This is a genomic window from Staphylococcus sp. HMSC077D08 (assembly GCF_001837945.1).
Classification (GTDB): Bacteria; Bacillota; Bacilli; order Staphylococcales; family Staphylococcaceae; genus Staphylococcus; species Staphylococcus epidermidis.
In genome coordinates this window covers 1-49267 of the sequence record NZ_KV834762.1, presented here as the reverse complement: position 1 = coordinate 49267, position 49267 = coordinate 1, and the positions used below count along the sequence as shown (strand labels likewise).

The 49267-nt window shown below is 31.0% G+C and carries 50 protein-coding genes, 1 pseudogene and 1 riboswitch; of the genes and pseudogenes, 2 read left to right on the top strand and 49 right to left on the bottom strand.

What is annotated here, in order from left to right; genetic code table 11:
- Positions 1–365: 365 nt before the first annotated feature.
- The 30 genes and pseudogenes from gcvPB to HMPREF2663_RS04695 form a co-directional block, all read right to left on the bottom strand.
- Complete coding sequence (gcvPB, locus tag HMPREF2663_RS04835) at positions 366–1874, bottom strand: aminomethyl-transferring glycine dehydrogenase subunit GcvPB (RefSeq protein ID WP_002446525.1); 1509 nt, start codon at positions 1872–1874, stop codon at positions 366–368.
- Entirely contained in the window at positions 1867–3213 is a 1347-nt protein-coding gene (gene gcvPA / locus HMPREF2663_RS04830) for an aminomethyl-transferring glycine dehydrogenase subunit GcvPA (protein ID WP_002446526.1), read from the bottom strand. The genes gcvPB and gcvPA overlap by 8 nt, the downstream gene beginning before the upstream one ends.
- Positions 3214–3232: 19 nt before the next feature.
- Positions 3233–4324 carry a glycine cleavage system aminomethyltransferase GcvT gene (gene gcvT / locus HMPREF2663_RS04825; protein WP_070845895.1) on the bottom strand — a complete coding sequence of 364 codons (1092 nt, stop codon included), beginning with the start codon at positions 4322–4324 and terminating at the stop codon, positions 3233–3235.
- Positions 4325–4402: 78 nt separating this feature from the next.
- Positions 4403–4545, bottom strand: a riboswitch (glycine riboswitch).
- Positions 4542–5054, bottom strand: a complete 513-nt coding sequence (locus tag HMPREF2663_RS04820) for a shikimate kinase (protein WP_002457723.1) — start codon at positions 5052–5054, stop codon at positions 4542–4544. (Overlaps the previous riboswitch by 4 nt.)
- Before the next feature lie 164 nt (positions 5055–5218).
- Positions 5219–5710 (bottom strand): competence type IV pilus minor pilin ComGF, encoded by a 492-nt coding sequence (gene comGF, locus HMPREF2663_RS04815; RefSeq protein ID WP_002446529.1) that lies wholly within the window; start codon positions 5708–5710, stop codon positions 5219–5221.
- Positions 5634–5927: a hypothetical protein gene (locus HMPREF2663_RS12240; protein WP_002446530.1), complete on the bottom strand. Its 294-nt coding sequence runs from the start codon at positions 5925–5927 to the stop codon at positions 5634–5636. The genes comGF and HMPREF2663_RS12240 overlap by 77 nt, the downstream gene beginning before the upstream one ends.
- Positions 5914–6351, bottom strand: coding sequence for a competence type IV pilus minor pilin ComGD (gene comGD / locus HMPREF2663_RS04810; protein ID WP_002446531.1), 438 nt, complete (start codon positions 6349–6351; stop codon positions 5914–5916). The genes HMPREF2663_RS12240 and comGD overlap by 14 nt, the downstream gene beginning before the upstream one ends.
- Positions 6341–6658, bottom strand: a complete 318-nt coding sequence (gene comGC / locus HMPREF2663_RS04805; protein ID WP_002446532.1) for a competence type IV pilus major pilin ComGC — start codon at positions 6656–6658, stop codon at positions 6341–6343. The genes comGD and comGC overlap by 11 nt, the downstream gene beginning before the upstream one ends.
- Positions 6659–6675: 17 nt before the next feature.
- The gene (comGB, locus tag HMPREF2663_RS04800) at positions 6676–7743 is read right to left on the bottom strand and encodes a competence type IV pilus assembly protein ComGB (RefSeq protein WP_070845893.1); all 1068 of its coding nucleotides are present in this window, start codon (positions 7741–7743) and stop codon (positions 6676–6678) included.
- Complete coding sequence (gene comGA, locus HMPREF2663_RS04795; protein ID WP_002446534.1) at positions 7715–8689, bottom strand: competence type IV pilus ATPase ComGA; 975 nt, start codon at positions 8687–8689, stop codon at positions 7715–7717. The genes comGB and comGA overlap by 29 nt, the downstream gene beginning before the upstream one ends.
- A gap of 56 nt (positions 8690–8745) precedes the next feature.
- Complete coding sequence (locus HMPREF2663_RS04790; RefSeq protein WP_002446535.1) at positions 8746–9369, bottom strand: MBL fold metallo-hydrolase; 624 nt, start codon at positions 9367–9369, stop codon at positions 8746–8748.
- The gene (locus HMPREF2663_RS04785; protein WP_001831234.1) at positions 9369–9695 is read right to left on the bottom strand and encodes an MTH1187 family thiamine-binding protein; all 327 of its coding nucleotides are present in this window, start codon (positions 9693–9695) and stop codon (positions 9369–9371) included. Before HMPREF2663_RS04785 ends, HMPREF2663_RS04790 begins: the two co-directional genes overlap by 1 nt.
- Entirely contained in the window at positions 9695–10681 is a 987-nt protein-coding gene (locus tag HMPREF2663_RS04780) for an ROK family glucokinase (protein WP_002446536.1), read from the bottom strand. The genes HMPREF2663_RS04785 and HMPREF2663_RS04780 overlap by 1 nt, the downstream gene beginning before the upstream one ends.
- Positions 10681–10881 carry a YqgQ family protein gene (locus HMPREF2663_RS04775; RefSeq protein WP_002446537.1) on the bottom strand — a complete coding sequence of 67 codons (201 nt, stop codon included), beginning with the start codon at positions 10879–10881 and terminating at the stop codon, positions 10681–10683. The genes HMPREF2663_RS04780 and HMPREF2663_RS04775 overlap by 1 nt, the downstream gene beginning before the upstream one ends.
- Positions 10865–12325: a rhomboid family protein gene (locus tag HMPREF2663_RS04770; RefSeq protein WP_038813170.1), complete on the bottom strand. Its 1461-nt coding sequence runs from the start codon at positions 12323–12325 to the stop codon at positions 10865–10867. Before HMPREF2663_RS04770 ends, HMPREF2663_RS04775 begins: the two co-directional genes overlap by 17 nt.
- Complete coding sequence (locus tag HMPREF2663_RS04765; protein WP_002446539.1) at positions 12326–12877, bottom strand: 5-formyltetrahydrofolate cyclo-ligase; 552 nt, start codon at positions 12875–12877, stop codon at positions 12326–12328.
- A gap of 180 nt (positions 12878–13057) precedes the next feature.
- On the bottom strand, positions 13058–13207 hold the full coding sequence (gene rpmG, locus HMPREF2663_RS04760; RefSeq protein WP_001830957.1) for a 50S ribosomal protein L33: 150 nt from the start codon (positions 13205–13207) through the stop codon (positions 13058–13060).
- Between the two features lie 104 nt (positions 13208–13311).
- A complete protein-coding gene (locus HMPREF2663_RS04755; RefSeq protein ID WP_002475076.1) occupies positions 13312–15399 on the bottom strand; it encodes a peptidoglycan D,D-transpeptidase FtsI family protein in 2088 nt (695 codons plus the stop codon).
- A 400-nt stretch (positions 15400–15799) separates the two neighbouring features.
- On the bottom strand, positions 15800–16399 hold the full coding sequence (locus HMPREF2663_RS04750) for a superoxide dismutase (RefSeq protein ID WP_001831217.1): 600 nt from the start codon (positions 16397–16399) through the stop codon (positions 15800–15802).
- A 403-nt stretch (positions 16400–16802) separates the two neighbouring features.
- On the bottom strand, positions 16803–17222 hold the full coding sequence (locus tag HMPREF2663_RS04745; protein ID WP_001831164.1) for a Fur family transcriptional regulator: 420 nt from the start codon (positions 17220–17222) through the stop codon (positions 16803–16805).
- Positions 17223–17224: 2 nt separating this feature from the next.
- Positions 17225–18073 carry a metal ABC transporter permease gene (locus tag HMPREF2663_RS04740; RefSeq protein ID WP_002457730.1) on the bottom strand — a complete coding sequence of 283 codons (849 nt, stop codon included), beginning with the start codon at positions 18071–18073 and terminating at the stop codon, positions 17225–17227.
- A gap of 33 nt (positions 18074–18106) precedes the next feature.
- A pseudogene (locus HMPREF2663_RS04735) lies at positions 18107–18905 on the bottom strand (metal ABC transporter ATP-binding protein).
- 201 nt (positions 18906–19106) lie between these two features.
- The gene (locus HMPREF2663_RS04730) at positions 19107–19997 is read right to left on the bottom strand and encodes a deoxyribonuclease IV (RefSeq protein ID WP_070845891.1); all 891 of its coding nucleotides are present in this window, start codon (positions 19995–19997) and stop codon (positions 19107–19109) included.
- Between the two features lie 9 nt (positions 19998–20006).
- Complete coding sequence (locus HMPREF2663_RS04725) at positions 20007–21353, bottom strand: DEAD/DEAH box helicase (protein WP_070845889.1); 1347 nt, start codon at positions 21351–21353, stop codon at positions 20007–20009.
- Between the two features lie 34 nt (positions 21354–21387).
- Positions 21388–22488, bottom strand: coding sequence for a Nif3-like dinuclear metal center hexameric protein (locus HMPREF2663_RS04720; protein WP_002446545.1), 1101 nt, complete (start codon positions 22486–22488; stop codon positions 21388–21390).
- Complete coding sequence (locus HMPREF2663_RS04715; protein ID WP_002476250.1) at positions 22478–23167, bottom strand: tRNA (adenine(22)-N(1))-methyltransferase; 690 nt, start codon at positions 23165–23167, stop codon at positions 22478–22480. Before HMPREF2663_RS04715 ends, HMPREF2663_RS04720 begins: the two co-directional genes overlap by 11 nt.
- 154 nt (positions 23168–23321) lie before the next feature.
- Positions 23322–24428 carry an RNA polymerase sigma factor RpoD gene (rpoD, locus tag HMPREF2663_RS04710; protein ID WP_002440071.1) on the bottom strand — a complete coding sequence of 369 codons (1107 nt, stop codon included), beginning with the start codon at positions 24426–24428 and terminating at the stop codon, positions 23322–23324.
- 270 nt (positions 24429–24698) lie between these two features.
- The gene (dnaG, locus tag HMPREF2663_RS04705) at positions 24699–26495 is read right to left on the bottom strand and encodes a DNA primase (protein ID WP_070845887.1); all 1797 of its coding nucleotides are present in this window, start codon (positions 26493–26495) and stop codon (positions 24699–24701) included.
- Positions 26496–26668: 173 nt separating this feature from the next.
- Positions 26669–27487 (bottom strand): pyruvate, water dikinase regulatory protein, encoded by an 819-nt coding sequence (locus HMPREF2663_RS04700; RefSeq protein ID WP_002457736.1) that lies wholly within the window; start codon positions 27485–27487, stop codon positions 26669–26671.
- A gap of 11 nt (positions 27488–27498) precedes the next feature.
- A complete protein-coding gene (locus tag HMPREF2663_RS04695) occupies positions 27499–28122 on the bottom strand; it encodes a transcriptional regulator CcpN (RefSeq protein ID WP_083319974.1) in 624 nt (207 codons plus the stop codon).
- Between the two features lie 335 nt (positions 28123–28457).
- On the opposite strand from HMPREF2663_RS04695, the gene HMPREF2663_RS04690 reads away from it, so the two are divergent.
- Positions 28458–29849 carry a glycine--tRNA ligase gene (locus tag HMPREF2663_RS04690; protein WP_002457738.1) on the top strand — a complete coding sequence of 464 codons (1392 nt, stop codon included), beginning with the start codon at positions 28458–28460 and terminating at the stop codon, positions 29847–29849.
- Positions 29850–29958: 109 nt separating this feature from the next.
- Here the strand turns inward: HMPREF2663_RS04690 and recO are convergent, their stop codons facing one another.
- The 19 genes from recO to lepA form a co-directional block, all read right to left on the bottom strand.
- Positions 29959–30720 carry a DNA repair protein RecO gene (gene recO, locus HMPREF2663_RS04685; RefSeq protein ID WP_002457739.1) on the bottom strand — a complete coding sequence of 254 codons (762 nt, stop codon included), beginning with the start codon at positions 30718–30720 and terminating at the stop codon, positions 29959–29961.
- Between the two features lie 25 nt (positions 30721–30745).
- Positions 30746–31645, bottom strand: a complete 900-nt coding sequence (gene era / locus HMPREF2663_RS04680) for a GTPase Era (RefSeq protein ID WP_002457740.1) — start codon at positions 31643–31645, stop codon at positions 30746–30748.
- On the bottom strand, positions 31645–32049 hold the full coding sequence (gene cdd, locus HMPREF2663_RS04675) for a cytidine deaminase (protein WP_002457741.1): 405 nt from the start codon (positions 32047–32049) through the stop codon (positions 31645–31647). Before cdd ends, era begins: the two co-directional genes overlap by 1 nt.
- Positions 32049–32405, bottom strand: a complete 357-nt coding sequence (locus HMPREF2663_RS04670; protein ID WP_002446556.1) for a diacylglycerol kinase family protein — start codon at positions 32403–32405, stop codon at positions 32049–32051. Before HMPREF2663_RS04670 ends, cdd begins: the two co-directional genes overlap by 1 nt.
- A 1-nt stretch (position 32406) precedes the next feature.
- Positions 32407–32874, bottom strand: coding sequence for an rRNA maturation RNase YbeY (ybeY, locus tag HMPREF2663_RS04665; RefSeq protein ID WP_002457742.1), 468 nt, complete (start codon positions 32872–32874; stop codon positions 32407–32409).
- Entirely contained in the window at positions 32875–33822 is a 948-nt protein-coding gene (locus HMPREF2663_RS04660; RefSeq protein WP_001831049.1) for a PhoH family protein, read from the bottom strand. It abuts the gene before it with no gap.
- A gap of 290 nt (positions 33823–34112) precedes the next feature.
- Entirely contained in the window at positions 34113–34796 is a 684-nt protein-coding gene (locus HMPREF2663_RS04655) for an iron transporter (RefSeq protein WP_070845883.1), read from the bottom strand.
- Positions 34797–34811: 15 nt separating this feature from the next.
- Positions 34812–35801: a flotillin-like protein FloA gene (floA, locus tag HMPREF2663_RS04650; protein ID WP_001830989.1), complete on the bottom strand. Its 990-nt coding sequence runs from the start codon at positions 35799–35801 to the stop codon at positions 34812–34814.
- Between the two features lie 14 nt (positions 35802–35815).
- A complete protein-coding gene (locus HMPREF2663_RS04645; RefSeq protein ID WP_002446561.1) occupies positions 35816–36526 on the bottom strand; it encodes an NfeD family protein in 711 nt (236 codons plus the stop codon).
- 845 nt (positions 36527–37371) lie between these two features.
- The gene (gene rpsU / locus HMPREF2663_RS04635; protein ID WP_000048060.1) at positions 37372–37548 is read right to left on the bottom strand and encodes a 30S ribosomal protein S21; all 177 of its coding nucleotides are present in this window, start codon (positions 37546–37548) and stop codon (positions 37372–37374) included.
- Between the two features lie 125 nt (positions 37549–37673).
- Positions 37674–39020 carry a tRNA (N(6)-L-threonylcarbamoyladenosine(37)-C(2))-methylthiotransferase MtaB gene (gene mtaB, locus HMPREF2663_RS04630; protein WP_070845881.1) on the bottom strand — a complete coding sequence of 449 codons (1347 nt, stop codon included), beginning with the start codon at positions 39018–39020 and terminating at the stop codon, positions 37674–37676.
- 5 nt (positions 39021–39025) lie between these two features.
- Positions 39026–39778, bottom strand: a complete 753-nt coding sequence (locus HMPREF2663_RS04625; protein WP_033862513.1) for a 16S rRNA (uracil(1498)-N(3))-methyltransferase — start codon at positions 39776–39778, stop codon at positions 39026–39028.
- Position 39779: 1 nt separating this feature from the next.
- Positions 39780–40718, bottom strand: coding sequence for a 50S ribosomal protein L11 methyltransferase (gene prmA, locus HMPREF2663_RS04620; protein WP_002446565.1), 939 nt, complete (start codon positions 40716–40718; stop codon positions 39780–39782).
- A 3-nt stretch (positions 40719–40721) separates the two neighbouring features.
- Positions 40722–41843, bottom strand: a complete 1122-nt coding sequence (gene dnaJ / locus HMPREF2663_RS04615) for a molecular chaperone DnaJ (protein ID WP_002457747.1) — start codon at positions 41841–41843, stop codon at positions 40722–40724.
- Positions 41844–41987: 144 nt separating this feature from the next.
- A complete protein-coding gene (dnaK, locus tag HMPREF2663_RS04610) occupies positions 41988–43817 on the bottom strand; it encodes a molecular chaperone DnaK (protein WP_002446567.1) in 1830 nt (609 codons plus the stop codon).
- A gap of 55 nt (positions 43818–43872) precedes the next feature.
- The gene (gene grpE, locus HMPREF2663_RS04605) at positions 43873–44505 is read right to left on the bottom strand and encodes a nucleotide exchange factor GrpE (RefSeq protein ID WP_002476265.1); all 633 of its coding nucleotides are present in this window, start codon (positions 44503–44505) and stop codon (positions 43873–43875) included.
- A 28-nt stretch (positions 44506–44533) separates the two neighbouring features.
- The gene (gene hrcA, locus HMPREF2663_RS04600) at positions 44534–45511 is read right to left on the bottom strand and encodes a heat-inducible transcriptional repressor HrcA (protein WP_002476273.1); all 978 of its coding nucleotides are present in this window, start codon (positions 45509–45511) and stop codon (positions 44534–44536) included.
- 99 nt (positions 45512–45610) lie between these two features.
- Positions 45611–46735, bottom strand: coding sequence for a radical SAM family heme chaperone HemW (gene hemW, locus HMPREF2663_RS04595; RefSeq protein WP_002446570.1), 1125 nt, complete (start codon positions 46733–46735; stop codon positions 45611–45613).
- A 117-nt stretch (positions 46736–46852) separates the two neighbouring features.
- Positions 46853–48676: a translation elongation factor 4 gene (gene lepA / locus HMPREF2663_RS04590; protein ID WP_002457751.1), complete on the bottom strand. Its 1824-nt coding sequence runs from the start codon at positions 48674–48676 to the stop codon at positions 46853–46855.
- Between the two features lie 292 nt (positions 48677–48968).
- On the opposite strand from lepA, the gene rpsT reads away from it, so the two are divergent.
- Complete coding sequence (rpsT, locus tag HMPREF2663_RS04585; RefSeq protein WP_001831221.1) at positions 48969–49220, top strand: 30S ribosomal protein S20; 252 nt, start codon at positions 48969–48971, stop codon at positions 49218–49220.
- Positions 49221–49267: the final 47 nt, after the last annotated feature.

Genomic DNA, 49267 nt, shown 5'->3' with positions numbered 1-49267 from the left:
AAGCTGTCCCCTAAGAAAGCGAGCCAACAATAAGAAGAATTGTAAATAAAGAAGCCAGTAAATGAATTATAGAAAACTCATTTACTGGCTATTTTGCTAGGAATGATGTCCCAGCCGCTTTCTTTATTTATATAATTTTCATATTGAGAACGACTCGTCATCAAAAGGTACCGTCTCAGCCCGTATAGAGGATTGGCGCACCTTTCTCAAAAATATCATAAAAAAGCTACGTATTAACATCAAATCTAATTTTTAAATGCTTTAAAAAAGATATTTTCTATTTAGTAAAAGATTAGTATAAGTTAACTTTTGATTATTGTAACTTATAGAAATTTTAGCTAGTATAAAGATTTCTTTTTAGTGATTTAATTATTTTCAGAATCAATATTTGTGTGTTCTTTATACTTTTCGTTCTTAAGTTCTTCAAATTTAAGAATTGGTTTTCGTGCTGCAGTCGTCTCATCTAATCGGTCAATTATAGTTGTATGTGGTGCTTCTAAAACTTTATCTGGATCATTTTTTGTTTCATTAGCGATTTGAATCATCGCATCAATAAAGTAATCAAGTGTTTCTTTAGATTCAGTTTCTGTTGGCTCAATCATCATTCCTTCTTCGACATTGAGAGGAAAATATATTGTAGGTGGATGCACACCAAAATCTAACAGTCGTTTAGCCATATCTAATGTTCTGACACCATATTGTTTTTGTAAAGTTCCACTTAATACAAATTCATGTTTACAATATTGATTGAACGGAATTTCAAAGTGATTTTTAAGGCGAGATTTAATATAATTCGCATTAAGAACGGCAGCTTCAGATACTTCTTTTAAACCATTGGCTCCCATTGATCTGATATAAGTATATGCTCTTAAATAAATACCGAAATTTCCGTAAAACGGTTTTACTCGTCCAATTGAATTTGGAATATCATTGTCATATTTATATCTATCATTATCTTTTATAACCATAGGCTTAGGTAGATAACTGGCCAATTTCTCTACTACTCCAACTGGTCCTGATCCTGGTCCACCACCGCCATGAGGACCAGTGAATGTTTTGTGCAAATTAAGATGTACTGCATCAAAGCCCATATCACCAGGACGTACTTTATCTAAAATAGCATTTAAATTTGCCCCATCGTAATATAATAAACCACCTGCTTCATGAACGATTTTCCCAATTTCAATAATATTCTGTTCAAATATACCTAATGTATTTGGATTAGTTAACATGATTGCAGCTGTATTGTCGTTTACTACTCTTTTTAAATCTTCTATGTCAACTTCCCCACGTTGATTAGATTTTACAGTTACTGATTTAAATCCAGCAAATGAGGCAGAAGCAGGATTAGTACCATGTGCTGAATCAGGTACTATTACTTCATCTCGATGGCTTTGTCCATTTTTTTCATGATAAGCTTTAAAAATCATTAAAGCGGTCCATTCACCATGCGCACCTGCAGCAGGTTGTAGGGTAACTTCATCCATACCAGTAATTTCTTTCAATTCTTCTTGTAAACTATATATAATTTCAAGAGAACCTTGGACGTGTTCTTCTTCTTGTAAAGGATGAGATTCACTAAAACCAGAAATACGAGCTACCTTTTCATTAATTTTAGGATTATATTTCATCGTACATGAACCTAATGGATAAAATCCAGTATCAACCCCGAAATTTTTATTTGATAGTTCAGTGTAATGTCTAACTAAATCTAATTCTGAAACCTCAGGAAACTCAGCCTTATGTTTACGAATATACTTATCATCTAAGAGTGAAGCAATATTGATATTTTCAATGTCATTTTGTGGTAAAGAATACGCATATCTATCTTTTTTGGATCTTTCAAATATTAAAGGGCTTGATTTACTAATCATTTAACTCACCTGCTTTCATAACAAAATCATCTATTTCATCTTTAGATCTTAACTCTGTAACTGCGACTAACATATGGTTTTTAAAATCATCTGATACTTCACCTAAGTCAAAACCACCAATGTACCCATATTCTGCTAATTTAAGATTAATATTTTTTATTGGTTGATTAAATTTGACTACAAATTCATTAAAAGATTGTGCTTTTAGTACCTCAAAACCATGCTCTTCAAACTTATTTTTAGCATAATTAGCATTTATAAGATTTTGAACTGCAATTTCATAAATCCCTTGTTTACCTAAAGCAGACATTGCTATTGAAGATGCAAGTGCATTTAAAGCTTGATTTGAACAAATATTAGAAGTGGCTTTATCACGACGGATATGTTGTTCTCTAGCTTGTAAGGTGAGAACAAATCCACGATTACCTTCGTCATCTTGAGTTTGTCCAACTAATCGACCAGGTACTTTTCTCATTAATTTCTTTGTTGTAGCAAAATATCCACAATGTGGACCCCCAAATTGGGTAGGAATACCAAAAGGCTGTGTATCTCCCACTACTATGTCTGCCCCGAATGTACCTGGTGGTGTTAGTAATCCTAAAGAAAGTGGATTGGCGTATACGATAAATAAAGCTTTCTTATCCTTTATATAATTATTAATTTGTTCTAAATCTTCAATAGAACCATAAAAGTTTGGATATTGTACAGCGACAGCTGCTGTGTTGTCATCGATAAGTTGTTCTAATTTTTCTAAATCAGTAATAGTACCTTTAAGGTCAACTTCAATTATTTCAAATTCATCACGAGTTTTGGCGTATGTGTGTAGAATTTGTAAGGCTTGATAATGTAGTCCACTTGAAACTACAATTTTATTTTTTTTCGTATGACTTAGCGCCAATATACATGCTTCAGCAAAACTAGTCATACCATCATACATAGAAGAATTTGCTACATCCATATCTGTTAATTCACAAATGAGTGTCTGAAATTCAAAAATTGCTTGTAACTCACCTTGAGAAATTTCAGGTTGATAAGGTGTATATGCGGTGTAGAATTCAGATCTTGAAATCATTGCATCGACAACAGCAGGAGTATAATGATCATAAACGCCCGCACCCAGAAATGTTGCATGTGTTTCTTTAGTTGTATTTTTAGCTGCGAGACGATTTAACCTTCTAAGTAATATCGTCTCCGCTTCGCTTTCGGCAATGTTTAAATTTCTTTTTAATAAAATATCTGTAGGTATATCATCAAATAATTCGGAAATAGACTTTGCCCCAATACTATTTAGCATTTCATTTTTATCTTGTTCAGTTAATGGTATATAACGATGACTCAATATTTACACCCCTTTAAATTTATTTCTCAATTTGATTTTTTTTAACTATTTTTGCCTCAACTTGACGCTTACGTATTTGCACTATTACTTTTTTGCCCATTTCAAATGCACCTCTATCTATTATTGCAAGTGCTATAGATTTACCAGAAGATGGGGATTGTGTTCCTGATGTAACGAAACCAATTTGATTACTATTTTCATCTAGTACTTCATAACCTGTTCTAGCAATGCCTTTACCTAATAGTTCAAGACCTACTGTTCTACGCTCGGAACCATTTTCCTTTTGAGCTTTGAGTACTGATTTGCCAATAAAATCATTTGCAATTAACGGTTTAGCAGCGAAGGCTATTCCTCCTTCATAAGGAGTAATTGATTCAGATAAATCTTGACCATGTAAAGGTAATCCAGCTTCAAGTCTTAGAGTATCACGAGCACCTAAACCGCATGGTGTAACATCGTATTTTAATAATTGTTCCCATATATCCTTAGTATCTTCTTGCTTACAGTAAATTTCAAAGCCATCTTCTCCAGTATAACCAGACTGCGAAAGAATAATAGATTTACCAAAAAGTTGTACATTCTGTTTAAATTCAAACATTGCCATATGGCTTACATCTACATCCACTAATTCATTTATCAATACTCTTGAACGAGGACCTTGAATAGCTAATTGTCCGTATTTGTCTGAAGTATTGCTTACATCTACGGTGAAATTAGAGCTATGTTTTTTAATCCATTGATAATCTTTATTGGTATTTGCAGCATTTACAATAAGCAAGTAGTGGTTTTCATTAAGTTTATATGTAACTAAATCATCAATGACTCCACCTTCTTCATTACATAAAGCACTATACATTGCTTTATCATTTGTTAGAAGATTTGTATCATTAGAAAGGATGTATTGTATAAATTGTTCTGCATCTTTACCACTAATCTCTATCTCTCCCATATGACTTACATCAAAAAGACCAACATTATATCTAACTGCGTTATGTTCTTCTTTGATACTTGAGAATTGAACAGGCATTGCCCATCCACCAAACTCAACAATTTTAGCACCACTATCAACGTAATTTTGATATAAAGGTGTTTTTTTCAAATCTGTTGTCATACTTGTACCCCCAATTAATAATTTTTAAAAAACAGGATAGCATAAAGCTACCCTGTTTTAATACTCATTTCAGGAATGCGTCACAGTATTATCCTTTTGCCTGAGAGTTTCGTTATTTCACTTGCACCTTCGGCGATAGAGAGTCAAAATTGTAATAGACTATAATCGTTTAACTCATAATGATTCAAGTTTTGATCTCTATTCTCTCTAATACTGATCAATCGCTTAATAATTTTGTTTTAATTAAAGTACAAATTTCAGAGACACTCTGTGCACTATCAACTTTCATGAATGCGATTTCATTATATCTTGAAAGTCTTGAAGAATACAAGGCATCAAGTTGGTTAAGATTTTTACTTTTAGCATTGGGTCTATGTGAATCATTTTTAACTCGTTTGAAAATGATTTCAATGTCACAATCTAGCCAAACCACATGCTTTTGGCTTTTTAAGAGCTTTAATGAATTCGTATCTTCTATAATACCTCCTCCAGTTGAAATAATATCGAAAGTATTGAGACATGCTTTTAGGTACTTTGTCTCCAATGATCTAAAACCTTTTTCTCCGATATCATTAAATATATCAGGTATAGATTTACATTCATTTACTTCAATAAAATTATCTAAATCCACATAACTTAAATTATATAAATCTGAAAGATATTTTCCAACAGTGGTTTTACCAGTTCCCATGAAACCAACTAAAATAATAGGCACTTGAATACTCTTCAAATTAATCTACCTCTTTTAACTTATTAACGATAACTTTATTGTAGTAAACATCTAAGTTATGTATTGTCTTTAATTTTAAACTATATTGAGAGATATAAAAAGATATAATTGATAAATAAATTGAAAAAATTACTATTAAATATAAACTAATGAACGCTTTTTGGCTATAAAAAAAGGATTTCTTTGTGTTTATCGTTCGCATCTCCTGTTGTTATTAATAATTTCACTATATTATCGTTCGTTTTTAATATACGAGTAGATAAGACATGATTTAACAATGTAATATTACCTCTTTGATTAATATTTTTGTAAATTTTACGGTTCTTATAAATATACCTAATAACATCTTTATTTTTCTTAAGTTTAATTGTATATGCATTTTCGATCTCATAATTGTTTTTAGTCGTCATTTTCTCTTTAAGTAAATCTCTTCTAAAAAATTCAAATTGAATATCTTCGTTATTTTGAGCAGTATTTAGATAAAATGAAGTCAATTTAAGTATAGTCGGTAATAAAGCGAGTATTAAAGTAGTCACAAATAAAGCAAATAATGCTTCGATGTAGGTAAATGCTTTTATATTAAATAGAAATACAGGTTCGCGTATTAAATGCTTTATCCGCCCCACATATTTTATGATTGAATAATTGTATTTCATAATTTTCTATTACAACCCCTTGATAAAGTTCTTTCTTTTTATAGTGTTGAAGACTAGTTATCATGATTTGCTTGATTTTTATGTTATTTAAATTGATAAGATACTGATTGTTTAAGTTTGAAAACATAGGTATTAAAATCATTGTTATTGTACTAACTATAAAAAAGGCTAGCAATGCATCAATAATTAAAGACCCTTTAAATTTATATTTTGACAAATCTCAAACGCCCCTTTTCAATATGGAAGATTAATCTATAAGCATGTGAATTATATTGTAAAATGAGCGAACCAAAATGATTGATATTTCCATTTTTATCAAAATTTAATGTTTGAATTTTAGCTATATTAGTCACTTTTCCTTTATTAAGTTTAAAACTATATTTATCTCCATTTTCTTCAACTACTTGTACTCTATTTGAATTATTAAAAAATAATAAAGTTATCGATTCATTGTTGCTAATAGCTTTAGATTTATAGTAATTAAATTTTGTTATTAATTGCTTAATTTCATGTTCTTCATCAATTAGCTGAATGTCGAATAGGTTTCGTGACCATAAAGTTGTTATCAACAAGCAACTGATAATAAACAAAGTAAAAATCATCTCGACTAAACTAAATGCTTTAATGTTTTTAATTGGCAACTGCCTCTCCATTTGCAATACTAATTGTCTGACCGGATTTACATGTTTTTTGTCCTTCTTTTATAAAACCATCTGAAACCAAATCATCAATATTAGAAGGGTTGCGGTTATGTTTTAAAGCGTAGGCTTCTATTTGACTGTTTACCATTTTAACTTGAGCATCACATCCAGTTGACTGAATATGAGATGTTTGTTTTGCAATATTTGGAATTATAAGTATTAATAATAAACTGATTATTAGTAATACTAAAAGCATTTCTATCAAGGTAAATGCTCGTGTTTGTTTCAATAATTTCAATGTTTTCATTGATGTCACTCCTCAAATTATTTTATTGTTTGCATAAGTTCGAACATAGGAAGCATAATGACTAAGTATAAAGATACAATAAAAATTCCCAAGATAAAGAAGATGATAGGTTGTATAAATTTTGTTTGTTTTAACACTTTTTCCTCAAATTGCTGTAATAACATTTGACTGTATAATTTTAATTCTATATCTAATTTTCCATTTTTCTCTCCTTGTTCTATGAATTTAATTAAATCATTTTGAAAACATTGTAGATTCATTAATATAGTAGGTAACGGGAGCCCTCTATTAGCTTCTTTAAAAAGACAATTACCCAGAAATTTAAGAAATTCGTTATCTTGCTCATTACGATATATTTGGACAATTTGTTGAAGACTTGTACCATTTCTGTAAAATAAAGAAAGCTGATTGGAAAGTTGATAAGTTCTATATATTTTATAATACGTATTAATCATTGGGATTTTTAAAATAGATTTTAATTTTCTCTCAATTGGTAGATAATAGTAAAATTTATAAGTGATAAAAAATGCTATACCACTCATAAAGATAAAAATGAAAGTTAGCTTGGGAAGAAGGGTAATAATAAGAGTTAGTAGATTTTGAAATGTTGATAATTTAACATTCATAGTCTCATAAAGTTGTTGAAATTGAGGTATGACAGTTATATTTAAAATGGTTAATATGAATAAGAAGATAGAAATTAATGCAACAGGATATTGTAAGGTTTTGATGAGTCGTTTTTTAGCTTTCAAATTTCTTTTCATATATTGAACAGTATCAACGAGAGCCTCATCAATGTTACCGTAGTTTTCAGCAAATTTTATTTGAAGAAGAACTAATTCTGGATACCCTATCATTTTTAAAATATCATAACATGTAGCGCCGTTTTGTAGATGTTGGATAATCTTTTCATTTATTGTTCGTTCTTTATATTTAAAATAAGAGTTTAAAAATTTAAAACTTTGATATAAAGTGAATCCGTGACTTAAAAGCTGATGTAATCTCTGTAATAAGTCTATTGATTGTATTTCAGTAAGATATTTATTCCTCTTATATTTAAATGTATTTATCGACAACTTCTTCACATATAACACCTTCTTTAGACATTTTGTTTAAATGTGTAGATAATTTTGTGAAATTTTTAGGTAAAGAATGATTATGTTCAAAAAAATAATTGATTTGGCTTTGAAACATTAATTCCGATACTAGTTGACGAGTATTTGTAGTAGTAGTGATTAATCTTTGATTAGAAATTAAATTGATTGCCTGGCACAACTCTTGGACAGAAATACCCATTTCTAATAATCGTAATAATGCTCCCTTGCAATCATTCGCGTGCATTGTCGACAAAACTAAATGTCCACTTAAACTGGCTTGAATCACGTATTTAGCTACGGTAGAATCTCTGATTTCACCAATTAAAATTACGTCCGGATCACACCTTAAAATGGCTTTGAAAGAGCTTTCATAATTTATACCTGCCTTTTCATTAACTGATATTTGTGTGATTCCATTGAGTATTTGTTCTACTGGATCTTCAACTGATATTACATTTAAATTCAAATTTTGATGTGCATAAAGGACCATTTGGTACATTAAAGTACTTTTGCCAGAGCCAGTTGGCCCACTAAACAAAAGTAGACCTTGTTTCTTTTTCATGAAATGTTTAAAATCTTTAAATTCATATGATTCTCGTTTAGTTTGGAAGTATTGAGGTACTATACGAATTACACAACTTTCATTGCCTAATGATAACGGTAATGTAGAGATTCTTAAATAATATAAACGCTTCATCTTATAACTATATCTACCACTTTGTGCCCTATGCTGTGTTGATACATCTAACCCAGATTGAAACTTCATGTATATAAGTAATTTTTTATAAATTGGAAATGAAAGTGTATCATATATTGTGAGCTCATCTTTAATTCTTAGCTTAATTATAGTGTGTTCCTCACATGGTATAAAGTGTATGTCACTTGCTTCTTGCTTAATTGCATGATTGATAATCTGTTCAAATAAAATTTTCAAAAAAAATCACCTCCTACATATATAAACGTAGGAGGCGATTTTTTTACTCTCTAATATTAACCATTTATAAAAGGATTGAGTTGCTCATCGTCAACTGTGGTGTAAGGCCCATGTCCAGGGAAAAGTGGCATATCACCTTCTAATTCAAATAATTTATCTTTTATTGAATCAATTAATGTTTCATAATCTCCCTTATAAAGGTCTGTACGACCGATACCATTTTTGAACAGAGTATCGCCAACAACAGCAAAGTCATTAAAAACAAAACTAAGACTACCTGGAGAATGACCAGGCGTATGTAATACTTTGAATTTAAATCCTTCAATCTCTGCAGGACCCTCTGATAAACTTAATGGATTTGCGTGACTTTCTATTTTAGATAAACCATATTGTGTAAATTTAGATGAGCCATTTTTATCTGGATCAGTTAAAAAATCAAACTCATCTTTACTCATATAAACTGGAACCTGATATTTTTCAATAATATCATCTAATGCTCCGATATGATCATAGTGTGCATGTGTTAATAAAATTGCTTTTAAAGGTTTATTGATTTGATTTAATTTTTTAATTATTTTTTGACTTTCACTTGAGGGATCGATTAATATTACATTTTCTTCATTCTCAATGAAGTACGTATTAGTGTCAACGATTCCTAATGTTAAATTTGAAATTCGCATTATAATTCACCACTATGGTCTAGATGTTTTTGTACTGATTTTAATTTATCATTCATTTTTCTTGATTTATCTCGACGATCATCAATTCTAATATTTGTACAAACTCTATCTAATCCTTTATCAAAAGGTAATTCATGAATTGCTTGAATCACCTCAAAAAGATCTTTCAAATCACCTTCGATTAATGTATTCATTGGTGTTAATTGATAATCAATTTTCCCTTGTTGTTTAAATTCATTTAACTTTGTTTGGATTTCTGCTATATATTTACTTACACTAGGACCCTCTGTTCCTACTGGAATAACTACTACATCAACAATTGCCATTATTTAGCACCCTCTTTATCTATGATATATGTTTTGATAAGTCCAGCTGCACCAGTAATACCAGCATCATTCCCTAATTTAGCTTGTACTATCTCAGTATTATTTTGAGCTGGAGTAAAAGTTAAATTACGATATTCAGTTTTAATATTTTCTATAAGGATAAGTCCGGCAGTAGACATGCCCCCTCCTAGAACAATATATTTTGGATTACTAGTAACGCTAATGATACTGCATAAATAGCCGATATAATTTGCAACTTTTTCAGTTATAAATATACAGAATTGATCACCGGCTTTAGCTGCATCAAATACAGCTTTTGCTGTTACTTGGTTATCTTTAATAAGTTGTAAAATTGATGATTTAAACGTTAATTTAGGATAATAGAAATTAACTAAATTTACTACACCAGTAGCAGAAGCAACTGTTTCTATACACCCTGATTTACCACAATTGCATTGAAAACGTTGATCAAAATCAGCTCTTAAATGTCCAATTTCAGCGCCTGACCCATTGTGTCCATGTACGATTTCTCCATTAGAAATTATACCTCCACCAAGTCCGGTACCTAAAGTAATTGCTACTACATCATCAGCACCTTCACCGGCACCTTTATGTTTTTCTCCCAATGCAGCAACATTAGCATCATTATCAACATAAACTGGACAATTAACATATTGTTTGAAAATTTCTCTTACATTGACACTACCTGGCCAATGTAAATTAACAGCTCCGTATACAACTCCAGTATCAAAATCAACAGGTCCAGGAACACCAATACCGACTCCAACAACATTGTTAAAATCATATTTAAATTCTGCAACCTTTTCAGTAAAAGAATCATAAATGTTTTTTAAAAGTAACTCACCAGTGTGGTCACTTGTATCAGTATCAATAGACCATTTATGCAATTGTTCTAAATCCTTGTCAAATATCCCCAATTTACAAGTTGTTCCGCCTATATCGGCAGCTAAAATAATATCTGTCATTATTTTTCATTCCTTCTTTGATTTATTATCAGTATACAATTCAGATATTCATCCTTCGTTAACAATTGATAACTATATAAGGATTTAATCTCTTGTATCATCATTTCATACATATCATCTGGATTTTTAAAATAGATAATGAAACCATATGTTTTAAGTAATTGTAACACGTCATAAAAATTTTTAATTTTTCGCGTCATTAGATTTACTCAACTCTTTTTTTAAATTAACATATTTTTTATTATTAGGATTAATTGCTACAGCTTTTTTTATATATTTTAAAGCCTTTTTATCATCACTTAAAGAACGATTAGCTATAGCTAATTCATAATTAAGTACACCTGAATTTGGAAATTTTCTTAAACCTCTTTCCCATTCTGATACGGCCTCTGCTTGCGAGCTCTTAGTTGCAGTAATCAAACCACTAAGGTAATATGTTTCATCATCGGCGTAATTATTATTAAGTGTTTGCTTTACAACATGTTTTGCTTCGCTATAATTACCTTTAATCATTTCATCCCGAATTAATTTATCATAGATATTATCCTCACTTATAGTAAATATTCTAATTTGTAAAACAATGAATATAAGTAAAAATACAATCAAAAATGCCCAAAATAAAGAGCGATGTGTTTTGAAATAATAGCCTATTAATGTAATTAATACACCACTGATAAATCCACCTAAGTGTGCCATTATATTAATATTAGACATAAAAAGTGAAAAACCGATTAAAACAACCAATGCAATTAATAACTGGCCAATCATTTTTTTATTAAAATTCTTGCTTAAATACATAATCACAAAAATAGAACCAATTAAGCCAAATATTGCTCCACTAGCACCGACTGAAATTGTAGACGTATTAAAAGATAGAGAAACAAAATTTCCATATAATCCGGATATAATATAAATTATTAGCATTCGCCATGAACCAATGATTGATTCGACAATTTTACCAAAAATAAATAGAGAAAGCATATTCATTAAAATGTGTTCGAAATTAAAATGTAAGAACATTGACGAAATAAGTCTATACCATTCTCCATGTACAACATTAAAATGAACAAGTCCACCTACTTCTAATAGTTTAACATCAGAAAATCGATTTAAGTATAAAATCATACATAACCATATCACAATATTAATTAAGATAAGTGTATATGTAATAGGGGTAAAACGTTGCATATGTTTATCAACAAGATTTTGTGTCAAAACTTTTCTTTTGTAATAAAGATAAGTCTTTTTATCTTCATTATTAATTAGCATTTTTATAAGTAAAAAGTTTATAGGGAGTGACTTTAAGCTTTGCTCATTGCTTAAAATTTTAAATTTCAGTTTAGTTGGTTTTTCTTCATTTAAATTTTCTTTTGAAAGCTCTTTATCCGTAAAATAATAAAATTCATAAGATTCAGGTAAATAACCGATGAATTGTTGTATTTCTTCAGGTCGTTCCATAATTTTTGATTTATCAAACCTAATCTCTTGGGTAGATGTAACATTTTTTCTAAAAACAACAATGGATTGTTTTCTCTTATGAGACAACCATATTTCATCGTCCCCTTTATCACGATAAATTACATTATAATTAAGATACCTAATCCAGTAATATAAGGCCTTCCAATAAAGTTTATTAATATTCATTTATTCCTCCACCACTTTATTGTGATAAATAATTAATTGCTCTACAGGTTGATCGTGTGGTTCTATATTGAATTGGGCTAACTGAAAATCATATAGTAAACTAACTGTATTACTTCTATGTTGGCTCAGGAATCGGTCATAATAACCACCACCATAACCTATTCGATAGCCCAATTTATCAAATGCAACCCCAGGTACTACAATTAAGTCCATTTTATTCGTTGTACCGACTGGGGAAATAGAATGATAAATACCTTTGCCATCTTTCTCGATATCCTCAATTGATAATAGTTGTTTAAAAGTCATTTCTTGCTGTTGATAATTTGTTTCAGGAACAAAAATTTTTTTATTATTATGTAGCGAATAAGTAATAATTGGATATGTATTAACTTCATGAGGCATCGATAAAACAATACCAATTTTGTTAGCTTTGCGATAAGCTTCACTTTGATATAATTTCTTAGCCAACCATTCATCAGCCAAATGTTTTTGTACTTTGTCGTAAGATTTCATCTTTTTAATTATATTTCTACGTAGTCCCTTTTTATCCATTTTATTCACCCATTTCGTTCACTTAACATTATAACGTTTATAGTAACTAATGTCATTAAGTTGGTATTTAAAGACAAAAAGTAAATGAAAAATCCCTTCAAAGTTTTCACTTTTATAAGTGGTTACTTTAAAGGGATTAAATCGATTTTATATCGTCATGTACAAATTTAAAAACATTAATTATTTAGTTTCACGATGTAAAGTATGTTTATTATCACGTGAACAATATTTTTTCATTTCTACACGTTCAGGATTATTTCTTTTGTTTTTTGTTGAGATATAATTTCTATCTCCACATTCTGTACAAGCTAATGTAACGTTTACGCGCATGAATTTCTCCTCCTTACCTTTTCAAAATACGACTTATTTATTATACCAATTACTTAACTATTTGCAAAGTATAATTTTATGATTAGTTAAGTTGACAATTTAAATTAATCTTCTTTCTCTTCGTTATTAGATCGAGAGTCATCTTTATTATCTTTATCTTTAAAATAGTAGTTGATTACGTCTCTACCTAAATCTCCACCATTTAACCAAGGTGGTGGAACAGGTTGATTTGTGTAGACAATTGAAAAAGATAATTTAGGATTATCGACGGGTGCATAACCGATATATGTTGAATTAACTCTAGGTTCTCCATCTTGAAAAACTTCAGCAGTCCCAGTTTTACCAGCTGAAGGTACTACAGTATTTCTAAAACTAGCATAACCCGTACCTTGCTTTTCATTGAAAGCCATTTTAAATCCTTCTTGAACTTCTTTAATTTCGTCACTTGAGTTATTTACCTTATTTAAAACATTACCCTTAATTTTACGTTTTAATGGGCCAGTTTCATCTTTATTAGTAGATTCATAAATAGACAATCCAATATGTGGTTGAATTCTATAGCCATCATTTGCAATAGTTGATACGTATTGGGACAACTGAAGTGGTGTATATGTGTCGTATTGTCCAATAGCTAAGTCTAAATAGTTACCAGGATTATTAGTTAAGGGCTCTATTTGGCCTGGCGTTTCGTTCGGTAAGTCAATGCCTGTTTTTAAGCCAAGACCTACTTGATTTAACCCTTTACGCAATTTACGACCCGCATCTGCTATATTATTAGGTAATGACATACCTGAAGTATAGGGATCACCTGCTAATTTAAGTGCGGTTTTAAACATGTATACGTTTGATGAATGCATAAGTGCTTGTTTATCATCGATAGATACATGACCATTTTTATTAAAATATGATCGTTTAGTTAAACCACCTTGGAATTTTAATGGCTCATCTACCATAGTTTCTCCAACATTAATAGCTTTATTTTGGTACCCAGCTAATAATGTTCCTCCTTTTACTGAAGAACCGACCGTGTATTGAGCTGTAAAGTTGCCAATATCATAATCTTTGAGTTTACCCTGCTTATCAATTTGCTTCCCTGCCATAGCAAGTATGTCTCCATTTCTAGGATTTTGGACAACCATTAACGCATTGTCCATATCCTTAGCACCTTGACTACGTAACTTAGAAATTTGTTTTTCTAATAAAGATTCTACTTTTTTCTGTAAATCAATATCTATAGTTAATTGTAAATCATGACCTCTTGAACCAGGATTAAGTACTTCTGAACTTATTACTCTACCAGATTTATCAGTTGTATATTTCATTTGTTTCTTCGTGCCTTTAAGAACATCTTCGTATTGATATTCAAGATAAGATTTACCGACACGATCATTGCGTGAATAACCTTTTGATAAATATTGTTCGGTTAATTCTTTAGGTATACCTTCAGTCGAAGTCGACACATCTCCAAATATACCTCTTAAAGTATCACCGTATGGGTATTTTCTATCCCAATCCATTGTAGTGTTTACACCAGGTAATTTAGAAAGTTGTTGTGATACGGCTGCATATTCTTTCTCGCTTACGTCTTCATTTTTAATTGTTTGAGGATCTAGAGTTGACCCAGCATTCATTTCCCGATAAATTGCTAAAACTTGCAAATCTTTTTTAGTTAACTGTTTTAATTGTTTTTTTCCTATTTTATCTCTTAATTGTGTATCAAATTGTTCTTGTGAAATACTGCCATCTTCTAACATTAATTGTTCTTTTCTCATTAACTTTTTAGCAGATGACGGATACATTTGAATCCAAAAATCCTTTTTATCTCTCTCAGTAATTTTATCCGTATCCATTTTAATTAAATCTGTCAGTTTCTTAGCAGTATTTAACATTTCCTTTTGTGAAGTTTTACGGTTTCTAGTGTATGTAATAGACATCTTTGAAGCATTATCAACTAGTACTTTGCCATTTCTATCTAGTATTCTGCCTCTTGGTACTGATTCATTAACAGTTATATTTTCATCGTTTTTGATTAATTGTTTGTAATGAGATCCTTGTGCTATTTGTAAATAACCTAATCTCAATACGACTATAGCAAAGATAAATACTATAAATCCAAATATGAAATTGATTCTTTTATTCATGGTGTTTCTCATTTTTTCATCATTTGTTTTTTCTTTTAATCTTTTCAGCAAAACAACCTACCTCTATTCAAAGTCTCTCATACAAATGATATATGATATTAGATTATTTTTCTATCATTTTAACAAAAAAGAGACGCAGAAAAATTCCTTTATCAATTGATAATCAAATTTATAAATATACTTTTAAACAATAATCAATAATAAAAATTTTTACATCGGTTTCATCAGTATTGTAATTCAAACTAAATGCATATACTTTTATGTTAATTTAGATTTTAATAAAAATGGATATTAAGTAATGAATCTCATTTCTCACGTGTTGTAGATAGTATTTAGTTTTATATGTAATTAGCCCTTAGATGACGATCATCTAAGGGCTACAACAAAAAATATAAGGTATTGTTTAAACTGATTTTTAGAATTTCTATGTTCTAAAGTTATTTAATATTGATTATTTAGTTGCATTATATAATTCATTAACTTTTTCCCAGTTAACAACATTCCAGAATGCATTGATATAGTCTGGGCGTTTATTTTGATATTTAAGATAATAAGCATGCTCCCAAACATCTAAACCTAAAATTGGTGTTTTTCCTTCAGTAATTGGATTATCTTGATTTGGTGTTGTAACAATTTCTAATTGTCCATTGTTTACAACTAACCAAGCCCATCCTGAACCAAAGCGTGCTGCAGCTTTATCTGCAAATTCTTTTTTAAATTCGTCTAAAGAACCCCATTGTTCTTTTATTTTATCTACAACTTCACCTTTTTCTTCAGAATTTGGTGATAATAGTTCCCAGAACAATGAATGGTTAAGGTGTCCACCGCCATTATTACGAACAGCTGTTTGAATATTAGATGGCACACTATCTAAATTAGCAACAATTTCTTCGATTGATTTAGCTTCTAAATCTGTCCCTTCAACTGCTGAATTTAATTTTGTAACATATGTGTTATGGTGTTTATCATGATGAATTTCCATAGTTTGTTTGTCGATGTGTGGTTCTAATGCATCATATGCATAAGGTAAATTTGGTAATTCAAAAGCCATAAATAATCATCCTCCTAAATTGTCTATAACTATATCATAACAAGTAGATTTATAAGCAACAAAGAATATGCTTTCAAAAAAGTTTTAATTGCAGAATTGTTTTCCCGACCCACACTACAATTTATCAAAATTGTTAATGTGAATCTTCTTAATATTTTTCTAAATCTACTAATTGATATACTATAAATATATCTCAAATTTGTGAAGATTAAACATAAAAATACATAAATTTTAATAAATACGACTAATGGCCTATAATTAGTAAAAGAACTTCAGTTATTATCACTAGGTTCTTTTGCTACAAATCATGAGTATTCATTTTATATTAAATATTTAAAATTTCATGACCGAAAATTTTAAATTGAAATGATGAAATGTGCCAGTATTATGATCCGAATGTTTTTTAGTTTGCTTTACGTTGACATTCTTCACAAATACCATACACTTCTAGTTTATGAGTATGAATATTTACATTGGGTAATTGACTTTTAATCTTCTCAATTGGACAAAAATCAATCACTTTAGTTTCTCCGCAATTTTCGCAAATAAAATGATGATGGTGATGATTTGTGCATGCGATTCTGAATTTCATTTCTCCATCTAATTCGGTACTCTCTATAATGCCTAAATCTTTAAATAAATGAAGATTTCTGTATACAGTATCAAATGATATTCCAGGATAGTCCTTATCCATTTGTTGTTGAATATGTTTAGCATTTAAATATTTATCCTCTTTAACAAAGATATCTAGCATATCTTTACGTTTATCAGTGTATTTAAGTCCGTTTTCTTTTAAAACTTTAATTGCATCATTTGTATTCATTCTTAAACGACTCCCTTTTTGAACTTAATTTTTAACTTCTGAATAGTCATCGTTAGTATGAGCATTACTACTAATAGTACAACAATGACACCACCAGGTGATATATTCATATAAAAAGCTATAATTAATCCTAGAATTACAGACAGTTCTCCTAATATAATACTTAATGCTATTAATTGTTTAAATCCTTTAGTTATTCTCATTGAAATTGCTATAGGAAGAGTTATTAACGCGCTTACTAATAATATACCTACAACTCTCATTGATGCAGATATAACCATTGCAACAATTACTATAAACAAAAATTGAATCCACTTTGGTATACCTATGACCTTACTATATTCTTCGTCAAATGATAAAATAAATAATTCTTTATAAAATAAAACAATAAATATGAGAACAATTATTGTAATGATAATAATTGTAGTTAAATCACTAATATTTACTGCACTAATTGATCCAAATAGTAGGCCTACGATTTCTTGATTAAAACCATCTGCTAGAGAAATAAAAATAGCACTTAGGGCAATACCAGCGCTCATTATAATAGGAATTGCAATTTCTTGATAATTAGAAAATGAAGTTCTTAATTTTTCAATTAATAACGCTCCAATAACAGCAAAAAGAATACCAAACCACATAGGGTTTATTACTGAGAATACGGGAATAATGGTAAGCAAAAACATACCAAAGGAAATGCCACCTAATGTCACGTGGCTCAAAGCGTCAGCAATTAATGATAGTCTTCGAACTACAATAAATGCACCTATTAATGGTGCGATAAAGCCAATAAGCAGACCGCTAATCAAAGAATATCTAATAAAATCAAAATTTAATAACGCATCTATCAAAAGTTACACTTCCTCTTTGTTTCTAATATAAATTTATTCATTTCCCTCATTACAACATGTTCGGTTGTGTTGATGATCAACAAATTGAATAGGATGACCATAAATTTTTGAAATTTCCACTTCATCTAAAGACTTGAATGCTTCTGTAGAACCATGGAAATGAAGATGTTTATTTAAACATGCTACTTCTGTAGCGGTATCTGCTACAACGCCAATATCATGGGTGACTAAAATTATTGTAATCCCCTGCTTTTTTAATTTATCAAGTGTATCGTAAAATTCGCTTACATGTTTTGCATCAATTCCGTTTGTAGGTTCATCTAACACTAGCACACTTGGGTTAGAAATAAGTGCTCTAGCAATAAGTACACGTTGTTGTTGTCCACCAGATAGTTCAGCTATATTTTTATTTATTAAATGAGATATATTTAATCTCTCTAATACCTTTTTGACTTTTTGATAATCACTTTTATTGAATCTTTGAAATATTTTTTTGGTTTTAGTCAGACCACTTAAAACAACTTCCTTTACACTAGCTGGGAAACCTGCATTGAAGGCAGAAGCTTTCTGAGAGACATAGCTAATTTTCAATGAAGATTTATTATCTTTAAATGGTTTTCCTTCAACAATTATCTCCCCTTTTTGTATAGGCAATAGCCCTAATATGACTTTTAGTAAAGTAGATTTACCTGCCCCGTTTGGACCAACAATTGCTAAAAATTCGCCCTTATTAATTTTGATATTTATGTTCTCTAATACATGCTTATTATCGAAATAATAATCTAAATTTCGTAATTCAAAAACTGGCGTTGTCATGGTTTTCACCTCGCATATAACTATACAACTTATTAATTTTTATGTAAATAGTAATGTTTACGACTATTTTAAATTACATATAGTTTTGGTTGTTCTATAATTAGTCTAATGGCTTGATAGTCGTAATTAAAACGTTATTATTTTTATTTAACATGATCAAATAATTAAGCCATTCACTGAATGAAAAGACGATGAATGGCTTAATTTTATAAATATTTTATTGATTTAAAATTTTGTTCTTGAGGTCTGGATCAAATTCTTGTGATTTTAACATGTCTATTTCTAATTTATACGGTGGTTTTTTATTTTTTTTATCTTCACCAACATATGGAGTTTCTAATATTTTTGGAATATTTTTAAAAGTATCATGATGCACTAAGTAATTAAGTGCATCAAAGCCAATATGACCAAAACCGATATTTTCGTGACGATCTTTCTGTGCACCTCTTAGGTTTTTACTGTCATTAACATGTACTACTTTAATTCGATCTACTCCAATTATATTGTCGAATTTTTCTAGTACACCATCGAAATCTTCTTTGACGTTATATCCGGCATCATGAGTGTGGCACGTATCAAAACAAACTGATAAGCGATCATTATGTGTAACACCATCAATTATTTGAGCAATTTCTTCAAAAGATCTCCCTACTTCTGTTCCTTTCCCCGCCATAGTTTCAAGTGCTATTCTTACATCATTATCATGTGTGAGTACTTCATTAAGTCCTTCAATAATTTTTTGGATTCCTTTATCTACACCTGCTCCGACATGCGCCCCAGGATGTAGTACAATATCTTTTGCTCCAAGTGCTTGAGTTCTTTCGATTTCTTTTTGTAGAAAGTCAACTCCTAAATTAAATACTTCAGGTTTGGTTGTATTTGCAATGTTAATGATATATGGTGCATGTACAACGATATTTGATAAACCATATGTTTTCATTGCCTGTTGGCCTTTTTCGATATTTAAATCTTCAATATTTTTACGTCTTGTATTTTGTGGTGCACCTGTATAAATCATAAATGTTGATTCACCATATTTATGTGCTTCTTCTGCTGACCCTTGCAGCATTTTTTTGCCACTCATTGAAACATGTGATCCTAGTAACATTCATTTCACCTATCCTTTATTAGTTTTTCGTTTTTGTCTTTTTTGCTTTTTACTATACTGCTTTCTTTCTTGACGTTTCAATTTTTCAACTTCTTGTTTAAATTTCTTTTTATAGCCTGGTTTAACTTTACGTTTTGATTTACTTCTTACTTTGTGTTTAACTTCATTGGTTAAATGGTCATCTTTGCGTTGTCTTGATTTACGCATATTGTGTGCCTTAATCGGTTTTAATTCACCATTCTTGATATCTACATTTTTAAATTTATAACCTTTGTCCTCGATAAGAGTAATATTACTTTCTTCATCAGGACCATATAATGTAATGGCCACTCCTTTATAATTACCTCTTCCTGTTCGACCTACGCGATGTGTGAAGAAATCGATGTCATTGGGTACATCGAAATTAATAACATGACTTACGCCTTCAATGTCTATTCCTCTAGAAGCAAGATCGCTTGCAATGACAAATTGAAAATCTAAATTTCTTATTCTTTTCATTTGTTGTTTACGTTCTCTTGGTGTTAAACCACCATGAATCATACCTATTTTAATTCCTTCTTTATTTAAAGTGTCTGCCAATTCATCGGCATTTTCACGACTGTTACAGAAAATAATACATAGATAAGGATTCAATATATCTATCAGTTCCAATGTTTTATCTACCTTGGCAGAACCTTTTGTAGGAATTAGATAAAATTCGATATTTTCTTTATTATGAGCTTTACCATCTACTTCTACAAATTCTGGTTGACTTAAATATTTATTTAAAAATGGTTGCAATGATTTAGGTATTGTTGCACTAAATACCGCTAGATGAGCATTTTCATTATCTAATCTCGCTGCAATATGATCAACATCTTCAATGAGACCCAGGTCAATCATTAAATCCGCTTCATCTATAATTAAATATGAGGCTAAATGTGCATGAAGATAACCTGAATGTGCTAAATCATTAATTCTTGTTGGTGTACCAATAATGAGTTGTGGTTGATGGTTACATCGTTGTTTATCTTTTTCTAAATCGGTGCCACCAATGAAAAGTTTTACATTTATACCTTTTTTGAATTTTACTAAATGCATAGCAACTTGATAAAGTTGCTGAGCAAGTTCACGTGTTGGAGCTACTACTATGGCTTGTGGCTCTTGAATGTCACTTTCTATAAGTTGAATTAATGGTAAGAGAAAAGCGTGTGATTTTCCAGTTCCAGTTTGAGATTGTCCTATTAAATTTGTTCCTTTAAGAATTCTCGGTATGATTCTATTTTGGATTTCGGTCGGTTTTTCAAAATTAAGATTTTTAACAGCTTCAATTAAATTCTCATCTAAATTAAAGTGTTCAAATGGATGTTTTGACATAATTTGTTCTCCTTTAAATGTTTATCAATAACATTTATTTATATTTAAATGGATCTGTGTTGATTTCAGAGGCATATATCGGAAATTGATTTTCATATTTAAATAACCATTTTGCTAATAATTCTTTTAATCCTTCTTTCATAACATACTCACTATAATGATTGATGTCTAATAAATTTACATTTTGGATTTTAGCATCTAGAGCATCATGGTGTTTAATGTCACCAGTAACAAAAACGTCTGCTCCAAGTTGGCTAGCTTTATACTCAAATCCTATACCTGAACCGCCTATGATTGCTACTTTCTTAATTGGACTATCATGTTGACCTGTATATCGTACGCTTGGTATACTGAGTTGTTTTTTTGCATATTCAGAGAATTCATCTAAAGTCATAGTTTTGTTTAATTGTCCAATAATCCCTAATCCATACTCACTTTCTTTGTTCATTTTAATAAAATCAAAAACTGGTGTTTCGTATGGGTGATTATCTAAAATAGCTCGCTTAGCTATTTCTAATTCATTGCTTTTTATCATAAACTCAAGTTTTATTTCATCAACATATTCGATACTATCTAACTTCCCTATATAAGGGTTTGCATCACCTACTGGTTTAAATTGTCCTTTACCTTCACTTTCAAAGAAACAATATTCGTAATTACCTTCTTTAGCTAATCCAAGTTCGTTTAAACTGTCTTTGAAATCTTCAACATAATTTTTAGGTATAAAAGTTTGAACTTTGTAATAATATGAGCTATTTGTATTAATCATGGATATGTTCTCTAATCCTAATTGATGCGCTAACATTCGATTGACACCTTCAGGATGTACATCAAGGTTAGTGTGTAATGCTATAAGATTGATATTATTTTGGATAAGTTTACGAATAATACTACCATATCCATCTTCAACAATGCGTTTTACTCCTTTGAAAATAAGTGGATGATGAGCAATGATGGTATTAGTATTAAGTTCAATTGCTTGGTTAACAACATCATCGGTGCAGTCGAGAGTTGTCAGAATGCCTGTAATATCTAAATTATCATTACCAATTAATAATCCTACATTATCCCATGATTCAGCTTGATGAAATGGAACGTGATTATTTAAAATTTTCATCAGTTCACTAATTTTCATTAATTAACACCTCTTGTATTAAGTTGATTTCATCTTCTATTTCTTTTAGTCTCTCATGATGTGAAGTTGAATTCAATTGAGATTTTATATCACGCAGTGCTTGTAACTCTCTTTTCCATTTTTTTTGAAAAATGTTATTACAATCTCTAAGTAAAAATGGTCCGAATTTTTCTTGTAATATATTTAATTTAACTAAGTTATTATTAAACTCAGCTACCACGATTTCATATATGTGACCCTTTTCCTCAATGATTCTTTCATCAACGATTTCATATGAGAGTTTGTTAAGAGTTTGTCTTAATGCTTGAGTTTGTATATTACTTTGTAGTATGAGTCTTGGGTGGTTAACTAATTTATCTTTCCCATCGTTTAAAATTTTTGCAATTAATGGTCCTCCCATACCACAAACAGTTATATTATCAATTTGATCTTCTGCGTTTATAACGCTTAGACCATCGCCTAGACGTACATCAACCAGTTGATTTAATTCATAATTTGCAATATTTCTTTTAGCGGCCTTATAAGGTCCTTGAATAACTTCCCCTGCTATTGCTTTTGTGCATAAGTCGTTTTGAATTGCATATATAGGTAGATATGCGTGGTCTGAGCCAATATCAGCCAATGTTCCTCTTTTAATAAATGAGCATACAATTGATAATCTTTGGTTAAGGTTAATCATTTTTAAACTCCTTATATGTATTAAAAAAGAGTAGGATAGAATTCAGTAATAAGAAATTTGAATTCACTATCCCACCCTACTTTAGTGTGATGATTTAGTTAAACGACATTACTATTAATTAATAATTCAAACGCCAAAGTCTTATTCCTTTAATTTAATCCATGAAATCTTTAAGACGTTTACTTCGGCTAGGATGTCTTAGTTTTCTTAAAGCTTTTGCTTCAATCTGACGAATTCTTTCACGTGTTACACCGAATACTTTTCCAACTTCTTCTAGTGTTCTTGTTCGTCCATCATCTAAACCGAAACGTAAACGTAAAACATTTTCTTCTCTGTCAGTAAGTGTATCTAAAACATCTTCTAATTGTTCTTTTAACAATTCGTATGCTGCATGATCAGATGGACTTTGAGCTTCTTGGTCTTCTATGAAGTCTCCTAAATGACTATCATCTTCTTCACCGATTGGCGTCTCTAAGGAAACGGGTTCTTGTGCAATTTTTAAAATCTCTCTGACTTTTTCTGGTGGTAAATCCATTTCTTCTCCAATTTCTTCAGGAGCTGGATCTCTGCCTAAATCTTGCAATAATTGACGTTGAACACGAATCAATTTATTAATCGTTTCTACCATGTGTACTGGTATTCGAATTGTACGCGCTTGGTCAGCAATTGCTCGTGTAATAGCTTGTCTAATCCACCAAGTGGCATATGTTGAAAATTTAAATCCTTTGCTAAAATCAAATTTTTCCACAGCTTTAATTAAGCCCATGTTACCTTCTTGAATCAAATCTAAGAATAACATGCCGCGACCAACATAACGTTTAGCAATACTAACAACTAAACGCAAGTTTGCTTCAGCTAATCGTGATTTAGCAATTTCATCACCTTGTTCAATTCTTTTTGCAAGCTCAATTTCTTCTTGAGCACTTAAAAGATTAACTCTACCAATTTCCTTTAAATACATACGCACTGGGTCATTGATTTTGACACCAGGAGGGGCACTCAAATCATTAGGATTGATTTTATCATCCGTGTCAGAACTATCTTTTTCATTGACAAGCGTAATGTCATTGTCATTCAATTGGTCGAAGAAATCATCCATTTGATCTGAGTCCATTTCAAAATTTTGTAGTTTTTCAGCGATTTCTTCGTGACTTAAATGACCTTCTTTTTTTCCTTTATCAATTAATTGTTTTTTAACATCTTCTAGTGTTAAAGTCGGATCAATTGTTTGCTTTTTAATTTTAACTTGGTTGTCAGACATGAAAAGGCCTCCCGATTTTAGTAAATACTGATAATCTATTAATAATTATATATTATATCAATTTAATATGATTTGTATATTCTAAATAATCACTGGATTACACTGAGTAAGTGAAAATCAAGTGATATGTGCTTAAATAAGTGGTGTTCAATTGAATAAATATACACTTTAGAAGTTCTGATATAACAAATTTACCCGTTAAATAATTAAAGTAACCATATTTGATTAACTACTCTTGAATTTTAAATTAAATTCTTATAAATATTGCTTTTACATTCGATTTTTATTTTTGTTAACGATAAGTTGCAAATAATATTTTTGTAATTCTGAATCTCCAATACGTGATGCTTCCCTTAATTTATAATTCAAACTTTCTAAAGAATCTTCGTTATTATTATTTTTAATAATTTGAATATAGTCCTCTATTTCGTTTTCATAAGGTTCATCATTTAAATGATATTGATCTAATTCAATAAGAACTTCTCTCAATTCATTAGATTCAATATATTGCATCATATCGCTAATTGTATAATAATCATTTTTTGAATAATAGTCGTACAAATAACTAAATATACGCTTTAAATAGCTATTTGTAAAGTCTTCTGGTACAACTTTTTGATAATAATTCAAAAAAGTATCTTTATCTTTCATTAAATGCTTAATTAAAGCTCTTTCTGCTTTCTCATTTTTAGTCAGACGACCGAGTATTAATTGTTGTTTACTTGGCTCATCTTGAAAAGTGGGATAAGTGTTCGACGGCATCTGATGTTGATAAGTTGCATCTAACTCATATTGAATGGTTTCTGGACTAACTTTAAATATATCAGCTATGTTTTGAATAAGTTTATTACGAATAATACCTGAATTGACTAAAGAAAGGTCTCGCACAGTTTCTTTAAAATGTTTTTCGTATGCAAGATCATTATGATTAATCTCATTTTGATACATTTTAACTTTAAATAGCACAAATGATTGTTTGTCTTGTTGAACAAATTTTATGAATTGTTCGTTATCATATTTTCTAATATAATCATCAGGATCCATACCTGAAGGTAGTTGAACCACAAACACATTTAATCCTTGATTCAACAGTGCTTGTCCAGTTTTTATAGTAGCTTCTTTACCAGCATAATCACCATCAAACATTAATGTTACGTTTTGAGTTAGTTTTTGTAAAAAAGTAATATGTTCTTGCGATAACTGGGTACCCATACTAGCGACAACTTGTTTTAATCCAGCGTAATCTGATTTAATTACATCCATGAAACCTTCTAATAAAATAATCTCATCTTGTTTTCGAATAAATTTACGTGCTTTATTTAAATTATATAAAATTCTACGCTTCTGGAAAATAGGTGTTTCCGGACTATTTAAATATTTTGGTTCTTGATTCGTATATGTCCGTCCTGAATACCCAACAATTCGTCCTTGTCCATTCTTTAAAGGAAACATAATTCTATTTCTAAATCTATCAAAATATGTGAAATTCTCTTCATTATGAGATAACAAACCTGCTTCAAATGCTAGTTCTATATCATATCCTTTTTTTTCAAGAAAATCATGACAAAAATGTGAGTTATCAGGTGCATACCCAATTTCTCTTTCCTTAATAAGGTCATCTGTAAAGCCACGTTCATGTAAATAATTGAGGGCTTCCTCACCTTCAACTGTTTTCATTAAAGCATAATGATAATAATCTTTAATGAGTTCATGCATCTCAATCATTTTCAACTCATCAGACGCAATTTTTGTCGAGGAATTTGTTTGGTTCTGCCCTATATCAACTTGGATATTAACTCGTTCACCCAAATCTTTTACAGCTTCAACAAATGATACGTCTTTAATTTCTTGCGTAAATTGAAAAACATTACCACCTTTTTTACATCCAAAACAATGACAAATTTGTTTATCTTCTGAAACTGTAAATGAGGGTGTCTTTTCATCATGAAAAGGACACAAACCGATATAATTGCGCCCTCTTTTTTCAAGTTTTACATATTCACTAACTAAATCTAATATATCAGTTTTATTTTTTATTTCATCAATGACGGATTGATCTATACGCAAAAGACATCACCTATCAATATTCATAATTGCTAATTCTTTATTTTTATGTGGTTACTAAAAGAATGAAGGAATATATTTCAAACTATAAATGCCACCTATAAAATACATTCATTTCTAAGATAGCAATCTTATTAAAGTTCTATTATTATACCTTCAATTTATTGGAATAGAAATCATTTCGATTTATTTTTTTCAATAAAATGAATAATATCATTTGCTGTTTCTTCAATGGCTTTATCTGAAACATCGATAACAGGGCAACCAATCTTATCGACTAACTTTTCAAAGTAATCTAATTCTTCCTGAATTCTTGCTTCAGTTGCATATCTAGCTTTGTCACCTAATCCTAATTGTTTTAATCTCTCTTTACGTATACGATTTAATTTTTCTTCACTAATTTTTAACGCAATACATTTTGATGGATCAACATTAAATAAACCGTCTGGGGGAGTCACTTCAGGTACTATTGGAATATTCATTACTTTATAGCTTTTATGTGCTAAATATTGAGATAAAGGTGTTTTTGATGTTCTTGAAATGCCAAGTAACACAATATCTGCTTTCGGCAATCCTTTAGGATCTTTTCCGTCATCGTATTTAACAGCAAATTCGATTGCATCGATCTTTTTAAAATAAGCATCGTCCAATCGATGAACCATCCCAGGTTCATAATAAGGAGTTTCTTCTATAGAATTCGATAACAATTCCATTAATGGACCCATGATGTCAACAGATTTCAATGCATGTTCATTGACTTTTGATATCATATACTTTTTAATTTCGGGTTTTATTAATGTATAAACAATGATTGCATTCGTATCTTTAGCAACTTGAATGACTTCATCAACATTTTCGAATGATTCGATATATGGATATCGAAGGAATTCATGCTTACACTGTTTAGGATTGAATTGTGAAACGCCTGCTCTTGCAACGAGTTCCGCAGTTTCACCAATTGAATCAGAGGCAACAATTATCTTTATATTATCCATGTACTTACCACCTATTCTTTAAATAATGAAACGAATAATTTAGTGATTGTTGTTTTAGAGATGCGACCTATTACTTCAAATTTGTCGTTTTCTTTAGGTCTAACAATTGGTAATGAATCTATCTCCTTATCAATCATTTGGTTTGCAGCATAAATAACGAGTTCCTGTTCTTTTAAAAATGAAACATTAGGCATTCTAGTCATATTTACACTGATAGGCATTGTATGTATGTCCTCACCAATCATTGAGGCACGAAGTAAGTCTTTCCTAGAACATACTCCTACAAAATCGTTATTCTCATTTGTAATAAATAATGTACTGACATCCTCTAAAAAGATGGTACATATAGCATCATAAACAGTCATGTTTTCTTTTATGACAACAGGATGCGACATATAATCTTTTACAACATATTTTCGTAATTTTTCGTTTATGATTTTATTTTTAGATTTACCAGAATAGAAATAACCTACTCGAGGACGTGCCTCTATAAAACCAGACATAGTGAGTATAGCCAAGTCAGGACGTAATGTAGCACGAGTTAAATTGATTTTTTCAGCTATATGCTCGCCCGTGATAGGTCCTTCCGATTTAACAATCTCTATTATTTGTTCTTGTCTTTGACTTAATTCTATAGGTCTTCACCCCTTTTTAATACTTACTCATTATAACTTTTATTTTCAATTGCTACAAATACATATAAACACTTGCTATTAAAAATTATTTCAATTAGAATTATTAATAAGCGAGTTAAGGATGGTGTGAGCTTAACAAACATATTTTGGCATATGATTAAATTTTTATAAAAGCGAGTGTTTACACTAATTTGGGTGGAACCGCGGGTTGAAATGTAAATAAACACATGTTATTTCAACAATGTGTTTTAAATAATTTAAACTCGTCCCAAGATAATATTGCATAATCTATGTGTATTGTCTTGGGGCGTTTTTATGTATAAGGAGAGGCTTTTATGGTTAAAAATATGGATACAATTGTACAACTTGCGAAGCATAGAGGATTTGTATTCCCTGGTAGTGATATTTATGGTGGATTATCAAATACATGGGATTATGGTCCGTTAGGTGTTGAATTAAAAAATAATATTAAAAAAGCTTGGTGGCAAAAATTTATTACGCAATCACCATACAATGTAGGTATTGATGCTGCGATTCTTATGAATCCAAAAACATGGGAAGCATCAGGACATTTAGGAAATTTTAATGATCCTATGATTGATAATAAGGACAGTAAAATTCGTTATCGTGCAGATAAATTAATCGAAGATTATATGCAAAATGAAAAAGGTGACGAAAACTTTATAGCAGATGGCTTAAGTTTTGATGAAATGAAAAAAATTATTGATGATGAAGGAATTGTTTGTCCGGTCAGTAAGACTGCAAACTGGACTGATATCCGTCAATTTAATCTTATGTTCAAGACTTTCCAAGGTGTTACTGAAGATTCTACTAATGAATTATTTTTACGACCTGAAACAGCTCAAGGTATTTTTGTGAACTATAAAAATGTTCAACGTTCTATGCGTAAAAAATTACCTTTTGGTATTGGTCAAATTGGTAAATCATTCCGTAATGAAATCACACCAGGAAACTTTATTTTCAGAACAAGAGAATTCGAACAAATGGAACTTGAATTCTTCTGTAAACCTGGTGAAGAAATTGAATGGCAAAATTATTGGAAAACTTTTGCAAGTGAATGGTTAACAGATTTAAACATCTCAGAAGACAATATGCGCCTTAGAGATCATGATGAAGATGAATTATCACACTATTCTAATGCTACTACTGATATTGAATACAAATTCCCATTTGGTTGGGGAGAATTATGGGGTATTGCGAGTCGTACAGACTATGATTTAAGACAACATAGTGAACATTCAGGTGAAGATTTTAAATATCACGATCCTGAAACTAACGAAAAATACATTCCTTATTGTATTGAACCATCTCTTGGTGCAGATCGTGTGACTTTAGCATTTTTATGTGATGCGTATGCTGAAGAAGGTGTTGAGGGTAGTAAAGATGCACGTACAGTTATGCATTTCCACCCAGCTTTAGCACCATATAAAGCGGCGGTACTACCATTGAGTAAAAAATTATCAAGTGAAGCTATTAAAATTTTTGAACAACTAAGCTCTAGCTTTGCAATAGACTTTGATGAATCACAATCTATTGGTAAACGTTATCGTCGTCAAGATGAAATAGGTACACCATATTGTATCACTTTTGATTTTGACTCATTAGAGGACAACCAAGTAACAGTGCGTGACAGAGATAGTATGGAACAAGTACGTATGCCAATATCAGAACTAGAAACATTTTTAGCTGACAAAGTTAAATTTTAGTTTACTATTTATTTATAAGTAAAAATTTTGAATATGAATAAAGCTCCTATCTTAAGTTTTAACAACAGCAGATAGGAGCTTTTTATGATAAATTTATTCTGAAATCTTTTCACAATGAATCTTTTTCTAATCTATTTAATTGGTTTATTAATTTTTGACTTTTAAAAAACATACCAGCATACTCACGATAAAGCATGATAAGTAATTCAGACATTTCATTTAATATGTCTTGCTGAATATTTAGATGATTCATCTTACTTATGGGTAATTGCTGTAGGATATTAAGAAGATATAAAGTGCGATTAGAGAGCTGAAAAGCATGTTGATCCTGATATAATGCAGATTCTGAAATAGCACCGTCATATTTAAAACTATACGCTATAAGTTTTGATTGATCTTGAATGCCGGTAATTGCACAGTGATCAAATGAAGCTGTGAATCCAAATTTAGACATACTTTTTAATAAGACGATTACAGACATTAATTGTGCTGGAGTTCCTTCGTTAATTTTGGAAAGAACAAATTGAAGCAAGTCATAATTATATTTTGAAACCTCATTCTCTTCCATTGATCGGTCAATTGTTTCAGCACATAAAGATGCATAGCTACTTTCAAATAAGTCGAGTTGGAGTTCATAATGTTGATTAATCACATCAACAGAATTTAGTGTTCCCATGCCTCGCCATTTATTATAAATAAATAAGCCATATACGAAAAGCTGTGTATTTGCTTGAAATCCAGACTTAACTTTTTTTGCTCGTCTGGCCATTAGTGGTATTTTAGCTCCGTATTCATTTAATATTGTAATGATTCTATCTGACTCACCATAATCAACAGATTTGATAATGATGCCCTTTTGTTTCATTAGCATCAGTTGATCACCAACTTTCTATTGATTAATCTTGATCTTCAACATATCCAATTTGTCTTATAAAATTAACCTTATTTCTCCAATCACGTTGTACTTTCACCCATAATTCAAGATAAACCTTCGAGCCAAGTAACATTTCGATATCTCTACGTGCACGTTTACCTACTTCTTTAAGCTTTTTACCACCTTTACCTATTACTATACCTTTTTGTGAATCTCTTTCAACATAAATTGTCGCCTCAATACGTACTTTATCTTCATCCTCTTTAATCATACGATCGACATTGACACCAATTGCATGTGGAATTTCTTCACTCGTCAAATGTAGAATTTTTTCTCTAATGATTTCACTCACTACAAATTGTTCAGGATGGTCAGAAATTTGATTGTCAGGATAATATTTAGGCCCTTCTGGTAAAAAAGATTTTAATACATCAATAAAATGATCAACATTCAACCCCTCTAAAGCAGAAATTGGAATTATGTCTGTAAAATCCATATATGACTGATATTGTTCAATTTTTGGCATCAATGTATCTGGATGAACCAAATCAATTTTATTTAAAACTAAAAATATAGGTGTTTTGACGTTTTTTAGCATTTCCATTATATACTCGTCTCCCCTACCTATATCTTCATTTACATTAACCATAAACATAATAGCATCAATTTCAGAAAGTGTATTTTTAGCTACTCTCATCATGTAATCTCCTAATTTATGTTTAGGCTTATGGATACCAGGTGTATCGATAAAGATGATTTGAGCATCATCTCTCGTCATTACACCTTGTATTTTATTTCTAGTCGTCTGAGCTTTATCTGACATAATAGCAATTTTATGTCCTATTACTCTGTTTACAAAGGTAGATTTACCTACATTAGGTCTACCGATTATTGAAACAAATCCTGATTTATGTTCTGTCATTAATTTAAATCCTTTCCAGAAAATCCTAATGGTAATAATTCACCAACTGTAGCTTCTATCATATCTCCGTTTTGATTGGTCATATATACAGGCATATCTTTATCACAAAGTTCCATCATCACCTGGCGACATGCGCCACATGGGGACGAGGGTTTATCAGCATCGACAGTAACTGTAATGGATTCAAAATCACCTGGTTGATAACCTTCTGATATAGCGCTTACTAAACTTGATCTTTCTGCACATATCCCCATCGGGTATGCAGCGTTCTCAACATTTGCTCCGTGAAAACACCGACCATCTTTCGTTCTTAAATAAGCACCAACTTTAAAGTTACTGTATGGTGCGTATGCATTTTTTTGTGCCTCTCGGACTTCTTTAAAGTAGTGTGATTGATAACTCATTACATTCCTCCCTTAAATATTTCTAATATATATGGTATAAAAACAATTAGCCCAATACATATTGAAACGATTGAAACGATGACAACACTAAACGCAGCTATATCTTTAGCATATTTTGCATATTCATGATAGTCAGTGGTAATTAAGTCGACAACAAATTCAATTGAGGTATTAATAGCTTCAAAACTTAAAACAAGTCCTATAGCTACAATGATTAATATCCAATCTATACGATCAATATTTAACACAATTCCTAATATGATAACTATTACAGCTGCTAAAATGTGGAATAAGAAATTTTGGTCTTTTTTTAAAATTGCGCGAAAACCCTCATATGCATATTTAAAACGTTTCATATTAATTTCTAGTTAAACCAAATTCGTTAAGTATAGCATCTTGTCGACCAAACATTTCTTTTTCATCATTATCATTCATATGATCGTATCCTAGCAAATGTAAAAAGCCATGTAATGCTAAAAATCCTAATTCACGCTCAAATGAGTGTCCGTAGCTTTCTGCTTGTTCTTTGGCAACATCTGTACATATAATAATATCACCTAGAACACGTGGTATCTCAAAGTCATTGAAATCTATTTCTGGTTCATCTTCTTCTAGAGCAAATGAGATGACATCAGTAACTTTATCTTTGTCACGATATACTTTATTTATATTTTGAATTTCCTCTTTATCTACAAAAGTTACTGATAATTCGGCATCATTATGAATATTTTCTTTCTTTTTTGCGAATGTTAATAATTGATCTATTTGGTCAAACCAAGACGTTTCTACTAGACCCGTATGGTCACTAAAATCTATAGTAAACATTTATTCAACTCCTTCATAACGATTAATAATTTTACTTACAAGTGGATGTCTAACTACATCGCTTTGATCCATTTTCATAATACTTATGCCACTGACACCACTTAGTTTTTTTACCGCTTCTTTTAAACCACTTTTTACCCCTTTTGGTAAATCGATTTGAGTTTGGTCACCAGTGACAACCATTTTTGATCCAAATCCTAAACGGGTAAGAAACATTTTCATTTGTGCATGTGTCGTATTTTGAGCTTCATCTAATATAACAAATGCATCATCTAGGGTTCTACCTCTCATATATGCTAATGGTGCAATTTCTATTACACCTCGTTCGATGAGTCTTTGAGTTTGCTCTCTACCTAAAACAGTATTTAACCCATCGTAAAGGGGTCTTAAATATGGATCTACTTTTTCCTTTAAGTCACCTGGCAGAAATCCTAGAGATTCACCTGCTTCAACAGCAGGTCTCGTTAGAACAATACGCTTAACAGATCCTTTACGTAGTTGTTTAGCCGCATATACGACTGCTAAAAAAGTTTTACCAGTTCCAGCTGGACCAATACCGAATACTAAATCATTACGCTTCATAGCATTAATATATATACGTTGTCCCATAGTCTTAGCACGAATTGTTTTACCATAAGCATCTTTTGTAATTTCTTCATCATATAAATCTAACAAATGATGAATTGTATTATTGTCGGCCATTTTTATAGCAGCTTCTACATCTTTAAGCGTAATTGTATTACCTAATTCAATTACTTTAAGTAAATTTTTTAGAACTAATTCTGCTTTTTCAACATGCTCTATTTTTTCACCTTTAACAGCAATTTCTTGACCTCTAGCATGTATTACGACATTAAAATGTGCTTCAATCGCTTTTAGGTTTTCATCATTATTTCCTATTAAAGCTTGAGATTGATTAATATCGTCAATTTGAATTATTCCTGGCATAAACGCGCTCCTTTTCAAGTTACGTAAATTTAATTTTTCATCAACATGAGATAAATTTCATAATATAAAATTTAGCTTGATACATCAATATTATATCATGCTTGCTATGAATAAATGATGAATTAAACTCTTACTATCATTCATAGCTAAATTTCATTTTAAATCTTAATTAAATTTTACTAAAATACCTGTTTTTAGACAAACTAAAAAGAGAGTATACCGTAATAAATTACAATATACTCTCTCATATACTTAAATATTTAAATTAATGTTTGAAAATTTAAAACTATTTAAAGCTGTTTTGGCTTACTTAAAATTTCTGACCAAATAATACCATTTATAACTTCATCACTATCATATTGAAAAGCAGAGTGCGACATGTTTTTTTCAACATTCCTAGAATTTAGTAGTTGTTTTAATCGATATCGCTTTGTTCTTTCTGAGAGATATTTATCGTTGATAATGTCTTGAGCTTTTCTCTCAATCATAACAAGTTGCTTTTCTTTTTCTTTATCAATTTCTCTCCGTACATCACTTAAATTTTTAGTTACATCTTGTTCAAGTTCCTGTTTAAGTTTTTCATAATTATCATCTCTTGATGTTGTCTTATCTAGCTGAGGAATATTTTGATGTTCATGAGTAGACGTTGTTTGACGTTTAGATTGTGAAGTATTTTGTTTTTCTTTAGGATGTGATGTTTTTTTCTTTTCTTTTTCATTCCAATCTTTATTCAGTGGTGGTAATGAAGTTTCATAAGGTTTACTCTGTTTTTTTTCAGGTTCATCATTTAATTCGTCACTAATTTCTTTAAAAGTTTTTTCTAATTTTTCAAAGAAACCACCTTCTTGAGGTTGCTCGTTTGAGGGTTTTTGATTGGGTCTTTGATTTTGTCTGTCCTCGTGACTTTTATCTCGTAATGCGCTAACACCTGTAATTATCACAGATATGATGAAAATGATAATGCCAATATTCATCTTATCACCTCTTCATTATTGTTGTGGTGATTCATCATCGTTTTGATCAGTGCGTTTATTTATTGCATTTCTCATACCTGTATCCGCTTCAATATTTTTAAGGTTATAATAATCTTTAACTCCAATATTGCCTGATCTTAATGCTTCCGCCATAGCTAAAGGTACTTCGGATTCAGCTTCAACAACTTTAGCTCTCATTTCTTGAACACGCGCTTTCATTTCTTGTTCAGAAGCAACAGCCATTGCGCGACGTTCTTCTGCTTTTGCTTGTGCAATGTTCTTATCAGCAAGTGCTTGTTCTGTTTGTAAATCAGCACCGATATTTTTGCTAATATCAACATCGGCAATATCGATAGAGAGAATTTCGAATGCAGTTCCAGAGTCTAAACCTTTACTTAGTACTGTTTTTGAAATATTATCTGGATTCTCGAGCACTTCTGTATGATGCTCACTAGAACCAATTGTAGATACTATACCTTCTCCGACCCTAGCAATGATTGTTTCTTCACCAGCACCACCAACAAGTCTTGCTATGTTAGCGCGTACGGTAATACGAGCTTTTGCCTTAACTTCGATACCATTCATAGCTACACCTGCAATAAATGGCGTTTCAATAACTTTTGGATTAACTGACATTTGTACTGCTTCTAATACATCTCTACCTGCTAAATCAATGGCAGCGCCTCGCTCAAATGGTAAATCGATATCAGCTCGTTGTGCTGCAATGTTTGCATCAACAACACGATCAACATTACCACCTGCTAAGTAATGAGACTCAAGTTGATTTGTAGTTAAGTTTAAACCAGCTTTATGCGCTTTGATCAGAGGTGCGATAACTTTTCTTGGTGAAACTCGTCTTAAACGCATCCCCACAAGCGTGCCTATTCCAACATGTACTCCAGCAGCTAGTGCTGAAATCCATAATCCGACCGGAACAAATGAAAACAGAATGAGTAGTGCAACTACTATAATGACTGCAATGATTATAAAACCAATACTAAACATTAAATCGCTCCTTTTTATTTTTCGATTTCTCTAACAACAACACGTGTACCTTCCACTTCAAGAATCTTAACTTGTCGATTACGTAAAATAAATGATCCATCAGATACTGCGTCTATTCGATCATTTTCACAAGTTATAATTCCTGCTGGTCTTAAATCGGTAACAGTATGTGCGGTTTTTCCTACAAGATGAGAGCGGTCGTCATGTGAACGATAACCTGCTTCAGAATTTGTTGAATCCTTTAAAATAACTTTATCTAAAAATGGAATTTTTCTATTGAATATTTTCACTAAAATCACCCATTCTACAATTGATAATATTAATGCAACTATAACATTTCCAAGCATTAATAAAATATTGTCACCAAGTATAATAATACTTAGTGTTATTAGAATAATACCAATCATACCAATTACAGCGCCTATAACAAATAATTCAATGATGAGTAGTATGAGGCCAATTGTAAACAGTAATACTGACATCACATTGACATCGCCATTAATTAGGAATGCTAAAAATAAAAGTAGTAAAGCAAGTAATGCAATTATTCCCATTAAGTTTATGCGTTTTGAATATAGTTGGTATAAAAAGCCAATAAATATAATACAAGTGAAAATAAGAGAAACAAAAGGTTGAGTGATAAACTGTGCAAGGTTTTCAACCCAATTCATCCCATTTAAAGGTTTTGCCATAAACAGCATATGTATTAGATGTAAGTTATCCATTTTTTCACCTCGCCCTCAAAATAATTATACATGAAATGAAACATATCATATAGTCATTTACATATCTATAATAAAAATAGTATGTTAATTTAGTAAAATAAAAACGCAATATAAGACGATATAAAATCAAAGCATTTTAACTATTACTCAAACGCATTTAAATATAGTTGCAACAGTTTGTTACAGTTACAAGCGTATAGTCGGACATAAAAATGAAAAAACTGAGACATATCAATAACACACACTTGAAAATATTATAAACTTTCTATTATGGTAATTTAGATATACGCATGACTTCTATTATTAGTTTGGACAGATATTTTAGTTTTAAGTGATCCACTAAATCAATCATTACTGCTGATACCTTTTTTCATTACCTTATAGTTTTTTAATATCCAATTCTATATCTTTTCTAATATTTTCTAGTATGTTGAAAAAATATGTGGCTTTCAGCATTTTGATATCATCGCTAACAATACTTGACTTGTGTTTTATTTTGAAGATTCAATGGTTCCATAATTGTTTTAAATCATACTCATCTACTTTCATTTCAACTGCTTGATATTTTGTTTCTATCGAATAAGATTTTCTTTTAATAGAAAAACACTTTCGCATGAATCAATTTAATATGAATTCAACGAAAGTGTTTTTTACCGATATTTGGGGATAGCTCAATCATTGTCCCAAGTTTTGACTTATTAACAATTAAAGACTAGAACTGAAATACGTTAAAAACAAATAAATCAGTTCTAGTCTTCATTTCTCGATAGAACAGTGAATTCAATTCAAATTCTGTCCTAATATATAATTAACATTCTTGTTGAGGGAGTCAACAGAGCTATTAATTATTTGAACTTACGTTTACGTGCAGCTTCAGATTTCTTTTTACGTTTTACGCTTGGTTTTTCGTAAAATTCACGTTTACGTACTTCTTGAATAGTTCCACTTTTTGATACTGAACGTTTAAATCTACGTAAAGCATCTTCTAGTGATTCATTTTTACGTACTACTGTTTTAGACATCTGTATTTCCCTCCCTCCAAATATCAACGGAACTTTATAGTCATTGCATAGTAAAACTATGCAGTTATTAGTATAATATAACTCTAAATGACGGTCAATCAGTAAAATTTACAATTTTTTATTAATTAAACAAGTACTTCTTTTTCAGATTGATTCGTTGCATGTTTAACAACACGTATTGCTTTGCCTTCATTAATTGGATAATTAGCTTTAACTATCTTAACTTTCACTATTTGACCTATTAATGAGTCATCTCCTTCAAATCTTACCTTCATATAATTGTCAGCATAGCCAACAAGTGTATTTGGTTCTTCACCCATTTCTTCAGGTATAACTTCTAAAACTTCATCTTCAAATTTAGAAGCATATTCTTTGGCTAATTGATTACTTAGACTAATTAGTTTGTGCACACGAACATTTTTTGTTTCTTCATCAATTTGATTGTCCATTCTTGCAGCAGGCGTTCCTATTCTAGGAGAATAAGGGAATACGTGTAACTCTGAAAAATGATGATTTACGATGAAATCGTAAGTTTCTTGGAATTCCTCTTCAGATTCTCCAGGGAAACCAACAATTACATCACTAGTAACTGCTAAATCTGGTAATGCTTGATGTAATTTTGTCAATCTTTCTGAAAAATGTGCCATCGTATATTTACGTCTCATACGTTTTAACACATCATCAGACCCAGATTGTAACGGTATATGTAAATGACGTACTACCTTATTTGAATTTCCAATGACATCAATAACTTCATCAGTAAGTTGACTTGCTTCAATCGAAGAAATACGTATACGTTCAAGCCCTTCAATAGTATCTAGATCTCTTAGCAATTGTGCTAGATTATAATTTTTAAGGTCTTGCCCATAACCACCAGTGTGAATACCCGTTAAGACAATTTCCTTATAACCAGAGTTAACAAGTTGCGTAGCTTGTTCTACTACTTTTTCTGGATCTCTAGAACGCATCAATCCACGTGCCCACGGGATAATACAGAACGTGCAAAAATTATTGCACCCTTCCTGTATTTTTAATGAAGCACGCGTTCTATCAGTAAAGTAAGGAACTTCTAATTCTTCATAAGTTCTATTTTTCATAATATTACCTACACCATTAATAGGTTGTCTCTCTTCCTGAAATTGTTGAATATAATCTAACAATTTATGACGGTCTTGAGTACCTACAACGATGTCAACACCAGGGATTTCCATAATCTCGGCAGATGATGTTTGTGCATAACATCCAGTTACACAAACGACTGCATCAGGATTTTGTCTAATCGCTCTTCTAATTATCTGACGACTTTTTTTATCCCCTGTATTTGTCACCGTACATGTATTAATAACAAATACATCAGCATTTGTTTCAAATTCTACTCTTTCATAATTTGCATCTTTAAATAATTGCCAAATTGCCTCAGTTTCGTAATGATTTACTTTACAACCTAATGTGTGAAACGCAACTGTTGACATAATCTTCACCCCAATAATTCTTTTTCATAACTTACTGCACTTAAAGCGTAAAGAGGTGCAGTTTCAGCACGCAAGATACGTGGACCTAATCCAACTATAGTACTTACATCATCGAATAATGCAATTTCACTATCTGATAACCCACCTTCAGGTCCAAATATGATTAAAACACGGTCCTGTGTCTTAAATTGTTTAATTGTTTGCTTAAATTGACTTAATTCACCGTGCTTTGCTTGTTCTTCATATGCTATAAGAACATAGTCATATTGATTTATCATACCATAAATTTCTTTTAAATTCGACTTAAATTTTATATTTGGTATTGTTAAACGATAACTTTGTTCTGCAGCTTCCTTTATAATTTTTTGCCATCTCGATAATTTCTTTTCTACTTTAGAATCATTGAGCTTGACCACAGAACGTTCCATAGCTACAGCTATAAATTCGTTTGCCCCCATTTCAGTTGCTTTTTGTATCATCCATTCATATTTATCTGATTTGATTAAACCACTACATATTGTAATGTTCTGAGGTAGTTCAGTGTTAATTTGTTGTTTTTCTTCTAATTTAATTTCAATCGATTGATCGTTTATTGAAATAATTTTACATCTAAATACATTTTCATCTGAAAAAGTGACAATGATATTTTGTCCTTCTTTATAACGCATAACATTCACGATATGATGATAGTCTTCTTTGTTCTCAATAAAAAAGCACTGATTTTCATCAGCGCTTTGATTCATAAAATATCTTTGCAAATTATCCACTCACTTTCTGACCAACTATACAAACCCAGCCATTGTCATGTTCTACTGAAATAATTTTGAAACCAATACGCTTCATTTGTGATTCTATGTCTTGATACTTTTCTTCAATAATACCTGATGTAATAAAATAACCATCTTCAATTAAAGTATTATAAGTATCTTCAATCATTTCTTCAATAATATGGGCAAGAATATTTGCAATAACGATATTAAATTTCTCATTTTCATTTTTTAATAAATTACCTGGAACTGCTTCAATTGCATCATCACAATGATTTTTCTTAAAGTTTTCTTTTGCCACATTTACAGCCATTTCATCTATATCTAATGCCTTTATTCTTTGAACTCCAAGTAAATGACTAGCAATACTTAAAATGCCTGAGCCTGTTCCAACGTCGATAACTGAATCCGTTGGTTTTACAAAAGTTTCAATTGCTTTTAAACACATACTTGTAGTTGGATGATCACCTGTTCCAAAAGCCATACCTGGATCTAATTCAATGCACAATTCGTTATCATTTTCTTTAACATATGATTCCCAACTTGGTACTATCGTAAATTGTTTTGAAGCTCTAAATGGATGAAAATAATTCTTCCATTCATTTTCCCAATCTACTTCGGCAATAAGCTTTTCCTGATAATCATAAATTGTTTTATCAATTTGCTGAAGATTCAATATTTCATGATTAATGTTGGATTTTAAGTTTTCATTATAAGTGAACTCATTAAAATAAGCTTTTAATCGAACTCCTTTTTCAGGATAATCTTCAGGATTTAAATCATAAATTTCTCCAAACTTATCAACAGGTTGTTCTTCTAAAATATGTGAATCTTCAATTACAACTCCATTAGAGCCATAACTTTCAAGAATTTCCGTAACATCGTATTCTACTTCGTGATTAACTACAATTGAGAGTTCCATCCAATTCATTGACTATTCTCCTTTAAAGAATCTTTTTGCTCTATCTTTAAAATTAGATGACTGTTCATTTATATCTTCACCATTAATTTCAGCAAATTCTTTTAATAATTCTTTTTGACGGTCATTTAATTTTGTTGGTGTAACCACTTTTATGTTGACAAATAAGTCCCCGTAACCATAACCATGAACATTCTTTACACCTTTATCTTTAAGTCGGAATTGTTTACCCGTTTGTGTACCAGCAGGAATGGTTAAAACAACATTACTTTTAAGTGTAGGTATCTTTATTTCATCACCTAGTGCAGCCTGTGAAAAGCTAATATCTAGATTATAGTAGATATCGTCTCCATCACGTTCAAACGTATTGGATGGTTTAACTCTGAACACCACATATAGGTCACCATGCGGTCCGCCATTAACACCAGGTGAACCTTCTCCAGCTAAACGAACTTGTTGTTCGTTATCCACACCTTCAGGAACAGTTACTTCTAGTTTAACTGTTTTATTTTCAGTACCTTTTCCTTTACATGTTGGACATGGCTCTTCAAATTCTTGTCCACTACCTTCACATTTAGGACAAACTTGTTCAGTTCTAACTCTACCCAAAATAGTATTTTGTTCAACAGAAACACGACCAGCGCCATTACAATAGCTACAAGTTTTTTTACTTGTACCAGGTTTAGCGCCATCACCGTTACATGTATGACATGTTACATCTTTTTTTATTGATATTTCTTTTTTTGTCCCGAATACAGCCTCTTCAAATGTTATTGTCATTGTGTATTGAAGGTCATCACCTTTGCGAGGTGCATTAGGATCCCTTTGACGTGAACCGCCACCAAAGAATGAGCTGAAAATATCTTCAAATCCACCAAAGTCACTGCCACCAAAGCCTTGACTGCCAAATCCACCTTGTGGTCCGTCATGACCAAATTGATCATAATTTGCACGTTTGTTTTCATCACTTAAGACTTCATATGCTTCGGAGATTTCTTTGAATTTTTCGTCTGCGCCTTCTTCTTTATTTATATCTGGATGGTATTTTTTTGATAATTTACGATAAGCTTTTTTAATTTCGTCTTTAGAAGCGCTTTTGCTTACGCCTAAGACCTCATAGTAGTCTCTTTTGGCCATAATTACCTCTCCTTTTATACGTTTAACAAGAATAGTTTATCTAATTGTTTCTTAATATCCAAATAAAAAGTCAAAGTCAATGATCGATTGACTTTGACTTTTTTACTAAAAAATTAATAGATAATTATAAGTTAGATACTAAACTTATTTTTTATCTTCGTCATCTTTAACTTCTTTAAAGTCTGCATCTTCAACAGTACTATCTTGAGAACCTTGTTCTTCTTGAGCTTGTTGTTGTGCTTGTTGAGCTTGTTCATAAACTTTTGCAGATAATTCTTGAATTACTTTTTCAAGTTCTTCTTTTTTAGCTTTAATATCATCGATGTCTTCACCTTCTAATGCTGTTTTAAGTGCATCTTTTTTCTCTTCAGCATTTTTCTTATCTTCATCACTAATATTTTCGCCTAAGTCTTTAACTGTTTTTTCAACTTGGAATACTAGACTATCTGCTTCGTTTCTCAAGTCAACTTCTTCACGACGTTTTTTATCTGCTTCAGCATTTTCTTCAGCATCTTTAACCATGCGATCGATTTCTTCATCAGATAGAGATGAGCTTGATTGTATTGTGATATTTTGTTCTTTATTAGTACCTAAATCTTTAGCTGTAACGTTAACAATACCGTTTTTATCGATATCAAATGTTACTTCGATTTGAGGTACACCACGTGGTGCAGGTGGAATGTCAGTTAATTGGAATCTTCCTAAAGTTTTGTTGTCAGATGCCATTGGACGTTCACCTTGTAATACATGAATATCTACCGCTGGTTGATTGTCAGCTGCTGTAGAATAAACTTGTGATTTGGATGTTGGAATAGTAGTATTACGTTCAATTAATGTGTTCATACGTCCACCCATAATTTCGATACCTAAAGATAATGGCGTAACATCAAGTAATACCACATCTTTAACATCACCAGTGATTACACCAGCTTGAATAGCAGCACCCATTGCTACAACTTCATCTGGGTTAACACCTTTATGTGGTTCTTTACCAATTTCTTTTTTAACAGCTTCTTGAACGGCCGGAATACGTGTTGAACCACCAACTAAAATAACTTCATCTATTTCTGAAGTAGATAAACCAGCATCTTTTAATGCTTGACGAGTCGGTTCCATAGTTTTTTTGATTAATGAATCAGCTAATTCTTCAAATTTAGAACGAGTCAAACTAATTTCTAGGTGTAATGGTCCATTTTCTCCAGCAGAAATGAATGGTAATGAAATTTGAGTTTGAGAAACACCTGATAAATCTTTTTTAGCTTTTTCAGCAGCATCTTTTAATCTTTGTAATGCCATTTTATCTTGTGATAAATCAACACCATTCTCTTTCTTGAATTCTGATACAAGATAATCAATAATTACTTGGTCAAAGTCATCGCCACCAAGTTTATTATCTCCGGCAGTTGATAATACTTCAAATACACCGTCGCCTAACTCTAGAATAGATACGTCAAATGTTCCCCCACCTAAGTCAAATACGAGAACTTTTTGATCTGTTTCAGTTTTATCTAACCCATAAGCAAGTGCAGCAGCTGTAGGTTCGTTGATAATACGTTCAACTTCTAAGCCTGCAATTTTACCAGCATCTTTAGTTGCTTGACGTTCACCATCATTGAAATAAGCAGGGACAGTGATAACAGCTTTGTCTACTGTATCTCCTAAATAGTTTTCTGCAGTGCTTTTTAAGTTTTGTAAAATCATTGCTGAAAGCTCTTGTGGTGTATAAGATTTACCTTCAATATCTACTTTATAATCTGTACCCATATGACGTTTAATAGACTGTACAGTGTTAGGATTTGTGATAGCTTGTCGTTTTGCTACTTCACCTACTTGAGTTTCACCATTTTTAAATGCAACCACTGATGGTGTAGTACGTGCACCTTCTGGGTTTTGAATTACTTTTGGTTCATCTCCTTCTAAGATAGAAACACAAGAGTTAGTTGTACCTAAATCAATTCCAATTACTTTACCCATAATATAATTCCTCCAATTTAATCATTTTATTTATTTCAATGTATTTTCAATCTAATTATTGATTTACTTTTACCATTGATGGTCTTAAAACACGATCCTTAAGTTTGTATCCTTTTTGCAATTCTTGAGTAACTTCACCTGATTTAAAATCAGGATTGTCATCTTGAACGACAGCTTGATGTAAATTAGGATCGAATTCCTTACCTTCAGCTAAAATTTCTTCAAGACCATTGTCTTTTAAAGCTCTTAGTAAACTTTCATGAACCATCTGCACTCCTTTTTGAAGTGATTTGAACGATTCATCATCACCTTCAATTTGTAGTGCACGCTCAATATTATCTATAGACGGTAAAATGTCAGTTAAAACACCTTGAGCTTTATAAGTAGCATTAATTTGATTTTCTTTTTGAATTCGGCGTTTATAATTTTCGAATTCTGCATATAATCTTAAATATTTTTCTTCATTATCATTTGCAAGCTTTTCTAATTCTTTAATTTTAGTATCTTGAGACTCTGACTCTTCATCCTTGATACTTTCTTCTGAATTATTTTCTGAATCGCTAGCATTAGCTTCACTATTATCCGTGTTAGATACTGAGTTTTCAATGTTTTTATCATTCTGATTGTCTTCAGTTTCTACATTAATATCTTCCTCAGTATTATTCACTGACTGATCTTTTTCTGACATAGTCTGACCTCCAATACATTTCCAATTACTACCATATACGGTTTAATAATTGAATTACATTTTGATAATGCATTGCAGTTGGTCCGATTACTGCAATTTGACCTTTTAGTGACTCATCAAAATGATACTGACTAGTCACAATTGATATATCGCTTAAACTATCATCAATCTCTTTACCAATTCGGACAGTGATTTGAGAAGTTGATATATCTTCTAATAATTCAGTTATTTTATTTGATTCTATATATTGAAGAATCGGTTGAATAGATGAAACGTTGGACTCATTTAACGCATCAATAAGTTTAACCTTTCCACCCATATAAATGCTATTACTTTGATTACCAATTTGTAAATTTATCATCTCAACTACTTCATTTGCAAGCAATAGCTCTTCTTTTTGACTAAAGTAAGACTCGATGTTTTGAGTTAGTACTTTACGATTAAAACTGAAATGTTCGGTCAAAAAGTTTGCTATTTTATTTAAATTAATATTATTTAGTTGAGCATGCGATACAAAATGTATATTTTCAACATGTCCAGAAAAAAATACCATTACTAAAATAATCAAATGGTTATTAGCACGAATAAGATGTATATCATTTATAACATCTTGCTTGTGATTCGGGCGGACTACCAACGTTGCATATTGAGATTTCATAGATAATTCGTGTGCAAAGTTTGAAAGTGCAGTCGAACTATCATAATGATTCTCAATTAATAATTGATTTAAACGTTGAATTTTGTTTTGACTTTGATGAGATGTTTGTTCTAAAAGGCGATTGACATAATATCTAATCCCTGATTCAGATGGAACCCTTCCAGAAGATGTGTGTGTCTTCTCAATGAAATGCATTTCTTCGAGTTGCTTCATTTCATTTCTAATGGTAGCTGGACTCACATCCAAGTGATGACGATGAATTAGAGTTTTAGATCCAATCGGTTGTCCAAAATCAACATAATCTTCAACAATAGCATTAAGGATGCTTAATTGTCTTTTTGTAATCATGTTTTCACCTCATTAGCACTCTTTTATCTCAAGTGCTAATTATAATTTATCAAATTGGTCAAAGTAAGTCAATGTTAAAGCACTAAAATTTCTAACTTTTTATGAATTTAGCAAAAATGCTTCAAAAACCTCGTTACCTATGACTTTTCCACGTTCGGTTAAAGATATAAATTCTCTTTCTTCTTTTATGAGTCCCCTACACCTCAAATCTTTAATAGTTTCACCAAACACCTCATCGATTAATTTATTAAACTTTTTCTTAAAACGGCTTTTACTCACACCTTGATTCATTCTTAAACCAAGAAACATTTCTTCTTCCATTCTTTCGTTATAAGTAGGAGATGTTTCAGATAGTATTGGTTTTTTCCCTTCATTTATCGCTTTAATATAATGATTTACTGGATTAAGATTTGTGTAACGTACACCGTTTACATAACCACTTGCACCAGCACCAAAGCCATAGTATTCTTCATTTAACCAATATACTTTATTATGGTTTGATTCATGATTAAGTTTACTAAAATTAGAAATCTCATATTGATGGAATGATGAGTTTTTCATACGATCCATTAAAAATTGATACATTTCTGCCCCTAAATCTTCATTTGGTAATTTTAAATGTCCCTTTCTATACAAATTATAAAACTGGGTTTTAGGTTCAAGAATTAATCCATAACTTGAAATATGATCAATATCCAATGCAATGGCACGTTCTAGGCTGTCTTTAAAATCGTCGATAGTTTGTTGTGGTAAATGGTACATTAAATCCAAACTTATTGATTCAATACCTGCTTTTCGGGCATGACTAACAGCATTATATATATCTTCAGTTTTATGAGTTCTCCCTAAAATTTTTAATAGTTCAGGTTTAAATGTTTGTACACCCATTGATATTCTATTTACGCCATATTGTTTTAAAAGTACAACTTTTTCATAAGTTAACTCATCAGGATTAGCTTCAAAAGAAAATTCTCCGCTAATTGTAAATGTTTGATTAATTGCTTTAAGTAGCTTCTCAAGTTGTCTCATATTCAAGGCTGTCGGTGTACCACCTCCGACATACATTGTTTCAAGATTTCTGTTATTATCAACTTGCATCTCGTTAATAAGTGCGTCTAAGTATTCATCGACTGGCTGTTTATCGATAAAGTATTTATTGAAATCACAATAAGTACAAATTCTATAGCAAAATGGAATATGAATATATGCACTTTTTACACTCACTTTATAACCACCAATCTTTAAATCATTTATATAGTTTTCACATTATATACTTATATCATTCTAGACATTATAAAATGAGGTAAGACATAAAGAATGTCTATACCCCATTCATCTACATTATTCATCATCCATTTTTAATACTGCTAAAAATGCATCTTGAGGAATTTCCACATTGCCTACTGCTTTCATTTTAGCTTTACCTGCTTTTTGTTTTTCTAAAAGTTTTCGTTTACGACTGATATCTCCACCATAACATTTAGATAAAACATTTTTACCCATAGATTTAATGTTTGTTCGTGCAACAATTTTTTGACCAATAGCCGCCTGAACTGGCACTTCAAATTGTTGTCGTGGAATTAATGTTTTTAATTTTTCGACAAGCGCTTTTCCTCTTTCATATGCAAAATCTCTATGGACAATAAAACTTAGAGCATCAACTTTATCTCCATTCAGTAATATATCCATTTTAACAAGATTACTTTCTTTATTTTCAATAAATTCATAATCAAAAGAAGCATAACCTTTTGTATTAGATTTAAGTTGATCAAAGAAATCGAAAACTACTTCAGATAATGGAATTTCATAAACAATATTAACCCTTATATCATCAAGATAATCCATGTTTATAAATTGACCTCTTTTACGTTGACATAACTCCATCACTGCACCTACATAATCATTCGGCACCATCATCGTAGCTTTGACAAATGGTTCATAAATATGTTCTATTTTATCTCTTTCGGGCATTTGTGCTGGATTATCAACTGAAACTTCAGAACCATCTTTTAAAATACATTGATAGATAACAGAAGGCGCTGTTGCAATGAGTTCAATACCAAATTCTCTTTCGATTCTTTCTTGAATAATCTCCATATGTAACATTCCTAAAAATCCAGTTCTGTATCCAAAACCAAGGGCTTGTGAAGACTCTGGTTCAAACTCTAAGGATGCGTCATTAAGTTGTAATTTTTCTAAAGCTTCTCTTAGGTCATTATAGTCTTTATTGTCAATAGGGAATAGACCACAATATACCATTGGATTCATCTTTTTATATCCTTGTAACGGCTTGTCAGCAGGTCTTTCAGCTAAAGTAATTGTGTCACCTACTCTAGAATCATCAACATTTTTGATGCTTGCGATAATATAGCCCACATCACCAACTGTTAATTCTTCTATCGGTAGTTGCTTAGGTGTATTGATTCCCACTTCTGTAACTTCAAATTCTTTACCGGTAGCCATCATTTTAATTCTATCACCAGCTTTAACAACACCATCAATAATTCGAATTGAAGATATTACTCCTCTGTATGGATCATATTCTGAATCAAAGATAAGTGCTTTAAGTGGGGCTTCAGGATCACCGTCCGGTGCTGGCACAACATCAACTATTTTCTCTAAAATTTCTTCAATACCTATATTTGACTTAGCACTTGCGAGTACTACATCTTCTTGATCTATACCTATAACATCTTCTAATTCTTGCTTAACTCTATCAGGCTCAGCTGCAGGCAAGTCTATTTTATTAACAACTGGCAAAAGTTCCAAATCATTATCTAATGCTAGATAAACGTTTGCTAAGGTTTGTGCTTCTATTCCTTGGGCAGCATCAACTACAAGAATTGCACCTTCACATGCAGCTAATGAGCGAGAAACCTCATACGTAAAGTCGACATGCCCTGGTGTATCTATCAAATGAAATGTATAAGTTTCTCCATCTTTAGCTTCGTATTTTAATCGAACAGCATTTAGTTTAATAGTGATGCCTCGTTCTCTTTCCAAATCCATAGAGTCAAGTAATTGATCTTGCATTTCTCGAGTTTCAACTGATTTTGTATTCTCTAAAATTCGATCAGCTAATGTCGATTTACCATGGTCTATATGCGCAATAATGGAGAAATTTCTAATATTTTCTCTTCTATTGTATCGTTCTTGCTTATCCATTTTATCCTTCTCGCTTTCATCTTTATAACCTGTCACTTCTATGTATCTTTGATATAGTAACGTTTTTATTACTTTAATGCAATATATCTTTGACATAATTAATTAAATGTAAATTCTAACATAACTATTATATCTAGTTCAGTAGTTCATTCCAACAATTAAAAAGTAATAAATTCAATTGAAGTTACTTTCAAATAAATGATTGCACAAATATAAGACATTTGATAAAATATTTCTTGTTGTAATCAAATAAATTTTGATAAGTTATGATCACTTTTAGGAGGTGACAGTAATGCCAAACATTAAATCTGCAATCAAACGTGTAAGAACAACTGAAACAGCTGAAGAAAGAAATATTTCTAAGAAAAACGCTATGCGTACAGCTGTGAAACGAGCTAAAACAGCTATCTCTACTGATGCTGAAAACAAAGATGAATTATTAAGATTTGCTATCAAACAAGTTGATAAAGCATCTCAAAGTAATTTAATCCATTCTAATAAAGCTGACCGTATTAAATCTAAACTTATGTCAGCTAATAAATAATAATTATTAAAACAGAGAGGCTGGGACATAATTCCTAGCAAAATAGC

Coding starts and splice junctions, on each gene's coding strand:
- gcvPB (WP_002446525.1), bottom strand. CDS start 1,874: ATGATTAGTAAATCAAGCCCTTTAATATTTGAAAGATCCAAAAAAGAT.
- gcvT (WP_070845895.1), bottom strand. CDS start 4,324: ATGACAACAGATTTGAAAAAAACACCTTTATATCAAAATTACGTTGAT.
- comGF (WP_002446529.1), bottom strand. CDS start 5,710: ATGAAATACAATTATTCAATCATAAAATATGTGGGGCGGATAAAGCAT.
- comGC (WP_002446532.1), bottom strand. CDS start 6,658: ATGAAAACATTGAAATTATTGAAACAAACACGAGCATTTACCTTGATA.
- HMPREF2663_RS04790 (WP_002446535.1), bottom strand. CDS start 9,369: ATGCGAATTTCAAATTTAACATTAGGAATCGTTGACACTAATACGTAC.
- HMPREF2663_RS04785 (WP_001831234.1), bottom strand. CDS start 9,695: ATGGCAATTGTTGATGTAGTAGTTATTCCAGTAGGAACAGAGGGTCCT.
- HMPREF2663_RS04780 (WP_002446536.1), bottom strand. CDS start 10,681: ATGACAGATATTATTTTAGCTGCCGATATAGGCGGAACAACTTGTAAA.
- HMPREF2663_RS04775 (WP_002446537.1), bottom strand. CDS start 10,881: ATGACGCGAAAAATTAAAAATTTTTATGACGTGTTACAATTACTTAAA.
- HMPREF2663_RS04770 (WP_038813170.1), bottom strand. CDS start 12,325: ATGAATATTAATAAACTTTATTGGAAGGCCTTATATTACTGGATTAGG.
- HMPREF2663_RS04765 (WP_002446539.1), bottom strand. CDS start 12,877: ATGGATAAAAAGGGACTACGTAGAAATATAATTAAAAAGATGAAATCT.
- rpmG (WP_001830957.1), bottom strand. CDS start 13,207: ATGCGCGTAAACGTTACATTAGCTTGTACAGAATGTGGAGATAGAAAT.
- HMPREF2663_RS04750 (WP_001831217.1), bottom strand. CDS start 16,399: ATGGCTTTTGAATTACCAAATTTACCTTATGCATATGATGCATTAGAA.
- HMPREF2663_RS04745 (WP_001831164.1), bottom strand. CDS start 17,222: ATGAATACAAATGATGCAATTAAAGTTTTAAAAGAAAACGGACTTAAA.
- HMPREF2663_RS04730 (WP_070845891.1), bottom strand. CDS start 19,997: ATGTTACTAGGATCACATGTTTCAATGAGTGGCAAAAAAATGCTGCAA.
- HMPREF2663_RS04725 (WP_070845889.1), bottom strand. CDS start 21,353: ATGTCAAAACATCCATTTGAACACTTTAATTTAGATGAGAATTTAATT.
- HMPREF2663_RS04720 (WP_002446545.1), bottom strand. CDS start 22,488: ATGAAAATTAGTGAACTGATGAAAATTTTAAATAATCACGTTCCATTT.
- HMPREF2663_RS04715 (WP_002476250.1), bottom strand. CDS start 23,167: ATGATTAACCTTAACCAAAGATTATCAATTGTATGCTCATTTATTAAA.
- rpoD (WP_002440071.1), bottom strand. CDS start 24,428: ATGTCTGACAACCAAGTTAAAATTAAAAAGCAAACAATTGATCCGACT.
- HMPREF2663_RS04700 (WP_002457736.1), bottom strand. CDS start 27,487: ATGGATAATATAAAGATAATTGTTGCCTCTGATTCAATTGGTGAAACT.
- HMPREF2663_RS04690 (WP_002457738.1), top strand. CDS start 28,458: ATGGTTAAAAATATGGATACAATTGTACAACTTGCGAAGCATAGAGGA.
- recO (WP_002457739.1), bottom strand. CDS start 30,720: ATGCTAATGAAACAAAAGGGCATCATTATCAAATCTGTTGATTATGGT.
- era (WP_002457740.1), bottom strand. CDS start 31,645: ATGACAGAACATAAATCAGGATTTGTTTCAATAATCGGTAGACCTAAT.
- cdd (WP_002457741.1), bottom strand. CDS start 32,049: ATGAGTTATCAATCACACTACTTTAAAGAAGTCCGAGAGGCACAAAAA.
- HMPREF2663_RS04670 (WP_002446556.1), bottom strand. CDS start 32,405: ATGAAACGTTTTAAATATGCATATGAGGGTTTTCGCGCAATTTTAAAA.
- ybeY (WP_002457742.1), bottom strand. CDS start 32,874: ATGTTTACTATAGATTTTAGTGACCATACGGGTCTAGTAGAAACGTCT.
- HMPREF2663_RS04660 (WP_001831049.1), bottom strand. CDS start 33,822: ATGCCAGGAATAATTCAAATTGACGATATTAATCAATCTCAAGCTTTA.
- HMPREF2663_RS04655 (WP_070845883.1), bottom strand. CDS start 34,796: ATGAATATTGGCATTATCATTTTCATCATATCTGTGATAATTACAGGT.
- floA (WP_001830989.1), bottom strand. CDS start 35,801: ATGTTTAGTATTGGTTTTATAATCATTGCAGTCATTATAGTAGTTGCA.
- HMPREF2663_RS04645 (WP_002446561.1), bottom strand. CDS start 36,526: ATGGATAACTTACATCTAATACATATGCTGTTTATGGCAAAACCTTTA.
- rpsU (WP_000048060.1), bottom strand. CDS start 37,548: ATGTCTAAAACAGTAGTACGTAAAAATGAATCACTAGAAGATGCTTTA.
- mtaB (WP_070845881.1), bottom strand. CDS start 39,020: ATGTCAACAGTTGCGTTTCACACATTAGGTTGTAAAGTAAATCATTAC.
- prmA (WP_002446565.1), bottom strand. CDS start 40,718: ATGAATTGGATGGAACTCTCAATTGTAGTTAATCACGAAGTAGAATAC.
- dnaJ (WP_002457747.1), bottom strand. CDS start 41,843: ATGGCCAAAAGAGACTACTATGAGGTCTTAGGCGTAAGCAAAAGCGCT.
- dnaK (WP_002446567.1), bottom strand. CDS start 43,817: ATGGGTAAAGTAATTGGAATTGATTTAGGTACAACTAACTCTTGTGTT.
- grpE (WP_002476265.1), bottom strand. CDS start 44,505: ATGTCAGAAAAAGATCAGTCAGTGAATAATACTGAGGAAGATATTAAT.
- hrcA (WP_002476273.1), bottom strand. CDS start 45,511: ATGATTACAAAAAGACAATTAAGCATCCTTAATGCTATTGTTGAAGAT.
- lepA (WP_002457751.1), bottom strand. CDS start 48,676: ATGGATAAGCAAGAACGATACAATAGAAGAGAAAATATTAGAAATTTC.
- rpsT (WP_001831221.1), top strand. CDS start 48,969: ATGCCAAACATTAAATCTGCAATCAAACGTGTAAGAACAACTGAAACA.